This is a genomic window from Pseudonocardia zijingensis (assembly GCF_042657305.1).
Taxonomy (GTDB): domain Bacteria; phylum Actinomycetota; class Actinomycetes; order Mycobacteriales; family Pseudonocardiaceae; genus Pseudonocardia; species Pseudonocardia zijingensis.
Genome location: NZ_JBHSKO010000023.1, coordinates 1 through 55,779 on the forward strand (window position 1 = coordinate 1; position 55,779 = coordinate 55,779).

The following is a 55,779-nucleotide window of genomic DNA, read 5'->3' on the forward strand; positions in this document are numbered from 1 at the left end:
TCGAGTCGTACTTGAGCAGCCCGGCCAGCGTGGCGTTGTCGGTGATGTCGTTCACCGCCACGATCTCGATGTCGGTGGAGCCCGCCGCCCGCTGCGCGTCCACCGCCCGCCAGAAGTTGCGGCCGATGCGACCGAACCCGTTCACGCCCACCCGCACGGTCATGTGCGCGCCTCCTGTCACCGCTCTCGCGTGTCTGGAACCGCCGTCAACCCTAGTCGGCGGGCTCGCGCTCGGGGCGGCGAGGCCCTGTATCGATTCCGGTGACTACGGACGGCGCGCGACCAGCTCTCCCTTGCCCACGGCGATCGTGGCGACGGCGGTCAGATCGCGCCGGCACAGGGCCTCCAGGGGCGCGATCTCACCCGGGTGGGACAGCGCGTTGTCCGCCACGAGCAGCCCGCCCGCGCGCAGCACGCGCACCGGGTGCGGCCACCACGACGGGTACTCGGTGCGCTCCGCGTCGAGGAAGAGCAGGTCGACCTCGCCGTCGCCCAGCTCGGCCAGGGCCGCACCCCCGTCGACCGGACGCAGCTCGGCGTACCCGGACAGGCCCGCCTCGGCCAGGTTCGCGGCGGCGGCGCGCTGAGCCTCGGCGTCCGGGTCGACGCTGACGACCCGCCCGCCGGTCGCGCGCACCGCATCCGCGAGCCAGAGCGTGGACACGCCGCGGGACGTGCCCACCTCGACCACGGTGCGGGCACCGACCGCCTGGACGAGGAACCACAGGAACCGGCCGGCATCCGGTTCGAGCACCCGCCACCGGTCGAGCCGGTCCTCCTGCGCGGCGTCGTGCCGCGCCGCCGCGTCCCCCACCCGGTCGATCACCGCCCGAACCGCGTCATCCACGCCGGGATCGTGCCAGAGCCGTGTGCGCCGTCTTGGCTCTGCACCGCATCGCAGAGCAGGATGCAGGCATGCCCGCCGCGGATCCCCCGGGGCAGCGCTACGTCGAGCGGCTGCCCGTGCCCGCGCTGGCCGACGTCGTCGCGACGGTGTGGCTCCAGGAGGTCGCCGCGGGCGCCCCCGCCCAGCCGCACCGGAACCTGCCGCACGGCGGCGCCGAGATCGTCTGCACCCTCGGCGGGGCACCCTGCATCACGGGACCGCGGACCACCGCGCTCACCGAGGTGCTCGCGCCCGGCACCACCGTCGTCGGGGTGCGGCTGCGCCCCGGGGCCGCCGCGCTGCTGGGCGTCCCGCCGGCGGAGCTGGTGGACCGCACGGTGCCGGTCGACGCGCTGTGGGGCCGGGCGGGCACGGTCCTCACCGGCCGGGTGGACGCGGCCGGTTCCCCCGGCGTGGCGCTCGCCGCCCTCCAGCACGCCGTGCTCGCCCGCCGGTCCGACGCGGACCCGGACCCGCTCGTCGGCGAGGCCGTGCGATTGCTGGCGCCCGGGCGAGACGCGGGCGTCGCCGCGCTCCCCCGTCTCCTGTCGGTCTCGGAACGCACGCTGCGGCGGCGCTGCCAGGCCGCCACCGGCGTCGGCCTCAAGGCGCTGCACCGCACGCTGCGCTTCCAGGGCTTCCTCGCGATGGCCCAGGAGGCGTTCGCCGCCGGGCGCACGCCCGACGGGCTCGCCGGGCTCGCGGTCCGGGCCGGTTACGCCGACCAGGCCCACCTCACCCGCGAGTGCGTGCGGCTCGCCGGCACGACCCCGCGCGCGTTCCTCGCGGAGAGCGCGCAGGCCTGCGCGTGCGGGCACGACCACGCCGCCTCCTACCAGCAGGCGCTGCCCGGCGCGGCCCAGGCCACCACCCCGGTGGCCTCCTGACCCCCGGCCCCGGAGGAGATCCGTGTCCCGACTGGTGCTCTACATGTCCATGTCGCTCGACGGGTTCATCGCGGGCCCCGACGACCGCCCGGGCCAGGAGCTGGGCCGTGACGGCGGCCGGTTGTTCAACTGGCTGGACCACCGGTTGTCCGACGGGCCGGACGGGCAGGTCTTCCAGGAGGCGCTCGCCACCCGCGCGGTGGTCTCCGGGCGGCGCACGTTCGAGCTGGCCGGGCGCTGGCAGGGCGACCACCACGACGGCGTCCCGATCTTCGTCCTCACCCACCACGCCGACGACGGCGACGTGCCGCCGGGCAGCGCGCGGTTCGTCACCGACGTCGTGGAGTGCGCACGGCTGGCCCGCTCCGCGGCGGACGGCGGCACCGTTCTCGTGCACGGCGCCGGTGCGGCGCAGGCCCTGCTACGGGCCGGTGAGCTCGACGAGCTGGAGATCCACCTCGTGCCGGTCCTGCTCGGCGGCGGCAGGCGCCTGTTCGACGCGCTCGGCCGCGTCGAGCTCGAACCGGTCCGGACGCTCCAGGGCCGGGACGCCACCCACCTGCACTACCGCGTGCGGAAGCCGGCATGACCGGCATGCTGCCGTTCGACGAGGCCGGCGCGCGGCGGCTCGAGGCCGTCTACACCACGCCCGACGTCATCGGCCAGCGCCGCGAGGTGCGGCGCCTGCTCGCCCTGCAGCCCGGGGAGCACGTCGTGGACATCGGTGCCGGCCCCGGTCTGCTCGCCGTCGAGATGGCGGCCGAGGTGGGCCCGGACGGGCGCGTGCACGCCGTCGAGCCCGGCGAGAGCATGCGTGCGCTCGCCGCCGCGCGCCAGCGACCGCCGGACGCCGCGACCGTGGAGATCTCCCCCGGCTCGGCCGACGCGCTCCCGCTCCCGGACGCGAGCGTCGACGCCGCGGTCTGCACCCAGGTGCTCGAGTACGTCCCCGACGTGCCCGGCGCGCTGGCCGAGATCCACCGCGTGCTGCGGCCCGGTGGGCGGGTTCTCGTGCTGGACACCGACTGGGACTCGATCGTCTGGCACTCCCGCGACCCCGCCCGCACCGCCCGGATCCTGGCCGCGTGGGACGAGCACCTCGCCGACCCGCACCTGCCCCGCACCCTCGGCCCGGCGCTGCGCGCTGCGGGGTTCGCCGACGTCCGCGCCGAGGTGCTCCCCCTGCTCAACGTCGGGTACGACCCGCACACCTACAGCGCGATGAACGCCGGGACGATCGCCGGCTACCTCGAGGGCAGGCCCGGCACCGACACGGCCGACGTGCGGGCCTGGCTGGACGACGTCACCTCGATGGGCGACGCCGCCTTCTTCAGCCTCAACCGCTACGTCTTCCTGGCCAGGCGGCCGGTCACGCCTCTTCCAGCATCTCCGGGGTGACCGCGGAGTCGGTGTCGGGGATGCCGAGGTCGGCGGCGCGCTTGTCGGCCATGTGCAGCAGGCGGCGGATGCGGCCCGCGACGGCGTCCTTCGTCATCGGCGGGTCGGCGAGCTGGCCCAGCTCCTCCAGCGATGCCTGGGTGTGCTCGACCCGCAGCTTGCCCGCGGCCAGCAGGTGGCCCGGAACGTCGTCGCCGAGGATCTCCAGCGCCCGCTGCACGCGCGCCGCGGCGGCAACGGCCGCCCTCGCCGAGCGGCGCAGGTTGGCGTCGTCGAAGTTGGCGAGCCGGTTGGCGGTGGCCCGCACCTCGCGGCGCATCCGCCGCTCCTCCCACGCCAGCACGCTGTCGTGCCCGCCCATCCGGGTGAGCAGCGCGCTGATCGCGTCGCCGTCGCGCACGACCACCCGGTCGGCGCCCCGGACCTCACGCCACTTCGCGGTGACGCCGAGCCGGCGCGCCGCCCCGACCAGCGCCATCGCCGCCTCCTGACCGGGGCATGTGACCTCCAGCGCCGAGCTGCGGCCGGGCTCGGTGAGCGAGCCGTGCGCGAGGAACGCACCGCGCCACGCCGCCTCCGCGTCGCACACCCCACCGGACACCACGGGCGGGGGCAGGCCGCGCACCGGCCGGCCGCGGACGTCCAGCAGCCCGGTCTGGCGCGCGAGACCCTCGCCGTCGCGCACCACCCGCAGCACGTACCGCGCGCCGCGGCGCAGCCCGCCCGCGCTGATCACGTGCGCCTCGCAGGTGTGCCCGTAGAGGTCGTGGATCTCGCGGCGCAGCCGCCGCGCCACCGAACCGGTGTCGACCTCGGCCTCCACCACCACGCGCCCGCCGACGATGTGCAACCCGCCCGCGAAGCGCAGCAGCGCCGCGACCTCCGCCCGACGGCAGCACGGCTTCGTGACGACGAGCCTCGACAGCTCGTCCTTGACCGCGGCGGTCATCGCCATGGGTTCGCCCTCCTCGTTTCCTGCCCCCCGGGTACGGACCCGTGCGGAGCGGGCCCGGTGTGCGCATCGGGCCCGGTGTGCGTATCCGGCTCCGTGGCGCCCCCAGCGGGGTGCTGCACGGTGCCGAGTTCCGCCAGCACGACGCCGAGGGCGTCGGCCAGCGCGGCGGGGTCGTGGCGCGGCACCGCGGGATCGGCCGCGGCGACCGGCGCCAGGTGGACCCTGCCTCCGGGGGCGAGCATGGCTGCGGCCGTCTGCCGCAACCGCTCGGGCACCGGGACGGCGGCGACGTCGGCGATCACCGCGTCGACCCGCAGCTCCGGGGCGTGCTGCGAGAGTACGGCGAGGTGCTGCTCGGGGGAGAACCCGGCGGTCTCCCCCGGTTCGGGGGCCAGGTTCAGCACGACGATGCGCCGCGCAGGCGACGTGATCAGCGCTTCTCGCAGTTCCGGCACCAGGAGGTGGGGGATCACGCTGGTGAACCAGGACCCCGGACCGAGCAGTAGAACGTCCGCGGCTTTCACCGCATCGAGTGCCTCCGCGCACGCCCGCGGCCGGTCCGGGCGCAGCCACACCCGCTGCACGCGGCCCGGGGTGGACGCCACCGCGACCTGCCCGCGGATGAGCGCGCCGTTGGATCCGAGGCCGGTGACCTCGGCCTCGATGTCGAGGGGGTCGCAGCTCATGGGCAGCACCCGGCCGCGCAGCCCCAGCAACGCCCCCATCTCGTCGAGGGCGGCGACCGGGTCGCCGAGCACCTCCATCAGCCCCGCGAGCAGCAGGTTGCCGACCGCGTGCCCGGCGAGCGCGCCGGTGCCGCCGAAGCGGTGCTGCACGAGCTGCCCCCACCGGCGCCCCGAGTCGTCGTCGGCGGCCAGCGCGGCGAGCGCCATCCGCAGGTCACCGGGCGGGAGCAGCCCCAGCTCCCGCCGCAGCCGCCCGGACGAGCCGCCGTCGTCGGCGACCGTGACCACGGCCGTGACGTCGTCGGTGAGCCTCCGCAACGCCGACAGCGTGGCGTGCAGGCCGTGCCCGCCGCCCAGCGCCACCGCCGACCCCGTGCGCGCCCCGGGGCGCGGCCCGGTCATTCGCGCCCCAGGTCGCGGTGGGTCACGTTCACCGTGATCCCCTCCGAGTCGGCGAGCCGCCGCGCCATCTCCTCGCTGATCGCCACGCTGCGGTGCTTGCCGCCGGTGCACCCCACGGCCACCGTGAGGTAGCGCTTGCCCTCGCGCCGGTACCCGGCGCCGACCAGCCGCAGCAGCTCCAGGTAGCGGCTGATGAACTCCTCGGCGCCGTCCTGGCTGAGTACGTAGTCACGCACCTGCTCGTCGCGGCCGGTCCAGTCGCGCAGCTCGGGGATCCAGTACGGGTTGGGCAGGAACCGGACGTCCACGACGAGGTCGGAGTCCATCGGCAGCCCGTACTTGAAGCCGAACGACACCAGCGTGACCCGCGTGACCTGCGCGGTCTCGGTGCCGAACGCGCGCTCGAGCGTGGCGCGCAGCTGCGGCACGGCCACGGTGGAGGTGTCGACCACCAGGTCGGCGTTCTCCCGCAGCGGGGTGAGCAGCTCGCGCTCGGCGGCGATGCCGTCCACCAGTCGGCCGTCGCCCTGCAGCGGGTGGCTGCGGCGCACCTGCTCGAACCGGCGCACCAGCACCGCGTCGGACGCCTCCAGGAACAGCAGCCGCGGTTTGTAGCCGCGGGCGTCCAGGTCCTTGATGACCGCGCCGAGGTCGGCGGTGAACGCGCGGCTGCGCACGTCCATGACCACCGCGATGCGCGTGATCTCGCCGCGGGCACGCGCGCCCAGGTCGACCATCGTGGCGATCAGTTCCGGGGGGAGGTTGTCGACGACGAACCAGCCCAGGTCCTCCAGCACCTTCGCCGCGGTGCTGCGGCCCGCCCCGGACAGCCCGCTGACCAGCGTGACCTCGATGCCCGGCGGCTCCGAGCCCGCGATCACACCGCCCCGCGCGCCCCGGCTCGCCGTGTCGTCCCCCGCAGCGCCGTGCGTCACCGATCCCCCAGTCACCGGACCTCCTGCCCGGCCGTGGCCGGTTCCTCGTCCGCCCGGCCGTTCAACGCCCCGAGCACCGCCGCCGCCGTGCGCGGGCCGAACCCGGGCAGGGCTGCGATCTCGTCCACACCCGCGGCCTTGATCTTGCGCAACGACCCGAAGTGCTTCAGCAGCGCCGCACGGCGGGCCGGGCCGAGCCCGGGCACGCCGTCGAGCTCGGAAGCCACCATGCTCTGCGAACGACGCTGCCGGTGGTAGGTGATGGCGAACCGGTGCGCCTCGTCGCGGACGCGCTGCAGCAGGTAGAGGCCCTCGCTGGTGCGCGAGAGGATCACCGGGTCGGGTTCCGCGGGCACCCACACCTCCTCCAACCGCTTCGCCAGCCCGCAGACCGCGACGTCGGTGACGCCGAGTTCGGCGAGCACGTCGGCCGCGGCCTCCACCTGCGGCTGGCCACCGTCGACGACCAGCAGGTTCGGCGGGTAGGCGAACTTGCGGGGGCGACCGGTCTCGGGGTCGATCCCCGGGCGGTGATCGGCCGGATCGGAAGCGTTGACCTCACCGGACTCGCCGGGGGCGGCGTCACCGTTACCGTCACCGGAGGTCTCGGCGAGGTAGCGGCGGAAGCGGCGGCGCACCACCTCGGCGATCGCCGCGACGTCACCGCCCTCGGCCCCGCCGCGGATCTCGAACCGGCGGTACTCCGACTTGCGGGCCAGCCCGTCCTCGAACACCACCAGCGAGGCCACGACGTTGCTGCCCTGCACGTGGCTCACGTCGACGCACTCGATGCGCAGCGGCGCACTGTCGAGCCCGAGCGCGTCCTGGATCTCCTGGAGCGCGGCCGAGCGCGCCGTCAGGTCGCCCGCCCGCCGCAGCTTGTGCTGGGTGAACGCCTCCGCAGCGTTGCGCGCCACCGTGTCGGCGAGCGCACGCTTGTCGCCGCGCTGGGGCACCCGCAGCCGCACCCGCGACCCGCGCAGCCCCGACAGCCACTCGGTGATCGACTCCGCATCGCCGGGCAGCTCGGGCACGAGGATCTCGCGCGGCACCGGCTGCGTGGCGTCGTCCGCGGAGCCGGCCAGGGCGGCCTGCTCGCCGTAGAACTGGGTGAGGAAACGCTCCACCAGCTGCGCGGTGTCGGTGGGTTCCACCTTGTCGATCACCCACCCGCGCTGGCCGCGCACCCGCCCGCCGCGCACGTGGAACACCTGCACCGCGGCCTCGAGCTCGTCCTCGGCGAAGGCGACGACGTCGGCGTCGGTGCCGTCGCCCAGCACCACGGCCTGCTTCTCCATGGCCCGGCGCAGCGCGCCGATGTCGTCACGCAGCCGCGCGGCCCGCTCGAACTCCAGCTGCTCGGACGCCTCGGCCATCTTGCGCTCCAGCTGGCGCACCAGGTGGTCGGTGCGGCCGGACAGGAAGTCGCAGAAGTCCTCGACGATCGCCCGGTGCTCGTCGGCGTCGACCCGCCCGACGCACGGCGCCGAGCACTTGTCGATGTAGCCCAGCAGGCAGGGCCGCCCGATCTGGCCGTGGCGCTTGAACACCCCGCCGCTGCACGTGCGGGCCGGGAACACCCGCAGCAGCAGGTCGAGCGTCTCCCGGATGGCCCACGCGTGGGCGTAGGGCCCGAAGTACCGCACACCCTTGCGCCGCGGCCCGCGGTAGACGTGCAGCCGCGGGAACTCCTCGTTCATCGTGGCCGCGAGCACCGGGTAGGTCTTGTCGTCGCGGTAGCGGACGTTGAACCGCGGGTCGAACTCCTTGATCCAGTTGTACTCGAGCTGCAGCGCCTCGACCTCGGTGGTGACCACCGTCCACTCGACCCCGGCCGCGGTGGTGACCATCTGGCGGGTGCGCGGGTGCAACCCCGTGATGTCGGCGAAGTAGGAGTTCAGCCGCTGCCGCAGGCTCTTGGCCTTGCCGACGTAGATCACGCGCCCGTGCGGGTCGGAGAACCGGTACACGCCGGGCGCCTCCGGGATGGAACCGGGCGCCGGACGGTACCGGGAAGGGTCGTTCGAGGCGGGATCGCGCATGGCTCCTCCAGGGTAGGACCGCGGCGCGACACGCCCGGGCGGGCCCGCCCTCCCGGCGCGTCGCGGCCGTGGTGTAGGCGCCGACCGGAACTGTCGCCGCCCCGTGATTACATCTCCCCCATACGAACACCCGTTCGATCCGGGAGGTCCTCATGATCACTGAAGCGCCGGGCACCGCCAAGCTCGCCACCGTCCGCAAGCTGCTCGCCAAGGCCGAGCGCGCCGCCACCCCGGCCGAGGCCGAGGTCTACACGGCCAAGGCCGTCGAGCTGATGGCGCGCCACGGCATCGACGCCGCGCTGCTCGCCACCGCCGAGCCCGGGCGCGACGGCATCGGCCCGATGCGCATCGCGATGCAGGATCCCTACAGCGCCGGCAAGGCCCGCCTCCTGGGCTGGACGGCCGCGGCACTGCGCTGCCGGTGGGTGCTGCACGGGGCGTGGGGCGGCAAGGTCGCCGCCGTCACGGTGTTCGGCCACGCATCCGACCGCGAACGCGTGGAGGTGCTCTACACCTCGCTCCTCCTGCAGGCCACCACGCAGCTCGTCCGGGTGCGACCACCCCGGCCCGGCGAGTCGGTGGCCGCCTACCGGCGCTCATGGCTCGAGGGCTTCGCCGCGCAGGTCCACCGCCGCCTCGTCGAGGCCGAGGAGCGGGCCGCGCAGGCCCGCGCCGAACCCGCAGGTCCGCACCACCCCGGCGTCGCCCTGGTGCTCGCCGACCGCCGCCGCCGCGTCGACGAGGAGTTCGCCTCCACCTACCCGCGCCTGGCCACGCTGCGGCCCAGCGTCCTGTCCGGGTCCGGCCGCGCGGCCGGCGCCCTCGCGGGGCAGCGGGCAGACCTCGGCGGTGGCAGGCTCGCGACGGGCAGGCGGCAGGCGCTCGGGGCATGAGAGCACGCGGGTGTCGGTGCTGTCGGTGAGCAGCGCGAGCCGTACGCCAGGTCGCTCACCACGACCGCTGCGTACTGCTGACCTTCAACATCCGGGACGAGCCGTACGGCAGGGCTCCGCCACGACTGTGAAGTACGGCTCGCCCGGGCTCACGGCGACACGTCAACCCGCCCCACAGCCGGTCGCGCAGGCCCAGCGGCAGCCCTCGGCGCCGAGCCGTACACCAGAGCGGCCACCACCACTGCCACGTGCTGCTGACCATCGAGATTCGGCACGAGCCGCACGGTACGGCTTTCCCACGACCGTGGCGTACGGCTCGTCCCGGCCGTCGTCCTGTCGCGGGCGGTCGAGGCCTCGGCGGCATGCGCCGGCCCAGCAAAACCGGCGGCAGCGCCCCACCGCCGGCTCACCCGATCGCACGTGCGACCCGCGCGCCGCCCGTCCGAGCCGTACACCGATGCGGCCACCACCACCGCCGCGTGCTGCTGACCATCGACATCCGGCACGAGCCGCACGGCACGGCTCCGCCACAACCGTGGAGTACGGCTCGCGCAGGCTGGCGACAGCACGTCACCCGCCGCACAGCCGGCCGGGGACGCCCAGCGGCAGCCGCCGGCGCCGAGCCGTGCACCAGCGTGGCCACCACGACCGCGGCGTGCTGCTGACCTTCGGAGACCCGAGCCGGCCGCGCATCGGCCACGACCGGGACGTACGGCTCGCGCGGATCACCGACCCCGCGGCCCGGGGACCCGCGCCGAGCCGCACACGATGGCACCCACCACCACCAGGGCGTACGACTCGTGGCCCAGGCGTCGGGCGGGAGGCACGTGCCCCAAACCGACAGCCTCCCGGGCCCGAGCCGCACATCAACGCGGTCACCACAACGCCGGGGTACTGCTGACCTTCCGGGGATCAGGGTGAGCCGCACACCAGCGCGGTCACAACGACCAGGGCGTACGGCTCGCGGGGAGCAGCCTGGTCAGACCGGCAGGGCGATGAGCCGCTCCACCACCGCGTCGAGCCGCTCGGCCACCACGTGGGGGCGCTCCACCACGTCGGGCACCGCGCCCTCCAGGCGCGTGGCGAGGCCGCCGATCAGCCCGGCGCGCACGGCGCCGTGCACGTCCCAGGAGTGGGCGGCCACCAGGGCCACCTTCTCCGGCGGCAGCTCCACGCGCTGGCAGGCCCAGTGGTAGACGCGGGCGGGCGGCTTGAACGACCCGATCTGCTCGGTGGAGAACACGTCGCGCAGGTAGGTGCGCAGGCCCGCGCCGTCGAGCGCGTCGCAGGCCGCCGACTCCGTGCCGTGGGTGAAGCCGAACGCGGGGATCCGCGCGCGGGCCAGCGCCATCAGCGCCGGCTCGACGTCCGGGTGCGGCGGCAGCTCGCGGAACCCGGCGATCACGTGCTCCACCGCCTCGTCGGACAGGGTGTGGCCGGTGGTGGTGCGCAGCGCGGCGCGGGCCACCTCACCGAACGGGCGCACGGCACCGGCGAGGGTGTGGGCCATGCCGTCACGCAGCGTGCTGGCGAAGAAGAGCGCGCATTCGTGCTCGGGGCGCCCCACGTCCACGAAGCGCGAGCGCAGGGCATCGACCTGCAGCATCGTCTCGAACACGTCGAACAGCACGGCGCGAGGCCGGCGACCGGGAGCACGCACCCCGGTGGTGGCGACCGCACCCGACGTGATCGTCATCGGATCCTCCCCTGGCTTGCTCCGGCGGACACCCGTCCGGGCGAAGATCGTCGCTCAGCGCAACGGGGTGTCGCGATTCGGCAGCGTTGAGTAGCGCCGAACGGCTCGCAGCACGCGCCGAACGCGCAGCGCCCGCAGTGGTGCGAGAGCGTACCCCGGGTAGCTCGCCAGCCAGGTCGCGCTCCCGAGGCTCACCGCGTCGGCGCCCGCCCAGAAGTACTCGCGGCAGTCGTCCACGGTGCGGATGCCGCCGGTGCCGATGATCGGGAGCGTGACGCCCGCGTCGCGCAGCTCGCTCACCACGCGCAGGGCGATCGGCTTGATCGCGCGGCCGGACAGCCCTCCGTAGCGGTTGGCGAGCCAGGGGCGGCCGGTGCGCGGGTCGAGCCGCAGCGCCTTGACGGTGTTGATCGCCGTGAGCGCCGACACGCCGGCCCGCTGCGCCTGTTGGGCGTTGCGCAGGTAGTCGTAGTCCGGCGAGAGCTTGAGGATCACCGGGTGGTTGCTGCGGGGCACGGCCTGGTCGAGCACGTCCTGCAGGATCGTGGTGAAGTCGAAGTTGACGTTGTGGCAGCTCACGTTGAACTCGACGGCGGCGATGTCGCCGGCCGGCACCGCGGCGTTCACGCGGTCCACGAGCGTCACGAACTCCTCGGCGGAGAACCCGCCGAGGGAGATGATCGTGCGCTGGTCGCGGGTGCGGGGGTAGTAGTCGCGCAGGTAGGCCTCGATGCCGACGTTGCACCAGCCGAAGGCGTTGAGGAAGCCGCTGTCGGTGCCGCGCAGCACGGTGCCGTAGCGCCGCAGGAGCCCGGGCAGCTCCGCGGGCGACCAGTCGTCGCGGGTGGTGAAGTGCCCCTCCCGCGGCTCGACCGTGAGCGTGCGGGTGGTGACGGCCCCGAACTCCTCCAGCGGTACGAAGAGGGACACCGGGCTCATGCCGTAAGGCATGAGCGGGTTGTTGGCCACGCCGTACCCGAGCAGGCTCGACGAGGTGACCAGGCGGTTGCGGAGCACGATGTCGCCCAACCGGACACCGTCGGCGTCCGATGCGGCCGGGGCGGGAGGGGAACTCGTCTCGCGGGAGCGCAGCACGGCTCTGATGCTACGTGCGACCTGCGGCGTCAGGACGACGACCGGTGGCGGGCGTGCAGCGCGCGCACCTTGGCGATGGCCTCCACCGCCCGCTCGCCGTCGACGGCCTGGATGGCCAGCACCGGCAGGTACTCGTCGTCGGGCAGGTCCAGGCGGGCCCAGGAGGCGCCGTCGGGGAACGCCACCCGCTCCACGAGCGACCACGGCAGGTACCGGGTGAGCAGGATGTTGCGCACCTCGATGCCCTCTGTGTCGGCGCGCACCCGCGGGCGGGCCACCAGCAGCAGGCCACCGGCGATGAACAGCCCGAGCAGCACCAGCGCCACCTGGTCGGCGAATCGGAAGAACACCCCGGTCTGGACGGTGCGCAGCACCACGGCGATCGCGACGAAGAGGCCCACGATCAGCACCGCGCCCGTGACGGCGGCGATCAGCACCTTGCGGGGGCGCACCACCACGACGTCCTGTTCCGGGGCGGACACGGCGCCCACCGTACCGTTCTGCCCGCTCACCGCCCGGCCCTCAGGTCACGCAGCACGAGCGCGGTGCGCAGCGCCGCGACGCAGGCCTCCTCGCCCTTGTCCTCGGCCGAGCCGGGGGCACCGGAGCGGTCGACGGCCTGCTCGCGCGTGTCGCAGGTGAGCACGCCGTTGCCCACCGGGGTGCGCTCGTCGAGCGCCACCCGGGTGAGGCCGGCCGTGACCGCGTCGCACACGTACTCGAAGTGCGGGGTGCCACCCCGGATCACCACGCCCAGCGCCACCACGGCGTCGTGGCTCCCGGCGAGCTGCTGGCACACCACGGGCAGCTCCACCGTGCCCGGCACCCGCACCACCGTGGGCGTCTCCACGCCCGCGCGCTCCGCGGTGGCGAGCGCGCGCTCCAGGAGCACGTCCACGATGTCCGCGTGCCACGTGGTGGCCGCGACGGCCACCCGCAGCCCCGCCGCGTCGGGCACCTCCGCCGCCGGACGGCCCTCGCCGCTCATCGATCCCCTCCAGAGTTCAGGAGCCGGTGCTGTCCGCCAGCACGTCGCCCAGATCGGGGAGATCATGCCCCATGCGGTCGCGCTTGGTGCGCAGGTACCGCAGGTTCTCCCGGTGGGCGCGCACCGGCAGCGGCACCCGGCCGGTGATCGTGAGGCCGTAGCCCTCGAGCCCGGCCCGCTTGTCGGGGTTGTTGGTGAGCAGGCGCATGGACTTGATGCCGAGGTCGGCGAGGATCTGCGCGCCGGTGCCGTAGTCGCGGGCGTCGGCGGGCAGCCCGAGCGCGAGGTTGGCGTCGACGGTGTCGGCGCCGGCCTCCTGCAGCTGGTAGGCCTGCAGCTTGTGCAGCAGGCCGATCCCCCGGCCCTCGTGCCCGCGCATGTACAGCACCACCCCGCGGCCCTCGGCGGCCACCGCGGCGAGCGCGGCGTCGAGCTGTGGGCCGCAGTCGCAGCGCAGCGAGCCCATGACGTCGCCGGTGAGGCACTCGGAGTGCACGCGCACCAGCACGTCCTCGCCGTCGCCCTCCGGGGTGGCGACGTCGCCGCGGACCATCGCGATGTGCTCGATGCCGTCGAGCAGGGAGTCGTAGCCGTAGGCGATGAAGTCGCCGTGGTCGGTGGGGATGCGGGCCTGCGCCACGCGCACCACGTGCTTCTCGAAGCGGCGCCGGTAGGCGATCAGGTCGGCGATCGTGATCAGGGTGAGGTCGTGGTCGGAGGCGAACACGGCCAGCTCGTCGCCCCGTGCCATGTCGCCGTCGTCCTTCTGGGACACGATCTCGCAGAGCGCGCCCGCCTGGGCCAGCCCGGCGAGCCGGGCGAGGTCGACGGCCGCCTCGGTGTGGCCCGGGCGGCGCAGCACGCCGCCCTCGCGAGCGCGCAGGGGCAGCACGTGGCCGGGGCGCACCAGGTCGGTGGCCTCGGTCTCGGACCCCGCGAGCAGCCGGATGGTGTGGGCCCGGTCGGCCGCGGAGATGCCGGTGGTGATGCCGGTGCGCGCGTCGACGGTGACCGTGAACGCGGTGCGGAAGCTGTCGGCGTTGGTGTGGTGCATGGGCGGGAGGTCCAGCCGGTCGCACTCCGCCTCGGTGAGCGCCACGCAGATGTACCCGGAGGTGTAACGCACCATGAACGACACGAGCTCCGGTGTGGCCATCTCGGCCGCGAAGATCAGGTCGCCCTCGTTCTCGCGGTCCTCGTCGTCGACCACGACGATCGGCTTGCCGGCCTTCAGATCGGCGATCGCGCGCTCGATCGTCTCGAAACCGGCGGTCGTGACCGGCTGCGCCGACCCGTCCTCCGCACCTGCACTCATCGGGCCCCGGCCTCCTCGTGCGCCGACGGGGCCCTGCCGTACCCCGCCGTCAACCGCTCGACGTACTTCGCCACCACGTCGACCTCCAGGTTCACGGTATCCCCGGGCTGCCGGATTCCGAGTGTGGTGTGCGACAACGTCGTAGGGATGAGCGCCACAGTGAACGTGTCGGCCGTCACGCCCGCGACGGTGAGCGAGACGCCGTCGACGGTGATGGAGCCCTTCTCCACGACGTAGCGGGCGAGGTCGGGCGCGAGGCTGAAGCGCAGCTCGTCCGTGCGCTCACCGGGGGTGCGCGACAGCAGCGTGGCCACGCCGTCGACGTGCCCCTGCACGATGTGGCCGCCCAGCCTCCCGTTCACCGGCACCGCCCGCTCCAGGTTCACCCGGGTGCCCGCCACCACGGCCGAGAGGCTCGAGCGCTTGAGCGTCTCGGGCACCAGCTCGACGGAGAACGTGCCGTCCGTGCTGCCGTCCGGGTCGATGACCGTGAGGCACACCCCGTTGACGGCGATCGAGTCGCCGTGGTGCGCGTCGGAGGTGACCGTGCGCCCGCGCACGGTGAACCGCACGACGTCCGCGTCCTCCCGCACCTCGACCACCTCGCCGATCTCCTCGACGATCCCCGTGAACATCCCCGCCATCCCCTTTCCCACCCGGCCGCCTTCCGCACTGCCGGGTGCAACCCGCCGGGCGGGCCGTTCGTTCCTGGTCAGGCCCACCGGTGCGCCGAGGCGCGCCGCGCCTGCTCGCGCAGCGCCGCCACCGCGCGCGCCGGGTCGTCGGCGCCGTACACGGCCGACCCCGCCACGAAGCAGTCGACGCCCGCCTCCGCGGCGACCTCGATCGTGTCGGCGTTGATGCCGCCGTCGATCTCGACGAGCACCGTGAGGTGGCCGGTGTCGACGAGGCGCCGTGCCGTGCGCACCTTCTCCAGGACCTCGGGCATGAACTCCTGCCCGCCGAATCCGGGCTCGACGCTCATGACGAGCAGGGTGTCGTAGTGGCGCAGCGTCTCCAGGTGCGGCTCGAGCGGCGTGCCCGGCTTGACCGACAGGCCGGCCCGGGCGCCCGCGGCGCGCAGGTCCTTCGCCAGCGCCACCGGCTCCCGCGACGCCTCCACGTGCACGGTGACGTTGTGGGCGCCCGCCTCGGCGTAGCCGACGGCCCACCGCTCCGGGTCCTCGATCATGAGGTGGCAGTCGAGCGGCACGTCGGTGGCCTTGCGCAGTGCCTGCACCACGGGCAGGCCCAGCGTGAGGTTGGGCACGAAGTGGGCGTCCATCACGTCGACGTGCAGCCAGTCGGCGCCGTGCCCGGGCGGCCCGGCCACGGCGGCGGCCTCGTCGGCGAGCCGCGCGAAGTCGGCCGCGAGGATGCTCGGCGCGATCATGGGTTGCACCCCAGGAGGGTACGCCGCGGGCGCGCCCGGCCTCAGGCCGACGGCGGGGTCACCGCCACCACGTACCGCGCCACCTCCTCGTGGGGGTTGACGAACCGGTGCGGGATCATCGAGTCGAAGTGGCAGCTGTCGCCCGCGTCGAGGTCGTAGACGTCCTTGCCCGCTTCGACGCGCAACCGCCCGGACAGCACCAGCACGCACTCCTCCGAGGCGTGGGACCGGCGTTCCCCCGAGGACACGGCACCGGGCTCGATGGCGGCCTCGAGCACCTCGAGCTTCCCGCCGAGCCGCGACACCTGCGAGTAGACGATCTGCCCGCGGGGGGAGGACACGCGGCGCCGCTCGTCCTTGCGCACCACCGTGACCGGGTCCGGCTCGTCCTCGCGGAACAGGTCGAACAGCGGTACGCCGAACGCGTCGGAGATGCGGCGCAGTGTCTCCAGGCTCGGATCGGTGATGCCCCGCTCCACCTGGCTGATCATGCCGACCGACAGCCGGGTGAGGCCGGCGAGCTGGTGGAGGGTGAGGCCCTTCTGCTGCCGCAGCTCCCGGATCCGGGCCAGCGTCATGGCGGTCATTATGCCGCCGCGGTCATGCCGAGCGGGCCGGCGCCGGCGCCGGCGACATGCCGACCGCCACGGCGGCATCGGACGGCGGGGCCGTGAGCAGGCTCACCCCGACCGCCAGCACGAGGTTGACCACGAGCGCGGGCAGGCCGACGACGGTGCCTGCGGGGAAGAGGGCCTGCGCCGGCGCGCCCAGCGCCGGGACGGCGACGATCAGCCCGCCCGCGACCGCCCCGACCGTGAGCCCGACGGCCGTGACCCGGCGCCACAGCACCGACAGGAACAACGCCGGTGCGAGCTGGCCGACGGCGCTGTAGACACCGGTCATGATCGTCAGGAGCGTGTCGCTCTGCAGCGCCGTGAAGAACACCGCGACCACGGTGAACGCGACGACGCCGGCCCGGGTGGCCGTCAGCGACGACTTCAGGTGCGGCCGGGCGAGCCCGAGCACGTTCGAGGTGAACATGCTGGCCGAGGTGAGCATCAGCACCGCCGTCGGGACGAGCGCGACGAGCACGCCGGAACCCGCGAGAAGCCCCACGACCCAGGCCGGGTAGAACTCCCGCACGAACAGCAGCAACGATCCGTTCGCCTGGGCCGCCGGCAGGTCGGGTAGCGCGAGCAACGCCGCCATCGCGATCACCACGATCAGCACGTAGAACAGCGAGTAGAGCGGCTGGATGATCTGGTTGCGGCGGATCGTCCGGATGTCCCTCGCGCTGAAGCACACCTGGAACGCGTGCGGGAGCGCGAACGCTCCGAGCGGCGTGAGCAGCAGGAAGCTCATCCACCACCACTCGTTGGTGGCGGTGCCACCGCCGATCCCGGGCAGCGTCGCGGCGTCGGGGTGCGCCGCCCGAACCCCGTCGAACACCGCGCCGAGGCCGCCGACCCCGGCCGCACCCGCCGCTCCGACCGCCACGACGAGGAGCACCACCACCAGCAGGACGTCCTTCACCACGGCGACGAACGCCGCGCTGCGCATCCCGCCGACGAGGACGAACAGGGCCACGACGAGGCCACCCGCCGCCACGTAGGTGATCGCCGGGAGGTCGAGGCCGAACAGCGTCTCGAGGATGAGGGCCAGGCCGGTGAGCTGGACCCTGCTGTAGAGGAGCAGCGCGATGACGCCGAACACGGTGAGCACGGCTCCGAACCACGGGGCGTCGAACCGGGCGGCGAAGAAGTCGCCCATGGTGACCAGGCCGCGATCCTTGCCCGCCCGCCAGATCCGGGGCACCAGGAAGTAGCCGACGGAGGCGGTGAGCACGACGGTTCCCAGCACGTAGAACCCCGCCGCACCCGTGCTGAACACGCCCTGCGACGCGCCGAGCAGCGCGAAGGTCGTGAACGTCTCACCGACGAGCAGGAACCAGAACAGCCACGTGCCGAAACGCCTGCCGCCGACGGACCACTCCTGCACGTCCATGCGGGTACCGCGCAACGCGAGGAGCGTGCCACCGAGGACCGCTCCGACCGCCACGACGAGCCCGATCGCGAGTGCCATCCGCTCAGACCCTCTCGGCGTCGCCGCGCCGGCTGTCGATCGCGAACACGACGCCGATGGCGGCGCTGCCCACGAGCACGCCCGCCGTCATCCACACCAGCAGGAACGGGACCGACCCCCAGACGTAGGCCTTCTGGTTGACGAAGGGAACGGCCGCGATGCACCACAGGAACGGGAGCGCGAGGAGCCACCAGTGGTGTCGCGGCGTGCGGGTGACCGGACCCCGCTGCACTTCGTCGTCCGGCATGCGGTCGCTCCGTTCTTCATCCGGTGTGAAACGCGGCCAGTGTGGCCGTCGGATCCCGCCACGTCAACGCGTGGACAGCGCCGATCGTCGTGATCTATTTTCACTCGAACTGAACGAGGAGGTGGGTGTGCTGGTCGCGATCCGGGCAGGCCGGGTGGTGCCCGACGGTGCCGCCGACCCGATCGACGACGGCGCCGTGGTCGTCGACGGTGGCACGATCGCCGCGGTCGGACCGTGGCGCGACGTCGTCGCCGACGGGACCGAGGTGCTCGACCTCGGCGACGTCACGCTGATCCCGGGGATGATCGACTGCCACGTCCACCTCACGATGGACCCGGCCGCGGGCCACACGTCCGCCGCCCCCACGCTGACCGACGAGGACGCCGCACGCCTGATGGCGGTCAACGCGGGCAAGCTCCTCGACGCCGGCGTCACCACTGCATGCGATCTGGGCGCGCCCGGCACCGTCGCCACCACCGTGCGCGACCGCATCGCCCAGGGCGAGGTCGAGGGGCCGCGGCTGCTCGTGGCCAACGCGCCGATCACCGTGCCCGGCGGGCACGCCCACGCCATGGGCGGCGAGGCGAGCGGCGTGGACGAGGTGCGCGCCATGGTCCGCAGGCGGGCGGCCGAGGGTGCCGATCTGATCAAGATCATGACCACGGGCGGGTTCATGACGGCGGGCAGCAGGCCGTGGGAGGCCCGCTACTCGGTGGAGGAGCTCACCGCCGCCGTGGAGACCGCGCACGAGCTGGGGTTGCGGGTCACCACGCACGCCCTCGGCGGGGACGGCATCGAGCGCGCGGTCGCGGCCGGTGTCGACACGATCGAGCACTGCGGTTGGGTCACCCGCGACGGCGCGCGGTTCGACGAGCGGATCGCGCGCGCGATCGTCGATCGGGGCATCAGCGTGAGCCCCACGATGAACAGCGCGTGCCTACCGCAGGACTACTTCTGCCCGTGGGACGAACGCGAGCACGTGGTCGGCAACCTCGCGGCCATGCACCGCGCGGGCATCCGGATCGTCGCGGGCACCGACGCGGGTATCGGCCTCGTCCACTTCGAGCGCTACGCCGACGGCCTGGCGGTGCTCGCCGACGCCGGGATGTCGCCGCGCGAGATCCTCGCCGCCGCCACGAACGTCGCCGCCGAGGTGTGCCGCGTGGCCGACCGGACCGGCCGGCTCCGCCCGGGGCTCAGCGCCGACGTCGTGGCCGTCGACGGCGACCCGGCGACCGACCACAGCGCGCTGGCCCGCCCGGTGTTCACGATGGCCCGCGGTAGACGGCACGCGATGCGGCCGATCCCCGACCTCGGGGACCGCGCCGCGCAGGCCCGCCGCATCCAGCAGGCCCTCCGCGCAGGCGCGGGCCGTCGCTCGTGACCACGCCCGATCGGTTCCGGGAGCGCTTCCCGTCCCTGCGCGACACCGTCCACCTGGGCAGCTGCAGCCAGGGCGCGCTCTCGGACGCGCTGGCCGCCTCGCTCGCCGAGTTCCAGTCCTCGCTGCTGGAGCACGGCGCGCCGTGGGAGTTGTGGATGCAGCGCTGGGAGCAGGCGCGGGCGGCGTTCGCCGCCTTGATCGGCGCCACCGCGGACGAGGTCGCGATCGTGTCCTCGGCGTCGCACGGCGCCTTCCAGGTGGCCTCCACCCAACGGTTCGGCGAGCGCAGGCGGCTGGTGACGACCGACCTCGAGTTCCCCTCGCTGGCGCACGTCTGGCTCGCGCAGCGCACCCGGGGGGCCGAGGTCGTGCACGCGGTCGCCCGGGACGGCGTCGTCGGCGTCGAGGACTACGCGTCGCTGATCGACGAGCGCACCGGGCTCGTCTCGGTACCGCTCGTCACCTACGCCAACGGGTCGAGGCTGCCGGCACGCGAGGTCGTCGCGCTCGCCCGGGAGCGCGGCGCGCGCACCGTGGTGGACGCCTACCAGGGGGCGGGCGTCGAGCCGGTCGACGTCCGCGAGCTCGACTGCGACTACCTCGTGTGCGGGAGCCTGAAGTACCTGCTCGGCATCTCAGGCATCGCGTTCCTCTACGTCCGCGGCGGTCTGCGCGACGAGATGCCACCCGCGCAGACCGGGTGGTTCGGGCGGGTCGACCCCTTCGCGTTCGACCCCCGCTCGATCGACTACCCGGACACCGCACGGCGCTTCGAGAGCGGCACGCCGTCCGTGCCGTCCGCGTACGGGGCCGTTGCCGGGCTGCGCCTGCTGGACCTGCTCGACGCCCACGAGGTGCAGCGGCACGTCGGCGACCTCACCGCGCTGCTCGACGCCGAGCTGCGCGCGACGGGCGAGACGCTCGCCTCACCCGCCGACCCCGCGCTGCGCGGGCCCATGGTGGCACTGGTCGACGACGACCCCGACGCCCTCGCCGGGTTCCTCGCCTCCCGCCGGATCGTCGCGAGCCCCCGCGGCCGCGTGGTGCGCCTGTCGTTCCACCACTACAACGACGAGTCGGACGTGCGACGCTTGCTGGAGGGCCTCCGGGAGTACCGCCGCAGGTGAGGCACCCCGGACGTCGGGGCTGAGCACCTTCGCTTCGCCCTGCCGGGCCGTCACCTCGGACTGATCACGCGACCTTGATCGTTGCGAGATCACGCTGAGCGCCCTCGGCAGGGCGATCCACCGTCCGCTCAGAACGATCTTGGGGCGTTGATCGCCGTGAGATTGCGCTGAACGCCCTCGTGAGGGCCGATTCCACCATCTCGGATCGATCACCAGGCGCCGATCCGCCCGAGATCCGGCCGGCACACCAACGCGCGAACGTGCCGTTCGTTCCACACGGACCTAACGGCGCAGCAGCGCGAGGAACATCGCGTCGGTGCCGTGCCGGTGCGGCCACAGCTGCACGGTGGGCCCGTCGCCGAGGTGGGGCACGCCGGGCAGGCAGGGGCGCGCGTCGAGCAGCTCGACGTCCGGGTGCTTGCGCCGCACCGCCGACAGCACTCCGACGGTCTCCGACAGGTGCGGCGAGCACGTCACGTACGCAACCACACCGCCGGGACGCACGTGCCGCAGCGCGGCGGTGAGCAGCTCCCGTTGCAGCCCGGTGAGGCCTGCGACGTCCGACGGCTGCCGCCGCCACCGCGCCTCCGGCCTGCGCCGCAGCGCCCCCAGGCCGGTGCACGGCGCGTCCACGAGCACCCTGTCGAACGCGGCGTCGGGCAGCGGGGCCTCCCGCCCGTCGGCCTGGTGCACGGTGACCGGGAGCCCGTCGACGGCCCGGCGCACCAGGTCGGCGCGGTGCTCGCTGGGTTCCACGGCGTCGAGGGTGCCGCCGTCGATCGCCACGAGGCCGCCGAGCAGGGCCGACTTGCCGCCGGGCCCGGAGCACAGGTCGAGCCAGCGGCCGGTGTCGCCGCCCGCGAGCTCGGCGCGGGTGAGGGCCAGCGCCACCAGCTGGCTGCCCTCGTCCTGCACGATCGCGAGACCCTCGGCGATGGCGTCGATCTCTCCGATGTCGCCGCTGCCCGTCGCGAGGTGCACGCCGTAGGGCGAGTACGGCGCCTCCTCCCCGCCGGTGACGAGCGCGAGCTCGTCGGCGGTGATCTCCCCGGGGCGGGCCAGCAGGTGCACGGCCGGGCGCGCGTCGTCGGCGGCGAGCGCCGCCTCCAGCTCGGCTCCCGGGTCCGCGGAACGGCCCAGTGCGTCGGCGAAGGCCTGCGCGATCCAGCGGGGGTGCGAGTGGGCGAACGCGGCGTACCCCACGGGGTCCTCGTCGGCGGGCGGCGCGAGGGCGGCCACCCAGCCCGCCTCGTCGCGCTCGCCGACCCGGCGCAGCACGGCGTTGACGAACCCGCCCGCCCTGCTCCCGGCCTCGGCGCGCACCAGCTCCACCGTGGTGGCCACCGCGGCGTGCGGCGGGATCCGGGTGCGCAGCAGCTGGTAGGCGCCCAGGCGCAGCGCGTCGAGCAGCGCGGACTCGACCTTCGCCAGCGGCCGGTCGGTGCACTCGTCGATCACGGCGTCCAGCAGGCCCTGCGCCCGCAGGGTGCCGTAGCCCAACTCGGTGGCCAGCGCGGCGTCGCGGTCCCGCAGGCGCCTGCGCCGAAGGATCGCCGGCAGGGCGAGGTTGGCGTAGGCGTTGCGCTCGCGCACCGCGGTGAGCAGCTCGAGCGCGGCCAGCCGCACGGGGTCGGGTTCGGGCGGGCGCGGCGGGCCCTCCCGGCCGCGCGGTGGCCCCGACCGGCGCGGTGGGGCGCCGCGGTCGCGCCGCGGCCTGCGCGGGCCCTCCCGCCGCGGTCCTGCACCGCTCACGTGAGCCGCTCCCCCGCCGCGATCCGCACGCCACGCGCCCAGTCGGCGGCCGGCATCGGCCGCTTGCCGACCGGCCGCACCTCGCCCAGCTGCACCGGCGCACCCGCTGTGCCGACCAGGACGCGGCGCTTCTCCGCGCGCAGCTCCCCCGGCGCCAGCGCGGGCGCGTCGTCGGCACGGGTGACCGGGCCGAGCCCGAGCCGCTCCTCGCGGAACGTGGTCCAGGCGCCGGGCTCCGGGGTGACCGAGCGGACCAGCCGGTCGATCGCGACGGGCGGCGCCGTCCAGTCGACGCGCGCGTCCGCGGTGGTGACCTTGGGGGCGTGCGAGACGCCGTCGGCGGGCTGCGGCCGGGCCTCGACGGTGCCGTCCTCGATGCCGTCGAGCGTGGCCACCAGCAGCCGGGCCCCGGACTCGGCGAGCCTGCCGAGCAGGTCGCCCGCGGTGTCGGTGGGCCGCACGTCCTCCGTGACCACACCGAAGACCGGGCCCGTGTCGAGCCCTTCCTCCAGCCGGAACGTGCTGGCACCGGTGATCTCGTCGCCGTGGCGCAGAGCGGCCTGCACCGGCGCGGCCCCGCGCCACGCGGGCAGCAGCGAGAAGTGCAGGTTCACCCAGCCGTGACGCGGCACGTCGAGCGCCTTGCGGGGCACGAGCGCGCCGTAGGCCACCACCGGGCAGCAGTCGGGGGCGAGCTCCGCGAGCCGGGCGAGGAACTCCGGCTCGGACGGGCGTGCGGGCGTGAGCACCGGGACGCCCGCCTCGTCGGCGAGCCTGCCGACCGGGGACCGCACGACCTTGCGGCCGCGGCCCGCGGGGGCGTCCGGCCGCGTGACGACCGCGACCACCTCGTGCCGCGGGGAGTCCAGCAACGCCCGCAGGGACGGCACCGCGGGATCGGGCGTGCCGGCGAAGACGAGCCGCACTACCTGGCCTTCCCGAACAGCGGGTGCGGGCTCACCCGGACCTCGGGGACGGGCTCCCCGAACCACTCCGCCGCGCGGATCTCGGCCATCGCCTGCTTGCGCGTCTCCGGGTCGAGGCGGTCGACGAACAGCACGCCGTCGAGGTGGTCGGTCTCGTGCTGGATGCAGCGGGCCAGCATCTCGCTGCCCTCGACCACCACCGGCTCTCCGTGCATGTTCCAGCCCCGCGCCACCACGCGCAGGTGGCGGCGGCAGTCCCACCGCAGGCCCGGGATCGACAGGCACCCCTCCGGGCCGAACTGCTCCTCGTCGCCCACGGCGTCCCAGGTGGGGTTGACCAGGTGCCCGGAGAAGCCGTCGCAGTCGTAGGTGAACACCCGCAGGCCCACGCCGAGCTGCGGCGCTGCCAGCCCGGCACCGCCCTCGTCGTGCATGGTGTCGGTGAGGTCGGCCACGAGCTTGCGCAGCTCGGCGTCGAACGTGGTGACCTCGGCGGCGCGGGAGCGCAGCACGGGGTCGCCGAACAGCCGGACGGGCAGGACGGACACGCAGATTCCTCCAGAAGTGCCGCGGAGGTGGGGACGCGGGCGGCGACCATCAATTCTGCCACGCGGGGTCCGGCCGCCGACGGGTGCACGCGGCTCCCGGCATCGGAACGCCAGCATGGTGGCTTTGCCGGCGCATTACGCCAGTAAAGCCACCTTGCTGGCATAGGGGGCTGGCATAGGGGGCTGGCGTTGGGGGCATGCTTGCCCGCGGGCCTCAGCCGATCTCCAGCGGGTCCACGCGCACGCGGACGGGGTCGGTCGCCTTCCGGGCGGTACGAACGGCCTGCGCGGCGTGCAGGGCGGCTGCGAGCGCCTTCCCCCCGGCGCGCGGGACCCGCAGCAGGGCGCGTTCGCGCACCTCCTCCCCCGGTCGTTCGGGTTCGAGCTCCACCGGCCCCAGGACCTCCGCCGCGGGCAGGTCGGCCAGCACGCCGTCCACCACCTCGGCGACGGCGGCGGGCGGGCCCTCCACCGACGCCATGCGCACCGCGGGCGGGAAGCCGACCTCGGCCCGGGCGGCGAGCTCGGCGTGGGCGTGGCCTGCCGGGTCCCAGCGCACGAGCGCCTGCACGACGGGCAGCTCGGCGTCGGCCATCACGACCACGCGCCCGCCGGCGCCGTGCGGCACGACGAGCCCGGCGGCGGCGAGCCACCGGCGCAGGGTCTCCTCGGCCACGCGCAGGTCCGGGCGCGACAGCAGGGCCCAGCCGTCGAGGAGGAGCGCGGCACCGTAACCGCCGGGCACGCGCGGCTCGGCGCCGGGGGTGGCGACCACCAGCTCCGGGCGCTGCTCCGCCTCCGCCAGCACCGGGGCGCCGCCGCCGGACGCGCGCACCGTCGTGCCCGGGAACGCCCGGCCCAGTTCCTCGGCCGTGCGCCCGGCCCCCACCACGCCCGCCCGCAGGCGGCGCGACCAGCAGCCCGGGCACCGGAACGCGGTGTCCGGGCGCCCGCACCAGCGGCACTGCGGCAGCTCGTCGGCGCCGGGCTCGGCGCAGCGGCGGCCGGTGAAACCGAGCGGCCCGGCGCAGTGCCGGCACCGGGCCGTCTCGCGGCAGGAGCCGCAGGCCAGCCACGGCAGGTACCCGGAACGCGGGACCTGCACGAGCACCGGGCGCCCGGCCGCCAGCGCGGCCCGCGCCGCCTCGAACGCGGTGTGCGGCAGCCGCGCGGCACGCGCGCTCGGGTCGCGGGCGAGCTCGGCGTCGGACTCACCCGCCGCGGCGACCCGCGGCATCGCGTCCCGCACCGTGATCCGGTCGGCCACCACCTCGCGCGCCCAGCCCGACTCGACCAGCAGGTGCGCCTCGGCGGTGCGCGCGAAACCGCCCACCAGCAACGCGGCCCCGGCTGCGTGCGCGCGCAGCACCAGGACGTCGCGGACGTGCGGGTAGGGCGCGCGCGGCTCCGCGTGCAGGTCGTCGCCGTCGTCCCACACGGCGAGCAGGCCCAGCTCGTGCACCGGCGCGAACGCGGCCGATCGCGTGCCGACCACCACCGGGACCTGCCCACGCCGCACGGCGAGCCAGCGCCGGTAGCGCTCGGCGGGCCCGAGGTCCGCGGTCAGCGCCACCACCGCGCCCTCGCCCACCAGCCGCACGCACGCGGCGTGCAGGGCGTCGACGTCGCGCTGGTCGGGCACCACGAGCAGGGCGGCACGCCCCGCGGCCACGGTGGCCGCGGCGGCCTCCGCGAACCTCGCGGGCCAGTCCTCCCCCGGCAGGGCCTGCCAGACCGCGTGGGCGGCCCGGCCGCCGCCGAGGGCGTCGAGCAGGGCACCGCCGCGCCCGTAGCGGGCCCAGCCCGCCGACGGCACCGACGCCACCTCGGCCGGCGCCCGCTCCTTCGGGGCCTCGCCCTCGACGCGGGCGTGGCGCGGCGGCACGGCGAGGCGCAGCACGTCGGCGAGGACGCCCGCGTACCGGTCGGCCACGGCCCGGCAGAGCGCGGCCACCTCCGTGGACAGCACCGGCTCGGGCGACACGATGCGCTCCACCCAGGCCAGCCGGCCCACGTGCGCGGACTCGGCCACGCGCTCCAGCAGGAAGCCGTCCACCAGGCGGCCGGCGAACCGCACGCGCAGCCGCACGCCGGGCACGGCATCCGCGTCGAGGTGCGCGGGCACCTGGTAGTCGAACGGCCGGTCCAGGTGCGCGAGCGGGACGTCGACCGCCACGCGCGCCACCGGGAGCTGCGCCGCGGGCTGCCACTCCCCGCGGTGCGAGCGCCCCCGCCGGGCGACCGCGCTCACTGGACGGGTGCTCACTGCGCCTCCGGCGCTCGGCTCACTGCGCCTCCGGCGCTCGTGAGTGGATACGAGGGCGGGAGCACCCGTATCCACTCACGGGTCGGTCAGGCGCCTGCCGCGGCCTTCAGCGCGGCGGCACGGTCGGTGTTCTCCCACGGCAGGTCGACGTCGGTGCGGCCGAAGTGCCCGTACGCCGCGGTCTGGGCGTAGATCGGGCGCAGCAGGTCGAGGTCGCGGATGATCGCGGCCGGCCGCAGGTCGAAGACCTCGGTGATGGCCGACTGGATCTTCACCGGGTCGACGTGCTCGGTGCCGAACGTCTCGACGAACAGGCCCACCGGCGCCGCCTTGCCGATCGCGTACGCGACCTGCACCTCGATGCGCTCGGCGAGACCGGCCGCGACGGCGTTCTTGGCCACCCAGCGCATCGCGTACGCGGCGGAGCGGTCGACCTTCGACGGGTCCTTGCCGGAGAACGCGCCCCCGCCGTGGCGGGCGAACCCGCCGTAGGTGTCGACGATGATCTTGCGGCCGGTGAGGCCGGCGTCGCCCATCGGCCCGCCCACGACGAACCGGCCGGTGGGGTTGACCAGCAGCCGCACGTCGGAGACGTCCAGGCCCAGCTCCGCGATCTCCGGGCCGACGACGTGCTCGCGGATGTCGGGCGCGAGCATGCCGTCCAGGTCGATGTCGGCGGCGTGCTGGGTGGAGAGGACCACCGTGTCCAGCCGCACGGCCTTGTCGCCGTCGTACTCGATGGTGACCTGGGTCTTGCCGTCCGGGCGCAGGTAGGGCAGCACGCCGGACTTGCGGGCGTTGGTGAGGCGGCGCGCCAGCCGGTGCGCGAGCGCGATCGGCAGAGGCATCAGCTCGGGCGTGTCGGTGTTGGCGTAGCCGAACATCAGGCCCTGGTCGCCCGCGCCCTGCCGGGCGATCTCGTCCTCGGAGGCCTCCACCCGGCTCTCGTAGGCCGTGTCGACGCCCTGCGCGATGTCGGCGGACTGCGCGCCGATCGCGACGTTCACACCGCACGACGCCCCGTCGAAGCCCTTCGCGGACGAGTCGTAGCCGATCTCGAGGACCTTGTCCCGCACGAGCGTGGGGATGTCGGCGTAGGCACTCGTGGTGACCTCGCCCGCCACGTGGACCTGCCCGGTGGTGACCAGGGTCTCCACCGCCACGCGGCTGCGCGGGTCCTGCGCCAGCAACGCGTCGAGGATCGAGTCGCTGATGGCGTCGCACATCTTGTCCGGGTGACCCTCGGTCACCGATTCGCTGGTGAACAGCCGCCGCCCTGCTGTTGCCACGCCGTACTCCGTCCGCTCTCCCGCCGGGGTCCACCGCGCACCCCATGTCCGACCGGCGAGCCTAGTCGACGCGCCGAAGAGGGCCGGGGGCACCAGGTGCTCTCGCTCGCCGGGCACGGAACGTCACATCGCGCACGACACGCCCCCGCTTCGTCAGTCCATCCGGTGATGTTGCGCTCGGTAGCGAATCGGTAACGGAAACGCTCGTTGGTCCCGGCGAAGGCCCGATTCCCCACGGAGGAAACCTGATCATGAAGGCCCCCACGTCGCTGTTCGACCGACCCGGCCGCGCCACCGCCGTCGTCGGTGCGGTGGTCGCGGTCAGCGCGACCGCGGCCGTCGCACTGCTCTCGGGTACCGCCACCGCCGAGCCGGGCGCCACGCAGCCCGGCAAGTGCACCAAGAACGTCAACGTCCGTGCCGAGCCCAACACGTCGTCGCGGATCGTCGCGATGTGCGAGCAGGGCACCGCGGTCCAGGTCGCCGAGTCCCGCGACGGGTTCCTGCGCCTGTCGAACCTCGGCGGGTGGGCGGCGCAGGAGTACGTCTCGGTGAACGGCCGCGCCCCGGCCGCCTCCCAGCGCTCCGAGAGTGACGACGACGAGGACGACCGCCGTTCGAACCGCGGCGGCGCGAGCGAGCGCGGTTCCGAAGACAGCCGGTCCTCCGGCCGCAGCAGCGGCTCCGGCTCGAGCTCCGGCGGGAGCGGCTCCGGCGGCTCCGACTCGCGCAGCGCGGGCTCCCAGAGCGACGAGGAGAGCGCCGACGAGGCCGGCGCCGACGAGAGCACCGCCGACGAGCCCGGCGCCGAGGAGGGCACCGAGAGCGGCGAGTCGGAGGAGCCCGAGGCCGACGAGGCGGACGCCGCCCCCGCGGGTCCCCGCTCGCGCGGCCTCGGCGGTCTGATCGGCTGAGAGTCCCGCAGCGAGTCCTGCGACTCCGCGGGGCGGGCTGCGCCGGGTTCCCCCGGACCCGCAGCTGCGCCCGCCCCGCGGGTATGTACGCCCGCGGGGCCGGCCGTCCTGCTGCAGGTGGCGGCTACCCCAGGCGCGCGGCGACCGCGTCCCAGACGCGGGAGGCCAGCAGCGCCTTCGAGCCGGGCTCGAGCACCTGCTCAGAACCGTCGGCGCCCAAGAGCCAGCCCGAGTTGTCGGGAACCTCGAACGCCCGGCCGTCGCCGACCGCGTTGACGACGAGCAGGTCGCAGCCCTTGCGGGCCAGCTTCGCGCGGCCGTGGTGCAGCGGGTCGCCCGACTCGTCGCCGGTCTCGGCGGCGAAGCCGACCACGACCTGTCCCGGCTCCCGCCCGGCCACCAGCTCCACGAGGATGTCCGGGTTGAGCGCGAGCTGCAGCGGCGGTGGGTCGCCGCCATCCTTCTTGATCTTGTGTTCGGCGAGTGCGGTGGGCCGGAAGTCGGCCACCGCCGCCGCCATCACCACGGCGTCGGCGCCCTTCGTGGCAGCGCGCATCGCGTCGCGCAGCTCCAGCGCCGACCCGACCCGCACCACGTCCACGGCGGCCGGCTCGCCCAGGTCGGCCGTGTGCGCCGCCACCAGCGTGACGTGCGCGCCGCGCTGCGCCGCGACCCGCGCCAGCGCGTAGCCCTGCCGCCCGGACGAGCGGTTGCCCAGATAACGCACCGGGTCGAGCGCCTCGCGGGTGCCGCCCGCCGAGACGACGACGCGGCGGCCCGCGAGGTCGCGGGGCAGCGCGTCGCCGCGTTCCATCAGCAGCCGGGCCAGCTCGGCGATCTCGGCCGGGTCGGGCAGCCGCCCGGGGCCGGTGTCGGCGCCGGTGAGCCGGCCCGATGCCGGTTCCACGACGACCACCCCGCGGGAGCGCAGCAGTTCCACGTTGGCGCGCGTGGCCGGGTGCTCCCACATCTCGGTGTGCATGGCCGGCGCGAACAGCACCGGGCAGCGGGCGGTGAGCAGCGACGCCGTGAGCAGGTCGTCGGCGCGGCCGGCGGCGGCCCGTGCGATCAGGTCGGCGGTGGCCGGCGCGACGACGACCAGGTCGGCCTCCTGGCCGAGCCGGACGTGCGGGACCTCCGGCACGTCGGCGAACACCTCGGTGTGCACCGGACGGCCGGAGAGCGCCTCGAAGGTGGCGGCGCCGACGAACCGGAGCGCCGACGACGTGGGCAGCACCCGGACGGAGTGTCCCGTCTCGGTGAGCCTGCGCAGCAGCTCGACGCTCTTGTAGGCGGCGATGCCCCCGGCCACGCCCAGCAGTACCCGGGGGGCGGCGGGGGGCACGTACTACTCGCCCTCGGTGTGCTCGAGCAACCCGGCCTGGATCTCGCGCATCGCGATCGACAGCGGCTTCTCCCGCGGGCCCGGCTCCACGAGCGGGCCGACGTACTCGAGCAGGCCCTCGCCGAGCTGGGAGTAGTAGTCGTTGATCTGGCGGGCGCGCTTGGCGGCGTAGATCACCAGCGCGTACTTCGAACTGACCTGACCGAGCAGATCGTCGATGGGCGGGTTGGTGATGCCCTCGGGTGTGGAACCGGCGACGACACCGGTCAGCGGCATGCTCACGAAGAAGACTCCTGGGGGAACGGCCGTACGGCGGGATGTCCCGCACCGACCAGCAAGTCTACCAACCTCGAAACGACGTCCTGCAGATCGGCATTGACGATGACCACGTCGAACTCGTCGCAGGCCGCGATCTCCTCGCGGGCGGTCTGCAGCCTGCGGCGGAACTGCGCCTCGGACTCGGTGCCGCGACCGCGCAGCCGCCGTTCCAGTTCCTCGATCGAGGGCGGCGCGAGGAAGACCGTGACGGCCTCCGGCAGCACCGCCTTGATCGTGCGCGCACCGGCGAGGTCGACCTCGACGAGCACCGGGCGCCCCTCCGCGAGCGCCCGCTCCACCGGTTCGCGCGGTGTGCCGGAGCGCTGGAGGCCACCGTGGATCTCGGCCCACTCGAGGAGCTCGCCGCGTGCGATGAGCTCCTCGAACCCGGCGGGGCCGACGAAGCGGTAGTGCACGCCGTCGACCTCGCCCGGCCGGGGGTCGCGCGTCGTGGCCGACACGCTGAAGAACAACTCGGGCAGCCGGCTGCGCAGCGCGTCGACCACGCTGGACTTGCCGACGCCGGAGGGGCCGGCCAGTACGACCAGCCTGCCCCTCCGCACGCCTCGTGACACGGTGCTCAGACCTCGGTGCCCCGCGACTCCCGCGCTCAGGACTCGAAGTCGGCCAGCAGCGCCTTGCGCTGCCGGTCGCCGAGCCCGCGCAGCCGGCGCGACGGCGCGATCTCGAGCCGCTCCATGATCTGAGCGGCCCGGACCTTGCCGACGCCCGGCATGGCCTCGAGCAGCGCCGAGACCTTCATCTTGCCCAGCACCTCGTCGGTATCCGACTGCTTCAGGACCTCCCCGATGGTCGTCCCGCCGCGCTTGAGCCGGTCCTTCAGCTCGGCCCGGGCCCGGCGCGCCGCAGCCGCCTTCTCCAGGGCGGCAGCACGCTGTTCCTCGGTCAGCTGGGGAAGGGCCACGGTCTCCTCCGTCTTTCTCCGTGCGGCCTGCAACCAGGCGCATCCTCACCACCGTCGCGGGCCCAGCCCGCGGCTTCCACCGAACGTACTCACGCCGGGCGGCGGAGGGGAAACGGGGGTGCCACCTGCCGGTTCTCCGAGGCGCCCACCCGACCGGGTGATACCACGGGAAAGCGCCCGATCGGGGCTTCGACCCGCCCGCTCGGCGCACCGGGATGACCGCCGCCTGGCCGCCTCGACCCTGTGAGCGGCCGGTACGGGCGTCCGCCCGTCCGGGTGAACCAGCCGCGCCCCGCGCCGATCAGTAGTCCGCGCGCGCCGAGCTGCGCGTTCCCGCTGCCGACGGCGGTCCCGGCGCGGCGAGCGCACCGGAAACGCCCCCGAAACACCCTCGTCGCGGCCTGTTCAGCCCGCCGCGGCCAGTTCGTCGCGCAACGACGCCGCGGCGGCGCGCAGCGCGGCGACCGCCGGGCCCGCGGACAGCACCGAGCGGGCGGCCGCGGGCAGGGCCAGGCCGCGCACGCCGGCGAAGATCGCGGCGATGTCGGCGGGCGCCGCGCCCTGCGCGCCGAGGCCGGGGGCGAGCACGGCACCACCCAGCGCGGACAGGTCCAGCCCGTGCTCGCGGGTGGCGCCTACCACCACGCCGACGTCGCCCAGCGGCTCGGCGCCCGCGTTGCGGGCCGCGGCGCCGTCCACCACCGACTGGGCGGTGCTGCGGCCGCCGAACTCCGCGAGCTGCACCGGCGCGCCCTCCGGGTTGGAGGTGCGGGCCAGCACGAATGCTCCGCGCCCGGCGTCGGTGGCTGTGGCCAGCGCCGCGGACAGGGACTCGAAACCCAGGTAGGGCGAGAGCGTCACCGCGTCGGCCCCGAGCGGCGCGCCGACGCCGAGGTAGGCGTCGGCGTAGCCGTCCATGGTCGACCCGATGTCGCCGCGCTTGACGTCGAGGATCGTGAGCGTCGGCGACGCGGCGAACGCGGTGAGGAGCTCCTCGAGCACCGCGATGCCGCGCGAGCCGTGCCGTTCGAAGAACGCCGACTGCGGCTTGACCACCGCCACGTGCCCGGCGAACGCGGCCGTGCAGGCCTCGGCGAACCGGGCGAGCCCGTCGACGTCGTCGGTGAGCCCCCACGCGGCGAGCAGCCCCGGGTGCGGGTCGATGCCCACGCAGAGCGGCCCGTGGTGCCCCACGGCGGCCGCGAGCCGCGCCCCGAAGCGGGGGGCCGGGGTCACGAGCGCGCCTTCTGCAGCGCCGCGTGGGCGTCCTGCAGGGACCGCACGCCGATCTTCCCGGCCTTCATCGCCTCGATGCCCTGCACGGCGGCGGCCGCGCCCTGCATCGTGGTGATGCACGGGATGCCGCGCGCCACGGCGGCCGCGCGGATCTCGTAGCCGTCGACCCGGGGACCCGAGTTGCCGTACGGGGTGTTGATGATCAGCGAGACGTCGCCTGCCAGGATCCGGTCCAGGATCGTCTCCGTGCCCTCGGTGATGCCCTCGTAGTGCTTGCGCACCACCGTGGCCGCCACCCCGTGGCGGCGCAGCACGTCGGCGGTGCCCGCCGTGGCGAGCACCTCGAAGCCCAGGTCGGCCAGCCGCAGCACCGGGAACACCATCGCGCGCTTGTCCCGGTCGGCGATCGAGACGAACACCCGGCCCGAGGTGGGCAGCGACCCGTACGCCCCGGTCTGTGACTTCGCGAACGCGGCGCCGAACGAGCTGTCGAAGCCCATCACCTCGCCGGTGGACTTCATCTCCGGGCCGAGCAGCGGGTCGACCCCGTGGCCCTCGACGGTGCGGAACCGGTGGAACGGCAGCACCGCCTCCTTGACCGCGATCGGGGCGTCGGGCGGCAGCTCGCCGCCGTCGCCGGTGGCCGGGAGCAGCCCCTCGGTGCGCAGCTCGGCGATCGTGGCGCCGAGCATGATGCGGGCCGCCGCCTTGGCCAGCTGCACGGCGGTGGCCTTGGACACGAACGGCACCGTGCGCGAGGCCCGCGGGTTGGCCTCCAGCACGTAGAGCGTCTCGCCGTGCAGCGCGTACTGCACGTTGAGCAGGCCGCGCACGCCCACCCCGTGGGCGATCGCCTCCGTGGAGCGGCGCACCTGCTCGAGCACCGACCGGCCCAACGTGATCGGCGGCAGCGCGCACGACGAGTCGCCGGAGTGCACCCCGGCCTCCTCGATGTGCTCCATCACGCCGCCGATGAACACCTCCTCGCCGTCGCACAGCGCGTCGACGTCGATCTCGATGGCGTCGTCGAGGAAGCGGTCGACCAGCACCGGGCGGTCCTCGCTGATCGTGGTGGCCCGCGAGATGTAGCCGGCGAGCGTCTCGTCGTCGTAGACGATCTCCATGCCGCGCCCGCCGAGCACGTAGGAGGGCCGCACGAGCACCGGGTAGCCGATCCGCGCCGCGATGGCGCGCGCCTCGTCGAACGACGTGGCCATGCCGAACGCGGGCGCGGGCAGCCCCGCCTTGCGCAGGACCTCACCGAACGCGCCGCGGTCCTCGGCGAGGTCGATCGCGGCCGCCGAGGTGCCGACCACCGGGACGCCCGCCTCGGTGAGGCGGTGGGCGAGCCCGAGCGGGGTCTGCCCGCCCAGCTGGACGATCACGCCCGCGACCGTGCCGGACTGCTGCTCGGCGTGCACCACCTCGAGGACGTCCTCGAACGTGAGCGGCTCGAAGTACAGGCGGTCGGCGGTGTCGTAGTCGGTGGAGACGGTCTCCGGGTTGCAGTTGACCATCACGGTCTCGAACCCGGCCTCCCGCAGCGCCATCACCGCGTGCACGCAGGAGTAGTCGAACTCAATGCCCTGACCGATGCGGTTGGGCCCCGACCCGAGGATCAGCACCTTGGGCTTCTCGGTCTGCGGCGCGATCTCCGACTCGGCCGCGGGGTCGGTCTCGTAGGCGCTGTAGTGGTAGGGCGTGCGCGCGGCGAACTCGGCGGCGCAGGTGTCCACGGTCTTGTAGACCGGCCGGATGCCGAGCCGGTGGCGCAGGGCGCGCACGCCGTCCTCGCCCGCCAGCTCGGGGCGCAGCCCGGCGATCTGGCGGTCCGACAGACCCGCCCGCTTCGCCCGCCGCAGCAGGGCCGCGTCGAGCACGGCGGAGTCCTCGATCTCCTGCCGCAGCTCGGTGAGCGCCAGGATCTGGTCGAGGAACCACGGGTCGATCCCCGACTCCGCGGCGACGTCGGCCACGCTCCGGCCCGCCCGCAGCGCCCGCTCCACCGCGTAGACGCGCCCGTCGCGGCTCGCGGCCACGTCCGGCTCGCCGTCCGGGTCGGGGGCGGTCCAGAACCCGACCCGCGAGGTCTCCATGGACCGCATCGCCTTGCCCAGCGCCTCGGGGAACGAGCGGCCCAGCGCCATGGCCTCGCCGACGCTCTTCATCGTGGTGGTGAGCTCGGGGTCGGCGCCCGGGAACTTCTCGAACGCGAACCGCGGGATCTTCACCACCACGTAGTCGAGCGTGGGCTCGAACGCGGCGGGCGTCTCGCCGGTGATGTCGTTGCGGATCTCGTCGAGCGTGTAGCCGATGGCCAGCCGCGCCGCGATCTTCGCGATCGGGAACCCGGTGGCCTTCGACGCCAGCGCCGACGAGCGCGACACGCGCGGGTTCATCTCGATGACGACCAGGCGGCCGGTGTCCGGGTGCACCGCGAACTGGATGTTGCAGCCGCCGGTGTCGACGCCGACCGCGCGCAGCACCGCGATGCCCACGTCGCGCATGCGCTGGTACTCGCGGTCGGTGAGCGTCATGGCCGGGGCCACCGTGATCGAGTCGCCGGTGTGCACGCCCATGGGGTCGAGGTTCTCGATCGAGCAGACGACCACGACGTTGTCGTGCTTGTCGCGCATCAGCTCGAGCTCGTACTCCTTCCACCCGAGCACGGACTCCTCGATGAGCACCTCGGTGACCGGCGACGCCGCGAGCCCGGTGCCCGCCAGCCGCTCCAGGTCCTCCTGCGTGTGCGCCATGCCCGAGCCGAGGCCGCCCATCGTGAACGACGGCCGGATCACCACGGGCAGGCCGAGCTCGTCGGCGGCGGCCCGCACCTCGTCCATCGAGTGGCAGACGGCGCTGCGCGGCACGTCGCCGCCGACCGACTGCACGATCTCCTTGAACTTCAGCCGGTCCTCGCCGCGCTGGATCGCCTCGACGTCGGCGCCGATCAGCTCCACGCCGTAGCGCTCGAGCGCGCCGGACTCGTGCAGCGCCACCGCCGCGTTGAGCGCCGTCTGCCCGCCCAGCGTGGGCAGGATGGCGTCCGGCCGCTCGGCCGCGATCACCTGCTCCAGGAACTCAGGGGTGACCGGCTCGACGTAGGTGGCGTCGGCGAACTCGGGGTCGGTCATGATCGTGGCCGGGTTCGAGTTCACCAGCGACACGCGCAGGCCCTCGGCCCGCAGCACGCGGCAGGCCTGCGTGCCGGAGTAGTCGAACTCGGCGGCCTGGCCGATGACGATCGGGCCGGACCCGATCACCATGACGTGCCGGATGTCGTCGCGCCTGGGCATCAGCTCTTGCTCCCGTCCATGAGCTCGACGAACCGGTCGAACAGGTCCGCGGCGTCGTGCGGCCCGGCCGCGGCCTCGGGGTGGTACTGCACGCTGAACGCCGGCACGTCCAGGGCGCGCAGGCCCTCGACGCAGCCGTCGTTCGGGCAGGTGTGGGTGATCTCGGCGGCGCCGAAGGGGGTGTCGAACCGCTCCCCCGCCTCGCCCTCCACGGCGAACCCGTGGTTCTGCGACGTGATCGACACGCGGCCGGTGGCGTGCTCGAGCACCGGGATGTTGATCCCGCGGTGGCCGTAGCGCAGCTTGTACGTGCCGCGGCCCAGCGCGCGGGCGAGGATCTGGTTGCCGAAGCAGATCCCGAACGTCGGGATGCGGCGCTCCAGCACCTGGCGGGTCAGCTCCACCGGGGCGTCGGCCGTGGCCGGGTCACCGGGCCCGTTGGCCACGAAGAACCCGTCGGGCGCCAGCTCCTCGATCCGCTCGATCGCGGTGTCGGCCGGCAGGACGTGCACCTCGATGCCGCGCGCCGCCATCATCCGCGGGGTGTTGAACTTGATCCCGACGTCGAGAGCGGCCACGCGGAAGCGGCGCTCGCCGTCGGCGGGCACCACGTAGGCCTCGCGCGTGGTGACCGCGCCGTAGAGGTCCGCGCCCTCCATCGGCGGGCTGGCGAGCACGCGCTGCACGAGCTCCTCGTCGGCGGCCAGCGCGTCGCCGGAGAACACCCCGGCCCGCATGGCCCCGCGCTCGCGCAGGTGGCGCACCACGGCGCGGGTGTCGATGCCCGCGATCCCCACCACGCCCTGCTCCCGCAGCGCGTCCTCCAGCGAACGGCGCGACCGCCAGTTCGACGGCGTGCGGGCGGGGTCGCGCACCGCGTACCCGGCCACCTGGATGCCGCGCGACTCGTCGTCCTCGTCGTTCCAGCCCGTGTTGCCGATCTGCGGCGCCGTCTGCACCACGATCTGGCGGTGGTAGGACGGGTCGGTGAGCGTCTCCTGGTAGCCGGTCATCCCCGTGGTGAACACCGCCTCGCCGAGCCCCGCGCCGCGGGCGCCGTACGCCTCACCGCGGAAGATCCGGCCGTCCTCCAGGACGAGTACGGCTGTCATGCGTTCACCTCTCCGTTCCGTGCCGTGATGCGCCCGCGCAGCACCGTGGCGGTGACGACTGCGGGCAGCCGCATCCCCTCGAAGGGGGTGTTGGTGGCCTTGCTCGCGAGCGCTGCGCCGCGCACCGTCCAGACCGCGTCCGGGTCGACCAGCGCGAACGTGGCGGGCTCGCCCACCGCGATCGGCCGGCCCTGGTCGGTGAGCCTCCCGATCTCCGCGGGACGCTCCGAGAGCACCCGGGCGACCCCGCGCCAGTCCAGCAGGCCGGGCTCGACCATGGTGTGCACCACCACGGACAGCGCGGTCTCCAGCCCCAGCATTCCGGGGCGTGCCGCAGCCCACTCCGTGTCCTTGTACTGCGCCGCGTGGGGCGCGTGGTCGGTGCCGACGACGTCGATCACGCCCTCGGCCAGCGCCGCCCGCATCGCCTTCGTGTCCTCACCCGTGCGCAGCGGCGGGTTGACCTTGTTCACCGGGTCGTAGCTGGTGAGCCCGGCGTCGGTGAGCAGCAGGTGGTGCGGGGTGACCTCGGCCGACACCCGCACCCCCTGCGCCTTCGCCGCGCGCAGCACCTCGACCGTGCGCGCCGACGACACGTGGCAGACGTGCAGCGCCGCGCCCGCCTCCCGCGCCAGCGCGCAGTCGCGGGCCACGATGGTCTCCTCCGCGGTGGCCGGCCAGCCGGCCAGACCCAGCTGCGAGGCCACCACGCCCTCGTGCGCCTGCGCCCCGGCGGTCAGGCGGTGGTCCTCGGCGTGCTGGGCGATCACGACGTCCAGCGCCGAGGCGTACTCCAGCGCCCGGCGCATGAGCACCGGGTCGTGCACGCAGCGGCCGTCGTCGGAGAACATCCGCACCTTCGCCCGCGACCGCGCCATCGTGCCGAGCTCGGCCATCTTCACGCCCTCGAGCCCGACGGTCACCGCGCCCACCGGGTGCACGTCGACCAGCCCGACCTCCTCGCCGCGCCGGTGCACGTGCTCCACGACCACCGCCGTGTCGGCCACCGGGTCGGTGTTGGGCATCGCGAAGACGGCCGTGTAGCCGCCGCGGGCGGCCGCCAGCGACCCCGACTCGACGGTCTCCGATTCCTCCCCGCCCGGCTCGCGCAGGTGGGTGTGCAGGTCGACGAAGCCCGGCAGCAGCACGGCGCCGCCCGCGTCGAGGACCTCGACGTCCCCGCGCAGCCCGGAGCCGACCTCCGCGACGGCGCCGTCGCGGACGAGGATGTCGACGGCGTCCTCGCCGTAGGGCCGCGCGTTCGTGATCAGCAGGTCACTCACGGGTACCTCCGCTGAGGTTCAGGAACGTGGCTTTCCTGTCCTCCAGGTTCATGAACGTGGCTTTCCTGAACTTCCGGGGACCCGGCCGGCGGCTCATTCCGGAGCTCCGGCCAGCAGGTGGTAGAGCACCGCCATGCGGATGTGCACGCCGTTGGAGACCTGCGCCAGGATCGCCGACGACGGGCTGTCGGCCACGGCGGGCGCGATCTCCATGCCGCGCACCATCGGGCCGGGGTGCATGACCACCGCGTGGTCGGGCAGCAGCCGCGCGCGCTCGTCGGACAGGCCGTAGCCGATCGCGTACTCGCGCGCCGACGGGAAGAACGCCCCGTGCATCCGCTCGGCCTGCACCCGCAGCATCATCACCGCGTCCAGGGCGGGCAGCTCGGCGTCCAGGTCGGGGCTCACGCGGCAGGGCCACTGCTCGATCCCCACCGGCAGCAGCGTGGGCGGCGCCACCACGACCACCTCGGCGCCGAGCGTGGCCAGGAGGAAGACGTTGGAGCGCGCCACGCGGCTGTGCAGCACGTCGCCCACGATCCCGATCCGCCGCCCCGCGACACCGCCGAGCCGGTCGCGCAGCGTGGCGGCGTCAAGGAGCGCCTGGGTGGGGTGCTCGTGCATGCCGTCGCCCGCGTTGACGATCGAGGTGTGCGTGCCGGTCTTCTCGGCGTCGCGGTCGATCCAGCCCGCGAGCCGGTGTGCGGCCCCGGACGCCGGGTGGCGCACCACCACGCAGTCGGCGCCGATGGCCGACAGCGTGAGCGCCGTGTCGCGCAGCGACTCGCCCTTGCCCACCGACGAGCCGGACGCGCTCACGTTGATCGTGTCGGCGCTCATCCACTTGCCCGCTGCCTCGAACGAGACCCGGGTGCGCGTGGAGTTCTCGTAGAACATCGTGATCACGGTGCGGCCGCGCAGCGTGGGCAGCTTGCGCACCTCGCGGCCCAGCAGCGCCTGCTTGAGCCGGTCGGCGGTGTCCAGCAGGCCGGTGGCGGCGGCCGCGTCGAGGTCGGTGACCGAGAGCAGGTGCTTCACGACGCCGCCCTCCCCAGCCGGACCCCGTCCTCGCCGTCGGTCTCGGTGAGCAGCACGAGCACCTGCTCGTCGCGCGCGGTGGGCACGTTCTTGCCGACGTAGTCGGCGCGGATGGGCAGCTCGCGGTGGCCGCGGTCGACCAGCACGGCGAGCTGCACCGCGCGCGGGCGGCCGTGGTCGGACAGCGCGTCGAGCGCGGCCCGCACGGTGCGGCCCGACATCAGCACGTCGTCGACGAGCACGACGAGCGCGTCGTCGAGGCCGCCCTCGGGCACCGCCGTGTCCTCGAGGGCGCGGGCGGGCCTGCGGCGCAGGTCGTCGCGGTAGAGGGTGGGGTCCACCGACCCGACCCGCACCTCGGTGCCCTCGAACTCGGCGATCGCCGCCGCGAGCCTGCGGGCGAGCACGGTGCCGCGGGTGGGGATCCCGATCAGCACGACGTCGGCCATGCCGCCGTCGCCGCTCGCGGTCTTCTCGATGATCTGGTGCGCGATGCGCGCGATGGTGCGGGCGACGTCGGCGGCCCCGAGCAGCTCCCGCGTGGGAGCGCCCGTGCCCGCCGGGTCCCCGCGGCGGTGGTCCGCCACAGAGATTCTCCTTCCCCGCCTCACCGGACGGGCTTAAAGGAACCGGTCGAGCGGACGCTACCAGCGCGGCGCCGAGCGGCCCCGGTTCTCGCGGCGTGGCATCGCGGATGTCACACGCCGTACCCTCCAACGCCACCCACGCATACCCCACCCGTCACAGCCGGATGGTGCGGCTGACACCATCACACGGCGCAGGTGCGCGCCGAGGGGGGCGTAACGCCTGGCGGGGGACGCTCGATCAGCCGTTCGAGTGGTCTCGGTCCACTGTGGTACCGGGAGGGGGACGACAACTTGACCGATTGTCGGGCCAAGCGCATGATTACTCTCCGTATCTAGACATTGCTCCCTGGGTGGCCGCGGTAGCGGGGGGTCCACCCGGGGCGCTCGGGCAGGCGCGAGGCGCGCGGCTGCCCAGCAGCACCACCGGAACAGCTCGGTCCCGCGGCCGAGCGAGCAGCAAGTGAGGAGGTCGCCAGATGGGCGACTACGCCAAGGCGCTCGGCGGGAAGCTCCGCGCCATCCGGCAGCAGCAGGGGTTGTCGCTGCACGGCGTCGAGCAGAAGTCCGGCGGACGCTGGAAGGCCGTCGTGGTGGGCTCCTACGAGCGCGGTGACCGCGCCGTCACCGTGCAGAAGCTGGCCGAACTGGCCGACTTCTACGGCGTGCCGGTGGCCGAACTGCTCCCCGAGGGTCGCATCCCGTCCGGCTCCGAGCCGGCCACGAAGATCGTGATCAACCTCGAGCGGCTCCAGCAGCTCCCGGCCGACAAGGTGGGCCCGCTGGCCCGCTACGCCGCGGCGATCCAGAGCCAGCGCGGCGACTACAACGGCAAGGTGCTCTCGATCCGCTCCGAGGACCTCCGGTCGCTGTCGATCATCTACGACATGACGCCGGGTGAGCTCACCGACCAGCTGATCGACTGGGGCGTGCTGCCGCCGGAGGCCCGGCCCAGCGCCTGATCCCGTGATCCGGCCGTGTCAGGCCGCGTAGCCCCCGTCCACCGGGAGCGCCGCGCCGGTCACGAACGCGGCTCGATCCGAGCACAGGTAGGCCACGGCGAACCCGACCTCCTCGGGCTCCCCCACGCGTTTGATCGCCTGTGGCCGGATCAGCTCGGCGACGAACTCGGGCGGCGACGCGTCCATCAACGGTGTGCGGATCGCGTTCGGGCACACCGCGTTGACGCGCACGCCCGCCTCCCCGTACTCCACGGCCGCGTTGCGCGTCAGCCCGATGATCCCGTGCTTGCTCGCCGTGTAGGGGCTGATGAGGGGCACGGCCTGCATCCCCGCCACCGACGCGATGTTGACGATCGCGCCCCCACCACGCTCGACCATCGCCGGGATCTGGGCCCGCATGCCGAGGAACACGCCCTTCAGGTTCACGTCGAGGACGCGGTCGTACTCCTCCTCGGTCACGTCGGCCAGGCGCTTGTGCACGGCGATCCCGGCGTTGTTGACCGCGCAGTCGAGGCGGCCGAACCGCGCCAGCGCGGCGTCCACCAGCGCGGCGCAGTCCCGCGCGGACGTCACGTCGCACGGTGTGAACACCGCCGTGCCACCCTCGGCCTCGATCAGCCCGACCGTCTCCTCACCGCCCGGTGCGGCCGTCTCCAGGTCGGAGACCAGTACCGCCGCCCCCTCGCGCGCCAGTTCCCGCGCCACGCCCCGGCCGATCCCCCCGGCCGCGCCCGTGACCACGGCGGTCTTCCCCGCGAGCAGCCCCACCGCTACGCCCCTTCCGTCCGGATCACCAGCTTGAGCACGTCGGCGGGGTGGCGCAGCGCGTGGTCCACGGCAGCGGGCGCCTCCTCCAGCGGCACCTGATGCGTGACCAGCCGCTCGACGTGCTCGCGGTGCCTGCCGACCAGGCGCACGGCCTCGGCGAAGTCGGCCGCGGTGCACACGGTCGAGCCGAGCAGGTCGATCTCCTTGCGCGTGAACGCGTCGATCGGCAGCGCCACCCGCTCGTGCGAGATGCCGACCACGACCACCCGCCCGGCGGGCGCCACCACCTCCACCGCGTCGGCGATCGCGGCGGGGTGCCCGGTGCAGTCCAGCACCACCGCCGGCCCCTCGCCGCCCGACCACTCCCGCGCGGCGCCCACGACGTCCGCGCCGCCGATGTGGAGCTGATCGGCTCCCGCCGCGGCGGCGGGCGCGAGCCGGTCGGCGACCACGTCGGTGACCAGCACCCGGGCGCCGCGGTCGAGCGCCCCGAGCGTGACCGCCTGGCCGATCGGCCCGGCGCCGAGCACGAGCACCGCATCGCCCGCGGCGACAGCGCCCCGCTCGAGGGCCCGGACCGCGATCGACATCGGCTCGCAGAACGCCGCGGGGGCGGGCGGCAGGTCGCCGACGTCGAAGACCTGGCCGGCCGCGACCTCGACCCGCTCGGCGAGCGCGCCGTCGACGTGCACGCCGACGAGGCGGAAGTTCGGGCAGGCGTTCCCGCGTCCGATCCGGCACGCCCGGCACCGCCCGCACGACGACAGCGGGTGGACGGCGACGCGTCGCCCCACTGCGAGCCCTGGCGGGCAGCCCGGGCCCAGCGCCTCCACCACGCCGGCGAACTCGTGGCCCTGCACCCGCGGGTACTGCGGGCCGAACGCGGGCGGCGTGGCGAGCTCTCCGGTGAGGAAGTGCAGGTCGGACCCGCAGATCCCCACGGCCTCCGGCCGCACCACCACCCGCCCCGCGCCGGGTTCCCCGGGATCGGCCACCTCACCGACCTCCATGGTCCCGGCCCGCCGGGTCACCACCGCCCGCATCCGACCTCCTCGTCCCGCGCGCCGCGGGACGTTAGTGACGGCCGCGGCGGCCGGCGGGTTCGCGGCCACACCGGTGCACGGGGACACGGGTGCCGTGCGCTGCCGCGCGGGTGGGCGGCGCCGGCCCGCCGTGCTTGACACTCCCCGGCGGGCCGTCTGTGATGGCCCCGGGTCCTGGTCCGGCCGGCCGACCGCGAGGAGGCGGATCGAGGATGGCCGTCCTCGTCGACACGCGCAGCGTGCCGCCCGCCGAGCGGTTCGCGTGCTGGCACGAAGCGGCGTCGAAGATCTTCTTCCCGCTGCGGGTCGAGCGCGACCGGGGCGGGCCGTTCTTCGGCCGGGTGCTCGGCCACCGGCTCGGCCCCCTGCAGGCGTTCCGGGTGGCGGGTGACCCGAACACCTGCATCCGCACGCCCCGCGGGATCCGGCAGGGCGACCCCGAGGAGCTGCAGCTGCACCTGCTGCGCCGCGGGCGCGGCCGGGTCGGCCAGGCCGACCGGGTGAGCGACCTGCTGCCCGGCGACCTGGTGGCGCAGGACACCTCGCGGCCCTACACGATCGCCGTCGACGAGCCGTTCGAGCTGCTCGTCGTCAACGTCCCGAAGTACCTGCTGGGGTCCTGCGCCGATCGGATCGAGGCGCGCACCGCACTGCGGATCCCGGGCGACTCCGGGCTGGCCGCCCGCGCCGGACCGTTCCTCACCGGGCTGCTCGACGGTCTCGACGACGGCTCGATCCCGGAGTCCGACGCCTTGGCCGACACCCTGGTCGGGCTGCTGCGCGCGCTGTACAGCAGCGGGGAGCCGGCCGTGCCGAGCGACCCGGCGGCGCTGCTCCTGCGCCGGATCCACGCCTACGTCGAGCAGCACCTGCCCGATCCCGGCCTCGGGCCGGAACGGATCGCGGCCGCGCACTTCATCTCGGTGCGCTACCTGCACAAGCTCTTCCAGCGCGAGGGCGTCTCGGTGTCCCGGTTCGTGCAGCAGCGCAGGCTGGAGCGCTGCCGGCGCGACCTGGCCGACCCGGCCCTGGCCGGGCGCACGATCGCGTCGGTCTGCCGCGCCTGGGGCATGCCGAACCCCGACCACTTCAGCCGCGTGTTCCGCGCCGCCTACGGCTGCCCGCCCGCGCGATGGCGGGCCGGCGCGCTCGGCGGTGGCTGACACCCCTGTGCGCGCACGAACGGATGTGGTGCACGCCGGGGAAGGCCCGGGCCCGCCGGGGCGCGGATCGTGGCGGCATGACGGAGTTCTGGCGCGAGATCAAGCCGATCGCGAACGTCTTCCGGCCGGGCGCCCTGCCCGACCTGCACGTCAGCGACGGCCCGATCGACGACGACCGCTACTACATCCCGCTGTCGGAGACCGTGGGCTCCCGGCCGCTGTTCATCTCCACCAGCCAGAACCGCTGGTGCGACGTGCTCATGGCACGCGGCGCGGGCCTGGTGAACCGGCACTACCACCCGCACCAGGTCTTCGCCTACACGATCTCGGGGCGCTGGGGCTACCTGGAGCACGACTGGGTCGCGACGGCGGGCGACTTCGTCTACGAGGCACCCGGCGAGGGCCACACGCTGGTGACCTACGAGTCCGACGAGCCCACCCGCATCACGTTCAACGTGACCGGCCCGCTGATCTGGCTTGACGAGAAGGGCGAGCCGGAGAGCACGTTCGACGTGTTCGACTACATCGACCTGTGCCGCTCCCACTACGAGCAGGTCGGCCTCGGCGCCGACTTCGTCGACCAGTTCATCCGGTGACCGCCCGGCCCGCTACCGGGTGGCCCGCAGGTGCTCGGCGATGTCGGCGATGCGGCCCAGTACGCCGTTGAGGAAGCGCGGGCTGTCGTCGGTGGACAGCGTCTTCGCGAGCTCGACGGCCTCGGTGATCGCCACCGGGTCGTCGATCTCGTCGACCCACAGCAGCTCGAACACCCCGATCCGCAGCAGCGTGCGGTCGACGGCGGGCATGCGCGCCACCGTCCAGCCCTCGGCGTGCTCGGCGAGCAGCTGGTCGATGCGCTCGCGGTGGGCGACCACGCCCTCGACGAGCATCGCGGCATAGTCGGACACCGGCGGCGCGTCGTCGGTCTCGCGGCGCTGCGTGAGCACCGCGAGCGGGTCGTCGCCCCGCGCCTCGGACTCGAAGAGGATGTCGAGCGCACGTTTGCGCGCCCTCGTGCGCGCCCTCTGCAGCCGTGGCTCGGCCATCAGTTCGATACGCGGCCCAGGTACCGCCCGTCGCGGGTGTCCACCTTGACCTTCTCGCCGGTCGTGACGAACAGCGGCACCTGGATCTCGGCGCCGGTCTCGAGGGTGGCGGGCTTGGTGCCGCCGGTGGAACGGTCGCCCTGCAGGCCAGGGTCGGTGTGGGAGATCACCAGCTCGACCGAGGTGGGCAGCTCGACGTACAGCGCAGTGCCCTCGTGGAAGGCGACCATCGCGTTCTGGTTCTCGAGCATGTAGTTCGCGGCCGAACCGACGGTGCTCTCCGGCACCGGGATCTGGTCGTAGGTGTCGCCGTCCATGAAGACGAAGTCGGTGCCGTCGCGGTACAGGAAGGTCATGTCCCGCCGGTCGACGGTGGCCGTGTCGACCTTGGTGCCGGCGTTGAAGGTCTTGTCGACGACCTTGCCGGTGAGCACGTTCTTGAGCGTGGTGCGCACGAATGCGCCGCCCTTGCCGGGCTTCACGTGCTGGAACGCCGTGACCGACCAGAGCTGGCCGTCCAGGTTGAGAACCAGACCGTTCTTGAGGTCGTTCGTCGTGGCCACGTGCGCCTGACTCCTCGCAGTTGTCGCGGGCGCGCGGTACCGGAGTGTCGGTGCGCGCCGGGTTGCTTCATGAAGCGGCGCGCTGCAGCGGCGCCGTCGTCCGCCGTCGAGTTTACCGTCAGACTTCGAGCAGCTCGCGCGTGGTGTGGGTGAGCAGCTCCGGCCCGCCGTCGCGCACCACCAGCGTGTCCTCGATGCGCACGCCACCCTGCCCGGGCAGGTACACCCCGGGCTCCACGGTGACCACCATCCCCGACTCCACGGTGCCGGTGCCGGTGCGGGCGAGCGCGGGCGCCTCGTGGATCTGCAGCCCGACCCCGTGACCCAGGCCGTGCACGAACTCCTCGCCGCGCCCCGCGCGCTCGACCACATCGCGGGCCGCCGCGTCCACCGCCGTGACGTCCGTGCCCGGCGCGAGCGCGGCCCGCCCTGCGGCCTGCGCCTCGGCGACGAGCGCGTGCATCTCCCGCTGCCAGTCGGCGGGCCGGCCGAGGACCACCGTGCGGGTCATGTCGGAGTGGTACCCGTCCACCAGCGCCCCGAAGTCGATCTTCACGAGGTCCCCGGACCGCAACTTCGCCGCGGTGGGCCGGTGGTGCGGCACCGCGGTGTGGGCCCCGGCGGCCAGGATCGTGTCGAACGCCGGCCCGGCGGCGCCGAGACGGCGCATCCGGTCCTCCAGGTCGAGCGCGGCCTCCCGCTCGCTGCGCCCCGGCCGCAGCCCACCCGCCGCGAGCAGCTCCGCGAACGCGGCGTCGGCCACCGCGCACGCCTGCCGCAGCGCCTCCACCTCCCCGGCGTCCTTCACCGCCCGCAGCCGCTGCACCAGGCCGGGAGCGCGGTGCAGCGGCACCCCGGCCGCCTCGGCCAGCGCGTCATGGGCGTCGACGGTGACGGAGTCGGACTCGAAGCCCAGGCGCTCGACCCCCAGCCGCCGCGCCCGCCGCGCCAACGCCACCGCGCTGATCCGGTCGATCACGGTGTCCAGGTCGCCCACCTCGGCCGCCGCCTGCGTGCGGTAGCGGCCGTCCGTGCAGAACCGGCTGGCGGCGTCGCCGTCGGCGTGCACGAGCAGCGCCGCGTTCGAACCGGTGAAACCGGTCAGGTAGCGGACGTTGACCAGGTCGGTGACGAGGAGGGCGTCGACCCCCGCGCCGGGCAGCAGCGCGCGCAGCGCCGCCCGCCGATCGGAGCAGGACATGCGGCCACCCTACGACCAGGATGTGTCCGCGGCCCTCCACCCGGGGTAGCTCAAACCCATGAGAATCGGTACGAGCATCGGCCTGCTCGCGGTGGGCCTGATCCTCGCCCTCGCCGTCCGCGTCGACGTGGGCGGCGTCGACCTCGAGCTCGTCGGCTGGATCCTCGCCGTCGTCGGCGTGATCGGGCTGGTGGCGAGCCTCGTGCTGGCCCGCCAGACCCGGCCCGTCGTGCGGCGGGGTGCGGAGTACCCGCAGCCCCCCACCCACCCGCCGGACACGCGGTACTGACCCCGCGCACGCCGACCCACATGAGACGGTCCCTCGATCAGCCGTGAGGTACTGCTCGGCGGGGCTTGATCGGGCTGAGCAGTACGTCCCTGTCGGCACCGCGACACGCCGGTACCTCCCGGCCGCAGATGCGGCACCGTCCAAAGCTCACCCGCCATCGGCACAGCGCGGCCAGGCAATCCGCCCGGACCGGGTCATCGCACCGAACCACACACCACGGTCGCCCGAACAGCCCAGACGTACTGCCCGGGGCGGCTGATCGCACCGAGCAGTACGTCACAGTCGCCACCACGACGCCCCGGTACGTCTCGGGCACGGAGGCGGCCGGCGTGGCGAGGCCCCGAACCCGCCCGGACCGGGTCATCGCGCTCCGAGCCGCACACCACGGTCACCGAACAACCCAGACGTACTGGTCGAGGCCATTGATCGAACCGAGCAGAACATGACGGTCGGCACCGCGACGACCTGGTACGTCTCGCGCACGGATGCCGTCGCGGCCGAGGCACCCGGCCGCCCCGGCCACACGCGACAACCGGCGACCCGCACAACGCGGTCGTCGGCCCAGCTCTGGGATGCTGCTCGACCGACCGCGGGACCGACGCACATGATCGGAGAGTTGGCGCATTCCCGTGTCGAATTCGCCCGTTCTTGCGCAGAAGCAGCGATCTCCGCACGACGACGCCCAAGACCGGACCGGTGATCGCTCCGAGCCGCACACCACGGTCACCGAACAACCCAGACGTACTGGTCGGGGTCATTGATCGAACCGAGCAGAACATGACGGTCGGCACCGCGAGGGTCCGGTACGTCTCGGGCACGGATGCACTGAAAGCCGGCGACCCGCACAACGCGTTCGTCTGGGCAGCCTGGAGGTGCTCCGATGCTAGGCCTGCGCCTGGGTGCGGGTGGCGAGCCAGCGCAGCGCGAGGGGGTAGCCGTCCACGCCGAGCCCGACGATCACGCCCGTGGCGACGCCGGAGATGTAGGAGTGGTGGCGGAACTCCTCCCGCCGGTGCACGTTCGTGATGTGCACCTCGATCAGCGGGGCGGTGAGCTGGGCGCACGCGTCGCGCACGGCCACGGAGGTGTGCGTCCACGCCGCGGCGTTCAGCACCACCGGCGCGCCCGCGTCGGCGGCCTCGTGCAGCCAGCCCAGCAGCTCGCCCTCGTGGTCGGTCTGGCGCACGTCGACCTGCAGGCCCAGCTCGGCGGCCGAGCGCTCGCACAGCGCGACGAGGTCGGCGTAGGTGGTGCTGCCGTAGACCGCGGGCTCGCGGGTGCCGAGCCTGCCCAGGTTGGGACCGTTGAGCACGAGGACCGCGGTCATGCGGGCGCTCCCGTCGACTCCTGCGCGGACACCGCCGCGTACGCCTGTTCCAGCAGTTCCGGCTCCGGGCCCTCCAGCCGGCCCGGTTTCGCCACGCCGTCGAGCACCACGAACCGCAGTGTGCCCGCGCGCGCCTTCTTGTCGCCGCGCATCGACTCGACCAGCTCGGGCAGCACCCCCGGCACGTAGCCGACGGGCAGGCCGAGCGAGGACAGCACGGCGCGGTGCCGGTCGGCCGTGGCGTCGTCGAGGCGCCCGGCGGCCCGGGCCAGCTCGGCCGCGAACACCAGGCCGACGCTCACCGCCGAACCGTGGCGCCACCGGTACTCCTCGCGCCGCTCGATGGCGTGGCCGAGGGTGTGCCCGTAGTTCAGGATCTCCCGCAGGTGCGACTCGCGCAGGTCGGCGGCCACCACCTCGGCCTTGACCCGGATCGAGCGCTCCACGAGCTCGGGCAGCACCGGGCCGGCCGGGTCGAGCGCGGCCACCGGGTCGGCCTCGATGCGCTCCAGGATCACCGGGTCGGCGATGAAGCCGGTCTTCACGATCTCCGCGCTGCCCGCCACCAGCTCCGACCGCGGCAGCGTGTCGAGCACCGCGAGGTCGACGAGCACCGCCGACGGCTCGTGGAACGCCCCCACGAGGTTCTTGCCCGCCGCCGTGTTGATGCCGGTCTTCCCGCCGACGGCCGCGTCGACCATCGCGAGCAGCGAGGTGGGCACGTGCACGACCCGCACCCCGCGCATCCAGGTGGCCGCCACGAAGCCGGCGAGGTCGGTGACCGCGCCGCCGCCCAGCGACACCACGACGTCGCCGCGCGTGAGGCCGGCACGCGCGCAGACCTCCCAGCAGAACCCGGCCACGGCCAGCGCCTTGCCGTCCTCGGCGTCGGGCACCTCCACGCGGTGCGCGTCCAGGCCCGCGCCCTCGAGCTCGCCACGCACGGCCTCGGCGACGTCGGCCAGCGCGGGCTGGTGGACGATCAGCGCGACCCGGGCGCCCAGCCCCGCGACGGTGGCGGGCAACTCGCCCCGCACCCCACGGCCCACGAGCACCGGGTAGGGCCGCTCCGTCGCCACGTCGATCCGCACCGCGTTCACGGGGGATCACCCTACTGACCGCCCCGCACCGGTGACCGCAGCGGTCAGAGGCGGACGCTGGGGTCCGGGAGCGCGGAGCCACCGCGCGGGGTGGGGCGATCCAGGGGGTCGTCCGGGTCGACCGGGTCCGCCGGGGCCGACGCGGGGACCTCCCCCAGCGCCTCCAGCACGGCCCGGGCCACCTGGTTGGCGCTGCGCCGGTCGGTGTCGACCTGCACGGTGGCGACCTCCCGGTACAGCGGCGCCCGCCCGTCGAGCAACGCCTTGAACGTGGCGCGCGGGTTGACGCCCGCGAGCAGCGGCCGCGCCGTGGACATCCCGGTGCGCCGCAGCCCGTCGGCCAGTCCGACGTTCAGGAACACAACCCGGTGCTCGCGCAGCAGCGCGCGCGTCTCGGCCGCGAGCACGGCGCCCCCGCCGAGGGCCAGCACGCCGTCGTGGCTCGCCAGCGCCTCCGCGACGACCTCGCGCTCCAGCTTCCGGAACGCCTCCTCACCGTCCTGCAGGAAGATGTCGGCGATCGCCCTGCCGGCGCGCTCCACGATCAGGGCGTCGGCGTCGGCGAACGCGACGTCCAGGCGCCGCGCCAGCACGCGGCCGACAGTGGTCTTCCCGGCCCCCGGCGGGCCGACGACGACCAGCGTGGGGCGACTCTCGACAGGCACGTGCGCAGCGTAGTGACCGCCCGGCCACCCGATGCGGGGACGTTCGGTGCGCCGGAACCGCTCCCCCGCGGCAGCTGAATCGTTGATCAGATATGGTCCGAGGACCGCGAATCCGTACGATCGGAGCAGCCGGTGATCCACCCCGAGAGCGACGAACGCCGCGAGGGCGATCGGTGAGCCACCCCGACGAGATGCCCCCACCCCCGGACGGGCCCACGCCCGCCCGCGAGCAGCTCCCGCTCCCCCGCCGCCGGCGTCAGTCCCACCTCGAGCCGCAGCTGCGCACGCCCGGCGGGCCCGGTTCCGGTACCCCGTTCGCCGCGTTCGCCGCCGAGGGCACCCCGGCGCCCGCCACGGCAGGCCCCACCGGGTACTGCGCCGACCGCGCCGCCGCCTTCCACGCCGGGGCCCACCGCGGCCGCAGCACCGCCGCCGAGGACGCCTCGCCCGCCGGGCGCTCGGGCGGCCCCGACACGCGGCAGCACGCCACCGAGCACTGACGGAAGCACCGCCGGGAGCACTGCGCGGCGGGCCGGCCGGGCCCGCCTGCGCCGGGCTCAGCTCGTGGCGTCGAGGTAGCCGCGCAGGTTGCGCCGGGTCTCGGCGAGCGAGTCGCCGCCGAACTTCTCCAGCGCGGCGTCGGCGAGCACGAGCGCCACCATCGCCTCGGCCACCACACCCGCAGCCGGCACGGCGCACACGTCGGACCGCTGGTGGATCGCCTGGGCGGGCTCACCGGTGGCGACGTCCACCGTGCGCAGGGCGCGCGGGACCGTGGAGATCGGCTTCATCGCGACGCGCACCCGCACCGGTTCGCCGTTGGTCATGCCGCCCTCGATGCCCCCGGCCCGGTTGGACAGGCGCTGCACCGGCTCTCCGGGCACCATCTCGTCGTGCGCGGCGCTGCCCCGCCGCCGGGCGGTGCGGAACCCGTCGCCGATCTCGACGCCCTTCATCGCCTGGATGCCCATGAGCGCCCCGGCGAGCCGCGCGTCGAGCCTGCGGTCGCTCTGCACGTAGGAGCCGATCCCCACGGGCAGGCCGTAGGCGATCACCTCCACGACGCCGCCGAGCGTGTCGCCCTCCTGCTGCGCGGCGTCGACCTCGGCGACCATCGCCGCCGTGGCCTCGTCCGACCAGGCCCGCACCGGGCTCGCGTCCACCCGTTCCAGGTCGCGCGGGCCCGGCATCTCGCCCTCCGGTGCCTCGACGGAACCCAGCGCCACCACGTGGGACACGACGGACACGTCCAACGCCTGCGCCAGGAACGCCTTCGCCACCGTGCCGAGGACGACCCGGGCCGCGGTCTCGCGGGCGCTGGCCCGCTCCAGCACGGGCCGCGCGTCGTCGAAGCCGTACTTGGTCATACCGGCGAGGTCGGCGTGGCCCGGCCGGGGGCGGGTGAGCGGCGCGTTGCGGGCCCGCCCGGCGATGAGCTCGGGGTCGACGGGGTCGGCCGCCATGACGGTCTCCCACTTCGGCCACTCGGTGTTGCCGATGCGCACGGCCACCGGGCCGCCCTGGGTGACCCCGTGCCGCACCCCGCCGATGACCTCCAGCTCGTCGGCCTCGAACTTCATCCGGGCGCCGCGGCCGTGGCCGAGCCGGCGCCGGGCGAGCTCCGCGGCGAGCTCCTTGGTGGTGATCCCGACCCCGGCGACCATGCCCTCCAGCACGGCGACCAGGGCAGGACCGTGGGACTCCCCGGCGGTGATCCAGCGCAGCACGAGCGCGATTGTCTCACCCCGCGGCAGTGCCTCCTCCCGCACCCAGTGCCAGCAGCACGACCGCCACCAGCCAGCAGGACACGAGCATCGAGGGCCCGTGGGGCACGGTGCGCGCCTGGCCGGCCCGGGCGAGCACCCCGCCGGCCCCGGCCGCTACCCCGGACCGCGCCCCGGCACCGACGCCGGCCGGCGCACTCATGGCCGCTCCGGCCGCCGTGAGCAGCGCGGCGAGCAGCGCCGCCAGGGCGAGGGCGGGCCAGGCCACCGCCGCCAGTACCGCTCCGAGGGGAGCCGCGAGCTTCACGTCGCCCGCGCCGACCGCCCTCCGGTCGGCCAGGTGCACCGCGGCGTGCACGGCGACGGCGACCGCCGCCCCGGCCGCACCGCGCACCGCGGCCTGCGGCCCCACCGGGAGCAGGAGCAGCAGCGCGGCCGGCAGCGCGGGCACCGTGAGGGTGTTCGGCAGCCGCCGGTGGCGCAGGTCGACCGCGCCCGCCGCGACGACGAGCCAACCCAGCGCCAGCACGACGGGCACCCACCGCACCGGCAGCCCGCCGACCGTGCCCGCCACCGCGGTGGCCGCCCACAGCACCGCTACGCCCAGCTCGCACCAGGGCGGCGGGATCCGCGTGCCGCGGCGCATCCGGCGCAGCAGCACCCGCGCGCCCGCACCGGCCCACACCCCGGCACCTGCGGCCACCACCACCGGCAGCACCGTGCCCAGCGATCCCAGCAGCCCCTGCGTTCCCGGCATCCCGGCTCCTCCCCCGCGTCGCTCCTGCACCGATGATCGGCGGTCGGGTCGCTGCGGGCCGTCGGTGCTGCGGATCTGTGGACAGCCGGACCCGAGGTGGACAACCGCGCTGCCCGGTGGCCGAACCGTCGGACCTCTCTGCACGGCGAGTTGCACCGCGCGCCGCTGCCCGGCGCTGTCACCGGCAGGGCAGGATCGAGGGGTGGAGCGGCGGGAGATGCGGGTGGCGCGGGCGGTCATCACCGCCGAGGTGGACCACGGCGTCGCCGAGCTCGTCGGCGACCCCGACCGCCCGCAGGGCTGGACGCTGTTGCTCGACGGCACCGCGCAGTCGCACGTCGACCTCGACGACCCGACGCACCTCGAATTCGAGTACGTGCGGCGGCTGGCCCACGTCGCCGACCTCGCGGCCCCGCCCCACGCGCCGCTGCGGGTGCTGCACCTCGGCGGCGGTGCGTGGACCCTCGCCCGCTACGTGGCCGCCACCCGTCCCACGTCCGAGCAGCGGGTGGTGGAGCTGGACGCGGGGCTGGTCGACCTCGTCGCCTCCCGGCTGCCCGCCGACGGCACCGGCATCGAGGTCACCGTGGGCGACGCGCGGGCGGCGCTCGCCACCGTGCGGCCGGGATCGTTCGACCTGGTGGTGCTCGACGTGTTCGCGGGGGCGCGCACCCCGGCGCACCTCACGTCCGTGCAGTTCGTGCGGGCCGCGGCGACCGTTCTGGCCCCCGGCGGGATCTACACCGCGAACGTCGCCGACGGCGGCGCGCTCGCGTTCGCCCGCACGCAGGTGGCGGCCGCGGCGGCGGTGTTCCCGGAGGTCGCCGTGCTGGCGGTGCCGCAGCTGCTGCACGGGCGCCGGTTCGGCAACCTCGTGCTCGTGGCGTCGGAGCACCCGCTCCCGGTGGACGAGCTGGCGCGGCGCGCGGCGGGCGACCCGTTCCCGGCGCGGGTGCTCGCCGGGTCCGAGCTGCGCCGCTTCACCCGCGGTGCCCGCGCGCCGGTGGACGGAGCGGCGACGCCCTCCCCGCTGCCACCGCCGGGCTTCTTCGGCCGTCCTGCCGACTGACCGGTGCCGGCCGGTGACGAAACCGGTCAGAAGGCGCCGTTCTGCCTGGCCTCGCGCACGTTGGCGTTGTGCTCCTCGAGCGTCTCCGCGAAGCACGACGTGCCGTCGGTGCGGCACCGCACGAAGTACAGCCACGGCCCCTGGGCGGGTTCCAGCGCCGCGGCGATGGCCTCCCGGCCGGGCGCGGCGATCGGCGTGGGCGGCAAGCCGGCCACGGCGTAGCTGTTGTAGGGGCCCGGGCGGGCGCGGTCGGCAGCGGTGGTGCGCAGGGCCTGCAGGTCGAGCGGGTAGTTGACCATCGAGTCGAGCTCGAGCCTGCGTCCGGCGCCGAGCCGGTTGTAGATCACCCGGGCCACCCGCGGCATGTCCGGGTTGATCGCCTCCTTCTCCACGAGCGAGGCGATCGTGAGCAGCTCGTAGGGGCTGGTGCCGATGCTCTGCGCGCCGGCGACCAGCCCGGTGGCCTCGAGGCGCCGGGCCGAGGTGGTGAGCAGGCCGCGCAGGACGTCGACAGCGGTCTCGCCCGGGGCCACGTCGTAGCGGCCCGGCACGAGCAGGCCCTCGAGGCGGCGCCGCGGCTCGGCCGCCCCGACGCTCTCGAGGGCCCACTCGGGCACGCCGAGCTCGGCCGGGTCGGTGTCGGTCATGGCGGTGCGCAGCTCGTCGGCGGAGACGCAGCGCTCCTCGCCGTCGAGCCGGGCACAGGTGGCCTGCGAGATGAGGGTCAGCACGCCGGGCGCCACCGTGCCGTCGGGGGCGCGCGTGTCGTCGAGCTGCACGCCGCCGCGGATGTCCAGCTCCCCCACGCGGGAGTCCGGGTCCAGCATCATCTCGACGGCCGCGGCCCCCGACATCTGGCGGCGCATCTGGTAGAAGCCGGGCTGCACGGCGCGGATGCGTTCCTCGCCCTCGGCGGCGCGGGTGAACGACTCGGGGGCGGCCACGACACCCTGCTGGGCGAGCTCCACGCCGATCTGGCGGGTCGAGTCGCCGTCCTCCACCTCGATCACGACGTCGCCCGTGCCCGGACCCTCGAAGTCGGGCACGGAGAACCAGATGACGAACGAGTACACCCCGCCTGCGGCCACGCCGCCGAGGAGCAGCACCGCGAGCACGAGCACGAGGGTGCGGCCACGCCGGCGGCGGGGCTCGGCGTCCGGCGCGTCGTCCGGCTCGGGATCCGGATCCTCCGCCGACTCGGACGGCGGCTCGGGGCGGGCGGCCGGGGGCTCCGGGCGCCGGGCAGCCCCGGGCACCCGCGGCGCGGAACCGGGCCCGGGCGCCGGTGGCGTGACGGGCACGGGGACGGTGGGAGGCCCGGGGTCGGCGGGCGGGCCGGAGTGCGGCGGCCGCGCGGTGCCGAGCCGCGGGAGCGGGCCCCCCTGCGGCCGGGCCGGCGGCGGGAGGGGACGGGCGACGGGTCGCCGCTCACCGGTACCCGGCGGGCGGGGCGTCCGTCGGTGGTCCCATCCGTCCGGGTTCACGACACCGGAGAGTAGCCATCCGGCGAACGCCGCCGCACCGGCGGGTCGCCCGTACGGCCGCACGGTGACCGGCGCCCGTTCACCGACGGGCGTCCAGCCAGCCCTGCAGGATCGCGACGGCCGCGGCCTGGTCGACCACGGCGCGTTGCTTGCGCCCCTTCACGCCGCGTTCCCGCAGCTGGCGCGTGGCGACGACGGTGGTCAACCGCTCGTCGGACAGCTCGACGGGCACCTCGAGCACGCCCGCCAGCGCGTCGGCGAAGGCGCGGGCGGCCTCGGCGGCGGGGCCCTCCACGCCCTTGAGCGTGCGGGGCAGCCCGACGACGACGCCGACCGCGTCGTGCTCGGCCACGAGCGCGGCGATCGCACGCAGGTCGGCACCGCCCTCGACGTCGCGCGGCACGGTGACGAGGGGGGTGGCCAGCACGCCGCCCGGGTCGCAGATCGCGACCCCGACCCGGACGGCGCCGACGTCGATCCCGAGCAGTCGTCCCCGGTTCACCCGAGGAGCGCGGCGCGCAGGGCGGCCACGGCGTCGGGCACGCCGGCGGGGTTGGTGCCCCCGCCCTGGGCGAGGTCGGGCTTGCCGCCGCCGCGCCCGCCGACGGCCGGGGCGAACGCCGGGATCAGCTTGCCGGCGGCGAGGCCGCGGTCGCGCGCGGCGGCCGTGGTGGCGACCACGAACGACACCTTGTCCCCGTCGGCGGAGAACAGCGCGACGACGCCGGGGCGCGCGCCCAACCGGCCGCGCACGTCGGAGGCGAGCGCGCGCAGGTCGTTGCCGCCCACGCCGTCCGGGGCGGCGACGGCCACGAGCGCGATGCCGTCGACGTCCTCGGCGCCCTCGGCGAGCGCGCCGGCCGAGGAGAGCACGGCGTCGGCGCGGACCTTCTCCAGCTCGCGTTCGGCCTGCCGCAGCCGCTCCACGACACCGCCGATGCGCTCGGGCAGCTCCTCGGGCCGGGCCTTGAACTGCTCGGCCAGCTGGGAGACCAGCACGTGCTCCTTGGCGAGGAACCGGAACGCGTCGAGCCCCACGAGGGCCTCCACGCGCCTCACCCCGGAGCCGATCGAGGCCTCCGAGAGGAGCTTGACCAGCCCCAACTGCCCGGAGCGGTGCACGTGGGTGCCGCCGCACAGCTCGCGCGAGTAGTCGCCGATCTCGACGATGCGAACCTTGTCGCCGTACTTCTCGCCGAACAGGGCGAGGGCCCCGAGCTTGCGCGCCTCCTCCTGCGAGGTGACGAACCAGCGGACCTCCTCGTCGTTCTGCAGGACCGCGTTCACCTCGTCCTCGACGTCGGTGAGCACGGAGGCGGGCACGGCGCCGCCGGGCGAGGTGAAGTCGAACCGCAGGCGGCCGGGCGCGTTGAGC

At 74.6% G+C, this 55,779-nt stretch carries 58 protein-coding genes (1 of these 58 only partly in view); 13 read left to right on the plus strand and 45 right to left on the minus strand.

The window, feature by feature from the left end:
• Positions 1-163: glyceraldehyde 3-phosphate dehydrogenase NAD-binding domain-containing protein (locus tag ACFPL3_RS32050; protein WP_379590037.1), on the minus strand; the 163-nt coding region annotated here is incomplete at its 3' end.
• Positions 164-265: 102 nt separating this feature from the next.
• Positions 266-847, minus strand: coding sequence for an O-methyltransferase (locus ACFPL3_RS32055; RefSeq protein WP_343947153.1), 582 nt, complete (start codon positions 845-847; stop codon positions 266-268).
• A gap of 68 nt (positions 848-915) precedes the next feature.
• Here ACFPL3_RS32055 and ACFPL3_RS32060 point away from each other — a divergent pair, with 68 nt between their 5' ends.
• The 3 genes from ACFPL3_RS32060 to ACFPL3_RS32070 are packed head-to-tail and all read left to right on the plus strand — an operon-like array spanning position 916 to position 3,171.
• Positions 916-1,773 carry an AraC family transcriptional regulator gene (locus ACFPL3_RS32060; protein ID WP_343947154.1) on the plus strand — a complete coding sequence of 286 codons (858 nt, stop codon included), beginning with the start codon at positions 916-918 and terminating at the stop codon, positions 1,771-1,773.
• Between the two features lie 22 nt (positions 1,774-1,795).
• Positions 1,796-2,362 carry a dihydrofolate reductase family protein gene (locus ACFPL3_RS32065; RefSeq protein WP_343947155.1) on the plus strand — a complete coding sequence of 189 codons (567 nt, stop codon included), beginning with the start codon at positions 1,796-1,798 and terminating at the stop codon, positions 2,360-2,362.
• Positions 2,359-3,171 carry a methyltransferase domain-containing protein gene (locus ACFPL3_RS32070; RefSeq protein WP_343947156.1) on the plus strand — a complete coding sequence of 271 codons (813 nt, stop codon included), beginning with the start codon at positions 2,359-2,361 and terminating at the stop codon, positions 3,169-3,171. Before ACFPL3_RS32065 ends, ACFPL3_RS32070 begins: the two co-directional genes overlap by 4 nt.
• Here ACFPL3_RS32070 and whiA read toward each other — a convergent pair.
• The 4 genes from whiA to uvrC form a co-directional block, all read right to left on the minus strand.
• Positions 3,143-4,126 carry a DNA-binding protein WhiA gene (gene whiA, locus ACFPL3_RS32075; protein ID WP_343947157.1) on the minus strand — a complete coding sequence of 328 codons (984 nt, stop codon included), beginning with the start codon at positions 4,124-4,126 and terminating at the stop codon, positions 3,143-3,145. The genes ACFPL3_RS32070 and whiA overlap by 29 nt on opposite strands.
• Entirely contained in the window at positions 4,117-5,214 is a 1,098-nt protein-coding gene (locus tag ACFPL3_RS32080; protein ID WP_343947158.1) for a gluconeogenesis factor YvcK family protein, read from the minus strand. Before ACFPL3_RS32080 ends, whiA begins: the two co-directional genes overlap by 10 nt.
• Positions 5,211-6,095 (minus strand): RNase adapter RapZ, encoded by an 885-nt coding sequence (rapZ, locus tag ACFPL3_RS32085; RefSeq protein WP_343947174.1) that lies wholly within the window; start codon positions 6,093-6,095, stop codon positions 5,211-5,213. Before rapZ ends, ACFPL3_RS32080 begins: the two co-directional genes overlap by 4 nt.
• Before the next feature lie 65 nt (positions 6,096-6,160).
• Positions 6,161-8,191: an excinuclease ABC subunit UvrC gene (gene uvrC / locus ACFPL3_RS32090; protein ID WP_343947159.1), complete on the minus strand. Its 2,031-nt coding sequence runs from the start codon at positions 8,189-8,191 to the stop codon at positions 6,161-6,163.
• A gap of 152 nt (positions 8,192-8,343) precedes the next feature.
• Here uvrC and ACFPL3_RS32095 point away from each other — a divergent pair, with 152 nt between their 5' ends.
• On the plus strand, positions 8,344-9,084 hold the full coding sequence (locus ACFPL3_RS32095) for a DUF2786 domain-containing protein (RefSeq protein WP_343947160.1): 741 nt from the start codon (positions 8,344-8,346) through the stop codon (positions 9,082-9,084).
• Positions 9,085-9,233: 149 nt separating this feature from the next.
• Here ACFPL3_RS32095 and ACFPL3_RS32100 read toward each other — a convergent pair whose 3' ends face one another.
• The 11 genes from ACFPL3_RS32100 to ACFPL3_RS32150 form a co-directional block, all read right to left on the minus strand.
• Positions 9,234-9,599 carry a hypothetical protein gene (locus ACFPL3_RS32100; RefSeq protein ID WP_343947161.1) on the minus strand — a complete coding sequence of 122 codons (366 nt, stop codon included), beginning with the start codon at positions 9,597-9,599 and terminating at the stop codon, positions 9,234-9,236.
• Positions 9,600-10,063: 464 nt separating this feature from the next.
• On the minus strand, positions 10,064-10,780 hold the full coding sequence (locus tag ACFPL3_RS32105) for an HAD-IA family hydrolase (protein ID WP_343947162.1): 717 nt from the start codon (positions 10,778-10,780) through the stop codon (positions 10,064-10,066).
• 54 nt (positions 10,781-10,834) lie between these two features.
• Positions 10,835-11,875, minus strand: a complete 1,041-nt coding sequence (locus ACFPL3_RS32110) for a beta/alpha barrel domain-containing protein (RefSeq protein ID WP_343947163.1) — start codon at positions 11,873-11,875, stop codon at positions 10,835-10,837.
• Positions 11,876-11,904: 29 nt separating this feature from the next.
• Positions 11,905-12,357: a PH domain-containing protein gene (locus ACFPL3_RS32115; protein ID WP_343947164.1), complete on the minus strand. Its 453-nt coding sequence runs from the start codon at positions 12,355-12,357 to the stop codon at positions 11,905-11,907.
• 26 nt (positions 12,358-12,383) lie between these two features.
• Positions 12,384-12,863: a 6,7-dimethyl-8-ribityllumazine synthase gene (gene ribH / locus ACFPL3_RS32120; protein ID WP_343947165.1), complete on the minus strand. Its 480-nt coding sequence runs from the start codon at positions 12,861-12,863 to the stop codon at positions 12,384-12,386.
• 16 nt (positions 12,864-12,879) lie between these two features.
• A complete protein-coding gene (locus ACFPL3_RS32125; RefSeq protein ID WP_343947166.1) occupies positions 12,880-14,178 on the minus strand; it encodes a bifunctional 3,4-dihydroxy-2-butanone-4-phosphate synthase/GTP cyclohydrolase II in 1,299 nt (432 codons plus the stop codon).
• On the minus strand, positions 14,175-14,813 hold the full coding sequence (locus ACFPL3_RS32130) for a riboflavin synthase (protein ID WP_343947175.1): 639 nt from the start codon (positions 14,811-14,813) through the stop codon (positions 14,175-14,177). Before ACFPL3_RS32130 ends, ACFPL3_RS32125 begins: the two co-directional genes overlap by 4 nt.
• Positions 14,814-14,890: 77 nt before the next feature.
• Positions 14,891-15,571 carry a ribulose-phosphate 3-epimerase gene (gene rpe, locus ACFPL3_RS32135; RefSeq protein WP_343947176.1) on the minus strand — a complete coding sequence of 227 codons (681 nt, stop codon included), beginning with the start codon at positions 15,569-15,571 and terminating at the stop codon, positions 14,891-14,893.
• 41 nt (positions 15,572-15,612) lie between these two features.
• Positions 15,613-16,149, minus strand: a complete 537-nt coding sequence (locus ACFPL3_RS32140; protein WP_343947167.1) for a cupin domain-containing protein — start codon at positions 16,147-16,149, stop codon at positions 15,613-15,615.
• 22 nt (positions 16,150-16,171) lie between these two features.
• Positions 16,172-17,653: a sodium:solute symporter family protein gene (locus ACFPL3_RS32145; RefSeq protein ID WP_343947169.1), complete on the minus strand. Its 1,482-nt coding sequence runs from the start codon at positions 17,651-17,653 to the stop codon at positions 16,172-16,174.
• 4 nt (positions 17,654-17,657) lie between these two features.
• Positions 17,658-17,900, minus strand: coding sequence for a DUF3311 domain-containing protein (locus ACFPL3_RS32150; RefSeq protein WP_343947170.1), 243 nt, complete (start codon positions 17,898-17,900; stop codon positions 17,658-17,660).
• A gap of 70 nt (positions 17,901-17,970) precedes the next feature.
• Here ACFPL3_RS32150 and ACFPL3_RS32155 point away from each other — a divergent pair, with 70 nt between their 5' ends.
• Positions 17,971-19,284 (plus strand): amidohydrolase family protein, encoded by a 1,314-nt coding sequence (locus ACFPL3_RS32155; protein ID WP_343947171.1) that lies wholly within the window; start codon positions 17,971-17,973, stop codon positions 19,282-19,284.
• On the plus strand, positions 19,281-20,411 hold the full coding sequence (locus ACFPL3_RS32160; protein WP_343947172.1) for an aminotransferase class V-fold PLP-dependent enzyme: 1,131 nt from the start codon (positions 19,281-19,283) through the stop codon (positions 20,409-20,411). Before ACFPL3_RS32155 ends, ACFPL3_RS32160 begins: the two co-directional genes overlap by 4 nt.
• Before the next feature lie 282 nt (positions 20,412-20,693).
• Here ACFPL3_RS32160 and ACFPL3_RS32165 read toward each other — a convergent pair whose 3' ends face one another.
• The 5 genes from ACFPL3_RS32165 to metK all read right to left on the minus strand — a co-directional run bounded on the left by ACFPL3_RS32165 (position 20,694) and on the right by metK (position 27,192).
• The gene (locus ACFPL3_RS32165; protein WP_379589950.1) at positions 20,694-22,163 is read right to left on the minus strand and encodes an RsmB/NOP family class I SAM-dependent RNA methyltransferase; all 1,470 of its coding nucleotides are present in this window, start codon (positions 22,161-22,163) and stop codon (positions 20,694-20,696) included.
• The gene (fmt, locus tag ACFPL3_RS32170; protein ID WP_379589952.1) at positions 22,160-23,089 is read right to left on the minus strand and encodes a methionyl-tRNA formyltransferase; all 930 of its coding nucleotides are present in this window, start codon (positions 23,087-23,089) and stop codon (positions 22,160-22,162) included. Before fmt ends, ACFPL3_RS32165 begins: the two co-directional genes overlap by 4 nt.
• A complete protein-coding gene (gene def / locus ACFPL3_RS32175) occupies positions 23,089-23,637 on the minus strand; it encodes a peptide deformylase (protein ID WP_343945768.1) in 549 nt (182 codons plus the stop codon). Before def ends, fmt begins: the two co-directional genes overlap by 1 nt.
• Positions 23,638-23,851: 214 nt before the next feature.
• A complete protein-coding gene (locus tag ACFPL3_RS32180; RefSeq protein WP_379589955.1) occupies positions 23,852-25,903 on the minus strand; it encodes a primosomal protein N' in 2,052 nt (683 codons plus the stop codon).
• 86 nt (positions 25,904-25,989) lie between these two features.
• A complete protein-coding gene (metK, locus tag ACFPL3_RS32185) occupies positions 25,990-27,192 on the minus strand; it encodes a methionine adenosyltransferase (RefSeq protein ID WP_343945610.1) in 1,203 nt (400 codons plus the stop codon).
• A 251-nt stretch (positions 27,193-27,443) separates the two neighbouring features.
• On the opposite strand from metK, the gene ACFPL3_RS32190 reads away from it, so the two are divergent.
• Positions 27,444-28,106, plus strand: coding sequence for an SH3 domain-containing protein (locus tag ACFPL3_RS32190; RefSeq protein WP_343945611.1), 663 nt, complete (start codon positions 27,444-27,446; stop codon positions 28,104-28,106).
• Positions 28,107-28,230: 124 nt separating this feature from the next.
• Here the strand turns inward: ACFPL3_RS32190 and coaBC are convergent, their stop codons facing one another.
• The 10 genes from coaBC to pyrR form a co-directional block, all read right to left on the minus strand.
• Positions 28,231-29,451, minus strand: coding sequence for a bifunctional phosphopantothenoylcysteine decarboxylase/phosphopantothenate--cysteine ligase CoaBC (gene coaBC, locus ACFPL3_RS32195; protein WP_379589957.1), 1,221 nt, complete (start codon positions 29,449-29,451; stop codon positions 28,231-28,233).
• Between the two features lie 3 nt (positions 29,452-29,454).
• Entirely contained in the window at positions 29,455-29,727 is a 273-nt protein-coding gene (rpoZ, locus tag ACFPL3_RS32200) for a DNA-directed RNA polymerase subunit omega (protein ID WP_343945613.1), read from the minus strand.
• A gap of 2 nt (positions 29,728-29,729) precedes the next feature.
• Positions 29,730-30,332, minus strand: a complete 603-nt coding sequence (gene gmk, locus ACFPL3_RS32205) for a guanylate kinase (RefSeq protein WP_343945612.1) — start codon at positions 30,330-30,332, stop codon at positions 29,730-29,732.
• A gap of 47 nt (positions 30,333-30,379) precedes the next feature.
• The gene (mihF, locus tag ACFPL3_RS32210) at positions 30,380-30,694 is read right to left on the minus strand and encodes an integration host factor, actinobacterial type (protein WP_142101581.1); all 315 of its coding nucleotides are present in this window, start codon (positions 30,692-30,694) and stop codon (positions 30,380-30,382) included.
• A 405-nt stretch (positions 30,695-31,099) separates the two neighbouring features.
• The gene (gene pyrF, locus ACFPL3_RS32215; protein WP_379589960.1) at positions 31,100-31,930 is read right to left on the minus strand and encodes an orotidine-5'-phosphate decarboxylase; all 831 of its coding nucleotides are present in this window, start codon (positions 31,928-31,930) and stop codon (positions 31,100-31,102) included.
• Positions 31,927-35,226, minus strand: a complete 3,300-nt coding sequence (gene carB / locus ACFPL3_RS32220) for a carbamoyl-phosphate synthase large subunit (protein WP_343946217.1) — start codon at positions 35,224-35,226, stop codon at positions 31,927-31,929. Before carB ends, pyrF begins: the two co-directional genes overlap by 4 nt.
• A complete protein-coding gene (carA, locus tag ACFPL3_RS32225; protein ID WP_343946218.1) occupies positions 35,226-36,338 on the minus strand; it encodes a glutamine-hydrolyzing carbamoyl-phosphate synthase small subunit in 1,113 nt (370 codons plus the stop codon). Before carA ends, carB begins: the two co-directional genes overlap by 1 nt.
• Positions 36,335-37,621: a dihydroorotase gene (locus ACFPL3_RS32230; protein ID WP_379589963.1), complete on the minus strand. Its 1,287-nt coding sequence runs from the start codon at positions 37,619-37,621 to the stop codon at positions 36,335-36,337. The genes carA and ACFPL3_RS32230 overlap by 4 nt, the downstream gene beginning before the upstream one ends.
• 93 nt (positions 37,622-37,714) lie before the next feature.
• The gene (locus ACFPL3_RS32235) at positions 37,715-38,659 is read right to left on the minus strand and encodes an aspartate carbamoyltransferase catalytic subunit (protein WP_343946220.1); all 945 of its coding nucleotides are present in this window, start codon (positions 38,657-38,659) and stop codon (positions 37,715-37,717) included.
• On the minus strand, positions 38,656-39,246 hold the full coding sequence (gene pyrR / locus ACFPL3_RS32240; RefSeq protein ID WP_343946221.1) for a bifunctional pyr operon transcriptional regulator/uracil phosphoribosyltransferase PyrR: 591 nt from the start codon (positions 39,244-39,246) through the stop codon (positions 38,656-38,658). The genes ACFPL3_RS32235 and pyrR overlap by 4 nt, the downstream gene beginning before the upstream one ends.
• A 476-nt stretch (positions 39,247-39,722) precedes the next feature.
• Here pyrR and bldD point away from each other — a divergent pair, with 476 nt between their 5' ends.
• Complete coding sequence (gene bldD / locus ACFPL3_RS32245; protein ID WP_075952821.1) at positions 39,723-40,205, plus strand: transcriptional regulator BldD; 483 nt, start codon at positions 39,723-39,725, stop codon at positions 40,203-40,205.
• Positions 40,206-40,223: 18 nt separating this feature from the next.
• Here bldD and ACFPL3_RS32250 read toward each other — a convergent pair whose 3' ends face one another.
• Both ACFPL3_RS32250 and ACFPL3_RS32255 read right to left on the minus strand, forming a co-directional pair.
• Positions 40,224-40,973, minus strand: coding sequence for an SDR family NAD(P)-dependent oxidoreductase (locus ACFPL3_RS32250; RefSeq protein WP_343946222.1), 750 nt, complete (start codon positions 40,971-40,973; stop codon positions 40,224-40,226).
• 2 nt (positions 40,974-40,975) lie between these two features.
• Complete coding sequence (locus ACFPL3_RS32255) at positions 40,976-42,016, minus strand: zinc-binding dehydrogenase (RefSeq protein ID WP_379589969.1); 1,041 nt, start codon at positions 42,014-42,016, stop codon at positions 40,976-40,978.
• 212 nt (positions 42,017-42,228) lie between these two features.
• Here ACFPL3_RS32255 and ACFPL3_RS32260 point away from each other — a divergent pair, with 212 nt between their 5' ends.
• Complete coding sequence (locus ACFPL3_RS32260) at positions 42,229-43,179, plus strand: AraC-like ligand-binding domain-containing protein (protein WP_343946224.1); 951 nt, start codon at positions 42,229-42,231, stop codon at positions 43,177-43,179.
• A 77-nt stretch (positions 43,180-43,256) separates the two neighbouring features.
• Positions 43,257-43,775: a 2,4'-dihydroxyacetophenone dioxygenase family protein gene (locus ACFPL3_RS32265; protein ID WP_343946225.1), complete on the plus strand. Its 519-nt coding sequence runs from the start codon at positions 43,257-43,259 to the stop codon at positions 43,773-43,775.
• 12 nt (positions 43,776-43,787) lie between these two features.
• On the opposite strand, the gene nusB is transcribed toward ACFPL3_RS32265, so the two are convergent.
• From nusB to ACFPL3_RS32280, 3 genes are all read right to left on the minus strand, one after another.
• Positions 43,788-44,225, minus strand: a complete 438-nt coding sequence (gene nusB / locus ACFPL3_RS32270) for a transcription antitermination factor NusB (protein WP_343946226.1) — start codon at positions 44,223-44,225, stop codon at positions 43,788-43,790.
• Positions 44,225-44,788 carry an elongation factor P gene (gene efp / locus ACFPL3_RS32275; RefSeq protein WP_343946227.1) on the minus strand — a complete coding sequence of 188 codons (564 nt, stop codon included), beginning with the start codon at positions 44,786-44,788 and terminating at the stop codon, positions 44,225-44,227. The genes nusB and efp overlap by 1 nt, the downstream gene beginning before the upstream one ends.
• 118 nt (positions 44,789-44,906) lie before the next feature.
• Positions 44,907-45,989 carry a M24 family metallopeptidase gene (locus ACFPL3_RS32280; RefSeq protein ID WP_343946228.1) on the minus strand — a complete coding sequence of 361 codons (1,083 nt, stop codon included), beginning with the start codon at positions 45,987-45,989 and terminating at the stop codon, positions 44,907-44,909.
• Between the two features lie 58 nt (positions 45,990-46,047).
• On the opposite strand from ACFPL3_RS32280, the gene ACFPL3_RS32285 reads away from it, so the two are divergent.
• Complete coding sequence (locus tag ACFPL3_RS32285; RefSeq protein WP_343946229.1) at positions 46,048-46,278, plus strand: DUF6458 family protein; 231 nt, start codon at positions 46,048-46,050, stop codon at positions 46,276-46,278.
• A gap of 883 nt (positions 46,279-47,161) precedes the next feature.
• Here the strand turns inward: ACFPL3_RS32285 and aroQ are convergent.
• The 3 genes from aroQ to ACFPL3_RS32300 are packed head-to-tail and all read right to left on the minus strand — an operon-like array spanning position 47,162 to position 49,370.
• Complete coding sequence (gene aroQ, locus ACFPL3_RS32290) at positions 47,162-47,605, minus strand: type II 3-dehydroquinate dehydratase (RefSeq protein ID WP_343946230.1); 444 nt, start codon at positions 47,603-47,605, stop codon at positions 47,162-47,164.
• Entirely contained in the window at positions 47,602-48,705 is a 1,104-nt protein-coding gene (gene aroB, locus ACFPL3_RS32295) for a 3-dehydroquinate synthase (protein ID WP_343946231.1), read from the minus strand. Before aroB ends, aroQ begins: the two co-directional genes overlap by 4 nt.
• A gap of 44 nt (positions 48,706-48,749) precedes the next feature.
• Complete coding sequence (locus tag ACFPL3_RS32300) at positions 48,750-49,370, minus strand: shikimate kinase (RefSeq protein ID WP_343946232.1); 621 nt, start codon at positions 49,368-49,370, stop codon at positions 48,750-48,752.
• A gap of 173 nt (positions 49,371-49,543) precedes the next feature.
• Between ACFPL3_RS32300 and ACFPL3_RS32305 the strand changes: the two genes are divergently transcribed.
• Positions 49,544-49,870 carry a hypothetical protein gene (locus ACFPL3_RS32305; protein WP_379589977.1) on the plus strand — a complete coding sequence of 109 codons (327 nt, stop codon included), beginning with the start codon at positions 49,544-49,546 and terminating at the stop codon, positions 49,868-49,870.
• Positions 49,871-49,927: 57 nt separating this feature from the next.
• On the opposite strand, the gene aroC is transcribed toward ACFPL3_RS32305, so the two are convergent.
• Both aroC and ACFPL3_RS32315 read right to left on the minus strand, forming a co-directional pair.
• Positions 49,928-51,097 (minus strand): chorismate synthase, encoded by a 1,170-nt coding sequence (gene aroC, locus ACFPL3_RS32310; protein WP_343946262.1) that lies wholly within the window; start codon positions 51,095-51,097, stop codon positions 49,928-49,930.
• A 13-nt stretch (positions 51,098-51,110) separates the two neighbouring features.
• Positions 51,111-51,851, minus strand: coding sequence for a prepilin peptidase (locus ACFPL3_RS32315; RefSeq protein ID WP_379589979.1), 741 nt, complete (start codon positions 51,849-51,851; stop codon positions 51,111-51,113).
• Between the two features lie 202 nt (positions 51,852-52,053).
• Between ACFPL3_RS32315 and ACFPL3_RS32320 the strand changes: the two genes are divergently transcribed.
• Positions 52,054-52,920 carry a spermidine synthase gene (locus tag ACFPL3_RS32320; RefSeq protein WP_343945892.1) on the plus strand — a complete coding sequence of 289 codons (867 nt, stop codon included), beginning with the start codon at positions 52,054-52,056 and terminating at the stop codon, positions 52,918-52,920.
• 26 nt (positions 52,921-52,946) lie between these two features.
• On the opposite strand, the gene ACFPL3_RS32325 is transcribed toward ACFPL3_RS32320, so the two are convergent.
• From ACFPL3_RS32325 to alaS, 3 genes are all read right to left on the minus strand, one after another.
• Positions 52,947-54,221 carry an endolytic transglycosylase MltG gene (locus tag ACFPL3_RS32325; RefSeq protein WP_379589982.1) on the minus strand — a complete coding sequence of 425 codons (1,275 nt, stop codon included), beginning with the start codon at positions 54,219-54,221 and terminating at the stop codon, positions 52,947-52,949.
• 262 nt (positions 54,222-54,483) lie between these two features.
• Positions 54,484-54,906 (minus strand): Holliday junction resolvase RuvX, encoded by a 423-nt coding sequence (gene ruvX / locus ACFPL3_RS32330; protein ID WP_343939535.1) that lies wholly within the window; start codon positions 54,904-54,906, stop codon positions 54,484-54,486.
• Positions 54,903-55,779: the end of an alanine--tRNA ligase gene (gene alaS, locus ACFPL3_RS32335; RefSeq protein WP_379589984.1), read on the minus strand. The gene runs 1,784 nt beyond the window's last position; 877 of the gene's 2,661 nt are visible here — the last part of the coding sequence; its start codon lies beyond the right edge, outside the window — the gene reads right to left on this strand; it ends in the stop codon at positions 54,903-54,905. The genes ruvX and alaS overlap by 4 nt, the downstream gene beginning before the upstream one ends.

Coding starts and splice junctions, on each gene's coding strand:
- ACFPL3_RS32060 (WP_343947154.1), top strand. CDS start 916: ATGCCCGCCGCGGATCCCCCGGGGCAGCGCTACGTCGAGCGGCTGCCC.
- ACFPL3_RS32070 (WP_343947156.1), top strand. CDS start 2,359: ATGACCGGCATGCTGCCGTTCGACGAGGCCGGCGCGCGGCGGCTCGAG.
- whiA (WP_343947157.1), bottom strand. CDS start 4,126: ATGGCGATGACCGCCGCGGTCAAGGACGAGCTGTCGAGGCTCGTCGTC.
- ACFPL3_RS32080 (WP_343947158.1), bottom strand. CDS start 5,214: ATGACCGGGCCGCGCCCCGGGGCGCGCACGGGGTCGGCGGTGGCGCTG.
- uvrC (WP_343947159.1), bottom strand. CDS start 8,191: ATGCGCGATCCCGCCTCGAACGACCCTTCCCGGTACCGTCCGGCGCCC.
- ACFPL3_RS32095 (WP_343947160.1), top strand. CDS start 8,344: ATGATCACTGAAGCGCCGGGCACCGCCAAGCTCGCCACCGTCCGCAAG.
- ACFPL3_RS32105 (WP_343947162.1), bottom strand. CDS start 10,780: ATGACGATCACGTCGGGTGCGGTCGCCACCACCGGGGTGCGTGCTCCC.
- ribH (WP_343947165.1), bottom strand. CDS start 12,863: ATGAGCGGCGAGGGCCGTCCGGCGGCGGAGGTGCCCGACGCGGCGGGG.
- ACFPL3_RS32125 (WP_343947166.1), bottom strand. CDS start 14,178: ATGAGTGCAGGTGCGGAGGACGGGTCGGCGCAGCCGGTCACGACCGCC.
- ACFPL3_RS32130 (WP_343947175.1), bottom strand. CDS start 14,813: ATGTTCACGGGGATCGTCGAGGAGATCGGCGAGGTGGTCGAGGTGCGG.
- rpe (WP_343947176.1), bottom strand. CDS start 15,571: ATGATCGCGCCGAGCATCCTCGCGGCCGACTTCGCGCGGCTCGCCGAC.
- ACFPL3_RS32140 (WP_343947167.1), bottom strand. CDS start 16,149: ATGACGCTGGCCCGGATCCGGGAGCTGCGGCAGCAGAAGGGCCTCACC.
- ACFPL3_RS32145 (WP_343947169.1), bottom strand. CDS start 17,653: ATGGCACTCGCGATCGGGCTCGTCGTGGCGGTCGGAGCGGTCCTCGGT.
- ACFPL3_RS32150 (WP_343947170.1), bottom strand. CDS start 17,900: ATGCCGGACGACGAAGTGCAGCGGGGTCCGGTCACCCGCACGCCGCGA.
- ACFPL3_RS32190 (WP_343945611.1), top strand. CDS start 27,444: ATGAAGGCCCCCACGTCGCTGTTCGACCGACCCGGCCGCGCCACCGCC.
- rpoZ (WP_343945613.1), bottom strand. CDS start 29,727: ATGCCGCTGACCGGTGTCGTCGCCGGTTCCACACCCGAGGGCATCACC.
- carB (WP_343946217.1), bottom strand. CDS start 35,226: ATGCCCAGGCGCGACGACATCCGGCACGTCATGGTGATCGGGTCCGGC.
- carA (WP_343946218.1), bottom strand. CDS start 36,338: ATGACAGCCGTACTCGTCCTGGAGGACGGCCGGATCTTCCGCGGTGAG.
- bldD (WP_075952821.1), top strand. CDS start 39,723: ATGGGCGACTACGCCAAGGCGCTCGGCGGGAAGCTCCGCGCCATCCGG.
- ACFPL3_RS32255 (WP_379589969.1), bottom strand. CDS start 42,016: ATGCGGGCGGTGGTGACCCGGCGGGCCGGGACCATGGAGGTCGGTGAG.
- ACFPL3_RS32260 (WP_343946224.1), top strand. CDS start 42,229: ATGGCCGTCCTCGTCGACACGCGCAGCGTGCCGCCCGCCGAGCGGTTC.
- ACFPL3_RS32265 (WP_343946225.1), top strand. CDS start 43,257: ATGACGGAGTTCTGGCGCGAGATCAAGCCGATCGCGAACGTCTTCCGG.
- nusB (WP_343946226.1), bottom strand. CDS start 44,225: ATGGCCGAGCCACGGCTGCAGAGGGCGCGCACGAGGGCGCGCAAACGT.
- ACFPL3_RS32280 (WP_343946228.1), bottom strand. CDS start 45,989: ATGTCCTGCTCCGATCGGCGGGCGGCGCTGCGCGCGCTGCTGCCCGGC.
- ACFPL3_RS32285 (WP_343946229.1), top strand. CDS start 46,048: ATGAGAATCGGTACGAGCATCGGCCTGCTCGCGGTGGGCCTGATCCTC.
- aroQ (WP_343946230.1), bottom strand. CDS start 47,605: ATGACCGCGGTCCTCGTGCTCAACGGTCCCAACCTGGGCAGGCTCGGC.
- ACFPL3_RS32315 (WP_379589979.1), bottom strand. CDS start 51,851: ATGCCGGGAACGCAGGGGCTGCTGGGATCGCTGGGCACGGTGCTGCCG.